This is a genomic window from Pseudonocardia petroleophila (genome assembly GCF_014235185.1).
Taxonomy (GTDB): Bacteria; Actinomycetota; Actinomycetes; order Mycobacteriales; family Pseudonocardiaceae; genus Pseudonocardia; species Pseudonocardia petroleophila.
Window position 1 is genome coordinate 2,645,907 of record NZ_CP060131.1, and the last position, 55,369, is coordinate 2,701,275.

At 74.7% G+C, this 55,369-nt stretch carries 58 protein-coding genes and 1 pseudogene (2 of these 59 only partly in view); 35 read left to right on the plus strand and 24 right to left on the minus strand.

Translation table 11 applies throughout. The features are described from left to right. Nucleotides 1-811, plus strand: partial view of an LpqB family beta-propeller domain-containing protein gene (locus tag H6H00_RS13365; RefSeq protein WP_185721576.1) — the 3' end only. Its footprint begins 926 nt before the window's first position; 811 of the gene's 1,737 nt are visible here — the last part of the coding sequence; its start codon lies off the left edge, out of view; the stop codon is at nt 809-811. Here the strand turns inward: H6H00_RS13365 and H6H00_RS13370 are convergent. After that, nucleotides 799-1,320, minus strand: a complete 522-nt coding sequence (locus H6H00_RS13370; RefSeq protein ID WP_185721577.1) for a MarR family winged helix-turn-helix transcriptional regulator — start codon at nt 1,318-1,320, stop codon at nt 799-801. The genes H6H00_RS13365 and H6H00_RS13370 overlap by 13 nt on opposite strands. Before the next feature lie 51 nt (nt 1,321-1,371). Between H6H00_RS13370 and H6H00_RS13375 the strand changes: the two genes are divergently transcribed. The 5 genes and pseudogenes from H6H00_RS13375 to H6H00_RS32275 form a co-directional block, all read left to right on the plus strand. Further along, nucleotides 1,372-1,821 (plus strand): SRPBCC family protein, encoded by a 450-nt coding sequence (locus H6H00_RS13375; RefSeq protein WP_185721578.1) that lies wholly within the window; start codon nt 1,372-1,374, stop codon nt 1,819-1,821. A gap of 75 nt (nt 1,822-1,896) precedes the next feature. Beyond that, entirely contained in the window at nt 1,897-2,538 is a 642-nt protein-coding gene (locus tag H6H00_RS13380) for a ComF family protein (protein ID WP_185721579.1), read from the plus strand. Between the two features lie 244 nt (nt 2,539-2,782). Continuing rightward, a complete protein-coding gene (gene hpf / locus H6H00_RS13385; protein WP_185721580.1) occupies nt 2,783-3,457 on the plus strand; it encodes a ribosome hibernation-promoting factor, HPF/YfiA family in 675 nt (224 codons plus the stop codon). 163 nt (nt 3,458-3,620) lie between these two features. Beyond that, nucleotides 3,621-6,593: a preprotein translocase subunit SecA gene (secA, locus tag H6H00_RS13390; RefSeq protein WP_185721581.1), complete on the plus strand. Its 2,973-nt coding sequence runs from the start codon at nt 3,621-3,623 to the stop codon at nt 6,591-6,593. A 141-nt stretch (nt 6,594-6,734) separates the two neighbouring features. After that, nucleotides 6,735-6,974, plus strand: a pseudogene (locus tag H6H00_RS32275) (MarR family transcriptional regulator); the annotation flags it as partial. 123 nt (nt 6,975-7,097) lie between these two features. On the opposite strand, the gene H6H00_RS32280 reads toward H6H00_RS32275, so the two are convergent. Next, a complete protein-coding gene (locus H6H00_RS32280; RefSeq protein ID WP_255425731.1) occupies nt 7,098-7,592 on the minus strand; it encodes an Rv3235 family protein in 495 nt (164 codons plus the stop codon). A gap of 103 nt (nt 7,593-7,695) precedes the next feature. Between H6H00_RS32280 and H6H00_RS13400 the strand changes: the two genes are divergently transcribed. After that, nucleotides 7,696-8,070 (plus strand): HAD-IA family hydrolase, encoded by a 375-nt coding sequence (locus H6H00_RS13400; RefSeq protein WP_185721583.1) that lies wholly within the window; start codon nt 7,696-7,698, stop codon nt 8,068-8,070. A gap of 76 nt (nt 8,071-8,146) precedes the next feature. Here the strand turns inward: H6H00_RS13400 and H6H00_RS13405 are convergent, their stop codons facing one another. From H6H00_RS13405 to H6H00_RS13415, 3 genes are read right to left on the minus strand one after another with little or no spacing between them, the layout of a single operon-like run. Continuing rightward, nucleotides 8,147-8,404 (minus strand): antitoxin, encoded by a 258-nt coding sequence (locus H6H00_RS13405; protein ID WP_185721584.1) that lies wholly within the window; start codon nt 8,402-8,404, stop codon nt 8,147-8,149. A 43-nt stretch (nt 8,405-8,447) separates the two neighbouring features. Beyond that, the gene (locus H6H00_RS13410) at nt 8,448-9,668 is read right to left on the minus strand and encodes an alpha-hydroxy acid oxidase (RefSeq protein ID WP_185721585.1); all 1,221 of its coding nucleotides are present in this window, start codon (nt 9,666-9,668) and stop codon (nt 8,448-8,450) included. A 43-nt stretch (nt 9,669-9,711) separates the two neighbouring features. Beyond that, nucleotides 9,712-10,467: a TrmH family RNA methyltransferase gene (locus H6H00_RS13415; protein ID WP_185721586.1), complete on the minus strand. Its 756-nt coding sequence runs from the start codon at nt 10,465-10,467 to the stop codon at nt 9,712-9,714. A gap of 22 nt (nt 10,468-10,489) precedes the next feature. Here H6H00_RS13415 and H6H00_RS13420 point away from each other — a divergent pair, with 22 nt between their 5' ends. Together H6H00_RS13420 and H6H00_RS13425 are read left to right on the plus strand one after the other, a co-directional pair. Beyond that, nucleotides 10,490-11,941: a WS/DGAT/MGAT family O-acyltransferase gene (locus tag H6H00_RS13420; RefSeq protein ID WP_185721587.1), complete on the plus strand. Its 1,452-nt coding sequence runs from the start codon at nt 10,490-10,492 to the stop codon at nt 11,939-11,941. Further along, nucleotides 11,941-12,444 (plus strand): DUF6912 family protein, encoded by a 504-nt coding sequence (locus H6H00_RS13425; RefSeq protein ID WP_185721588.1) that lies wholly within the window; start codon nt 11,941-11,943, stop codon nt 12,442-12,444. The genes H6H00_RS13420 and H6H00_RS13425 overlap by 1 nt, the downstream gene beginning before the upstream one ends. Here the strand turns inward: H6H00_RS13425 and H6H00_RS13430 are convergent, their stop codons facing one another. From H6H00_RS13430 to aroA, 4 genes are read right to left on the minus strand one after another with little or no spacing between them, the layout of a single operon-like run. Continuing rightward, nucleotides 12,445-13,665, minus strand: coding sequence for an FAD-binding domain-containing protein (locus H6H00_RS13430; protein WP_185721589.1), 1,221 nt, complete (start codon nt 13,663-13,665; stop codon nt 12,445-12,447). It lies immediately after the preceding gene. A gap of 46 nt (nt 13,666-13,711) precedes the next feature. After that, entirely contained in the window at nt 13,712-14,515 is an 804-nt protein-coding gene (locus H6H00_RS13435; RefSeq protein ID WP_185721590.1) for an SCO4651 family lipoprotein, read from the minus strand. A gap of 42 nt (nt 14,516-14,557) precedes the next feature. After that, entirely contained in the window at nt 14,558-15,562 is a 1,005-nt protein-coding gene (gene rsgA, locus H6H00_RS13440; protein WP_185721591.1) for a ribosome small subunit-dependent GTPase A, read from the minus strand. 4 nt (nt 15,563-15,566) lie between these two features. Then, nucleotides 15,567-16,826, minus strand: a complete 1,260-nt coding sequence (gene aroA / locus H6H00_RS13445; protein ID WP_185721592.1) for a 3-phosphoshikimate 1-carboxyvinyltransferase — start codon at nt 16,824-16,826, stop codon at nt 15,567-15,569. Nucleotides 16,827-16,891: 65 nt separating this feature from the next. Here aroA and H6H00_RS13450 point away from each other — a divergent pair, with 65 nt between their 5' ends. Together H6H00_RS13450 and H6H00_RS13455 are read left to right on the plus strand one after the other, a co-directional pair. Further along, on the plus strand, nt 16,892-17,680 hold the full coding sequence (locus H6H00_RS13450) for an SOS response-associated peptidase (protein ID WP_185721593.1): 789 nt from the start codon (nt 16,892-16,894) through the stop codon (nt 17,678-17,680). Beyond that, nucleotides 17,677-18,273, plus strand: a complete 597-nt coding sequence (locus tag H6H00_RS13455; protein ID WP_185721594.1) for an alpha/beta hydrolase family protein — start codon at nt 17,677-17,679, stop codon at nt 18,271-18,273. Before H6H00_RS13450 ends, H6H00_RS13455 begins: the two co-directional genes overlap by 4 nt. A 6-nt stretch (nt 18,274-18,279) precedes the next feature. Here H6H00_RS13455 and ybaK read toward each other — a convergent pair whose 3' ends face one another. Next, a complete protein-coding gene (ybaK, locus tag H6H00_RS13460; RefSeq protein WP_185721595.1) occupies nt 18,280-18,753 on the minus strand; it encodes a Cys-tRNA(Pro) deacylase in 474 nt (157 codons plus the stop codon). A gap of 293 nt (nt 18,754-19,046) precedes the next feature. Here ybaK and H6H00_RS13465 point away from each other — a divergent pair, with 293 nt between their 5' ends. Together H6H00_RS13465 and rsrA are read left to right on the plus strand one after the other, a co-directional pair. Continuing rightward, complete coding sequence (locus tag H6H00_RS13465; RefSeq protein WP_255425834.1) at nt 19,047-19,664, plus strand: sigma-70 family RNA polymerase sigma factor; 618 nt, start codon at nt 19,047-19,049, stop codon at nt 19,662-19,664. Continuing rightward, the gene (gene rsrA / locus H6H00_RS13470; protein WP_185721597.1) at nt 19,661-20,005 is read left to right on the plus strand and encodes a mycothiol system anti-sigma-R factor; all 345 of its coding nucleotides are present in this window, start codon (nt 19,661-19,663) and stop codon (nt 20,003-20,005) included. Before H6H00_RS13465 ends, rsrA begins: the two co-directional genes overlap by 4 nt. A gap of 70 nt (nt 20,006-20,075) precedes the next feature. On the opposite strand, the gene H6H00_RS32995 is transcribed toward rsrA, so the two are convergent. After that, nucleotides 20,076-20,150: a 50S ribosomal protein bL37 gene (locus H6H00_RS32995; RefSeq protein ID WP_370467464.1), complete on the minus strand. Its 75-nt coding sequence runs from the start codon at nt 20,148-20,150 to the stop codon at nt 20,076-20,078. Nucleotides 20,151-20,214: 64 nt separating this feature from the next. On the opposite strand from H6H00_RS32995, the gene H6H00_RS13475 reads away from it, so the two are divergent. Beyond that, nucleotides 20,215-21,684 carry a sensor histidine kinase gene (locus tag H6H00_RS13475; protein WP_185721598.1) on the plus strand — a complete coding sequence of 490 codons (1,470 nt, stop codon included), beginning with the start codon at nt 20,215-20,217 and terminating at the stop codon, nt 21,682-21,684. Between the two features lie 167 nt (nt 21,685-21,851). Here the strand turns inward: H6H00_RS13475 and H6H00_RS13480 are convergent, their stop codons facing one another. Next, on the minus strand, nt 21,852-22,103 hold the full coding sequence (locus H6H00_RS13480) for a WhiB family transcriptional regulator (RefSeq protein ID WP_075950692.1): 252 nt from the start codon (nt 22,101-22,103) through the stop codon (nt 21,852-21,854). Nucleotides 22,104-22,613: 510 nt separating this feature from the next. On the opposite strand from H6H00_RS13480, the gene H6H00_RS13485 reads away from it, so the two are divergent. Continuing rightward, nucleotides 22,614-23,027 (plus strand): spermidine synthase family protein, encoded by a 414-nt coding sequence (locus H6H00_RS13485; protein WP_255425732.1) that lies wholly within the window; start codon nt 22,614-22,616, stop codon nt 23,025-23,027. Between the two features lie 6 nt (nt 23,028-23,033). Here the strand turns inward: H6H00_RS13485 and H6H00_RS13490 are convergent, their stop codons facing one another. Further along, on the minus strand, nt 23,034-23,501 hold the full coding sequence (locus H6H00_RS13490) for a GNAT family N-acetyltransferase (RefSeq protein ID WP_185721599.1): 468 nt from the start codon (nt 23,499-23,501) through the stop codon (nt 23,034-23,036). Beyond that, the gene (locus tag H6H00_RS13495; protein ID WP_185721600.1) at nt 23,498-24,088 is read right to left on the minus strand and encodes an acid phosphatase; all 591 of its coding nucleotides are present in this window, start codon (nt 24,086-24,088) and stop codon (nt 23,498-23,500) included. Before H6H00_RS13495 ends, H6H00_RS13490 begins: the two co-directional genes overlap by 4 nt. A 222-nt stretch (nt 24,089-24,310) precedes the next feature. Between H6H00_RS13495 and H6H00_RS13500 the strand changes: the two genes are divergently transcribed. From H6H00_RS13500 to H6H00_RS13530, 7 genes are all read left to right on the plus strand, one after another. Then, nucleotides 24,311-25,495 (plus strand): NAD(P)-dependent malic enzyme, encoded by a 1,185-nt coding sequence (locus H6H00_RS13500; protein WP_185721601.1) that lies wholly within the window; start codon nt 24,311-24,313, stop codon nt 25,493-25,495. Between the two features lie 192 nt (nt 25,496-25,687). Then, nucleotides 25,688-28,582 (plus strand): putative bifunctional diguanylate cyclase/phosphodiesterase, encoded by a 2,895-nt coding sequence (locus H6H00_RS13505; protein ID WP_185721602.1) that lies wholly within the window; start codon nt 25,688-25,690, stop codon nt 28,580-28,582. 103 nt (nt 28,583-28,685) lie between these two features. Further along, a complete protein-coding gene (locus H6H00_RS13510) occupies nt 28,686-29,783 on the plus strand; it encodes an ABC transporter ATP-binding protein (protein ID WP_185721603.1) in 1,098 nt (365 codons plus the stop codon). A gap of 16 nt (nt 29,784-29,799) precedes the next feature. Continuing rightward, nucleotides 29,800-30,453 (plus strand): ABC transporter permease, encoded by a 654-nt coding sequence (locus H6H00_RS13515; protein WP_255425733.1) that lies wholly within the window; start codon nt 29,800-29,802, stop codon nt 30,451-30,453. Continuing rightward, nucleotides 30,426-31,217, plus strand: coding sequence for an ABC transporter permease (locus H6H00_RS13520; protein WP_255425734.1), 792 nt, complete (start codon nt 30,426-30,428; stop codon nt 31,215-31,217). Before H6H00_RS13515 ends, H6H00_RS13520 begins: the two co-directional genes overlap by 28 nt. 15 nt (nt 31,218-31,232) lie before the next feature. Then, nucleotides 31,233-32,147 carry an ABC transporter substrate-binding protein gene (locus H6H00_RS13525; protein ID WP_255425735.1) on the plus strand — a complete coding sequence of 305 codons (915 nt, stop codon included), beginning with the start codon at nt 31,233-31,235 and terminating at the stop codon, nt 32,145-32,147. A gap of 77 nt (nt 32,148-32,224) precedes the next feature. Next, nucleotides 32,225-33,019, plus strand: coding sequence for an MOSC domain-containing protein (locus tag H6H00_RS13530; protein ID WP_185721605.1), 795 nt, complete (start codon nt 32,225-32,227; stop codon nt 33,017-33,019). Between the two features lie 83 nt (nt 33,020-33,102). On the opposite strand, the gene H6H00_RS13535 is transcribed toward H6H00_RS13530, so the two are convergent. Genes H6H00_RS13535 through H6H00_RS13545 form a run of 3 tightly spaced genes read right to left on the minus strand, consistent with a single transcriptional unit; the run spans nt 33,103 to nt 35,039 of the window. Next, entirely contained in the window at nt 33,103-34,029 is a 927-nt protein-coding gene (locus H6H00_RS13535) for an SDR family oxidoreductase (RefSeq protein WP_185721606.1), read from the minus strand. Between the two features lie 36 nt (nt 34,030-34,065). Next, the gene (locus H6H00_RS13540; protein ID WP_185721607.1) at nt 34,066-34,707 is read right to left on the minus strand and encodes an HAAS signaling domain-containing protein; all 642 of its coding nucleotides are present in this window, start codon (nt 34,705-34,707) and stop codon (nt 34,066-34,068) included. Then, nucleotides 34,704-35,039 (minus strand): PadR family transcriptional regulator, encoded by a 336-nt coding sequence (locus H6H00_RS13545; RefSeq protein ID WP_185721608.1) that lies wholly within the window; start codon nt 35,037-35,039, stop codon nt 34,704-34,706. Before H6H00_RS13545 ends, H6H00_RS13540 begins: the two co-directional genes overlap by 4 nt. Before the next feature lie 87 nt (nt 35,040-35,126). Between H6H00_RS13545 and H6H00_RS13550 the strand changes: the two genes are divergently transcribed. From H6H00_RS13550 to H6H00_RS13570, 5 genes are all read left to right on the plus strand, one after another. Next, the gene (locus tag H6H00_RS13550; protein ID WP_185721609.1) at nt 35,127-35,513 is read left to right on the plus strand and encodes a hypothetical protein; all 387 of its coding nucleotides are present in this window, start codon (nt 35,127-35,129) and stop codon (nt 35,511-35,513) included. Beyond that, nucleotides 35,510-37,030: a multicopper oxidase family protein gene (locus tag H6H00_RS13555; RefSeq protein WP_185721610.1), complete on the plus strand. Its 1,521-nt coding sequence runs from the start codon at nt 35,510-35,512 to the stop codon at nt 37,028-37,030. The genes H6H00_RS13550 and H6H00_RS13555 overlap by 4 nt, the downstream gene beginning before the upstream one ends. 93 nt (nt 37,031-37,123) lie before the next feature. Then, nucleotides 37,124-37,717, plus strand: coding sequence for a DUF5134 domain-containing protein (locus H6H00_RS13560; RefSeq protein WP_185721611.1), 594 nt, complete (start codon nt 37,124-37,126; stop codon nt 37,715-37,717). Between the two features lie 2 nt (nt 37,718-37,719). Next, on the plus strand, nt 37,720-38,292 hold the full coding sequence (locus H6H00_RS13565; protein ID WP_185721612.1) for a hypothetical protein: 573 nt from the start codon (nt 37,720-37,722) through the stop codon (nt 38,290-38,292). Between the two features lie 31 nt (nt 38,293-38,323). Continuing rightward, complete coding sequence (locus H6H00_RS13570) at nt 38,324-38,707, plus strand: PepSY domain-containing protein (protein ID WP_369408069.1); 384 nt, start codon at nt 38,324-38,326, stop codon at nt 38,705-38,707. Here the strand turns inward: H6H00_RS13570 and H6H00_RS13575 are convergent. Next, complete coding sequence (locus H6H00_RS13575) at nt 38,691-39,992, minus strand: Nramp family divalent metal transporter (RefSeq protein WP_185721613.1); 1,302 nt, start codon at nt 39,990-39,992, stop codon at nt 38,691-38,693. The two genes, H6H00_RS13570 and H6H00_RS13575, sit on opposite strands and share 17 nt — an antisense overlap. Nucleotides 39,993-40,148: 156 nt before the next feature. Between H6H00_RS13575 and H6H00_RS13580 the strand changes: the two genes are divergently transcribed. The 3 genes from H6H00_RS13580 to H6H00_RS13590 are packed head-to-tail and all read left to right on the plus strand — an operon-like array spanning nt 40,149 to nt 43,556. Continuing rightward, a complete protein-coding gene (locus H6H00_RS13580) occupies nt 40,149-40,409 on the plus strand; it encodes a hypothetical protein (protein ID WP_185721614.1) in 261 nt (86 codons plus the stop codon). A gap of 13 nt (nt 40,410-40,422) precedes the next feature. Further along, complete coding sequence (locus H6H00_RS13585; RefSeq protein ID WP_185721615.1) at nt 40,423-43,200, plus strand: FtsK/SpoIIIE domain-containing protein; 2,778 nt, start codon at nt 40,423-40,425, stop codon at nt 43,198-43,200. Continuing rightward, nucleotides 43,197-43,556, plus strand: a complete 360-nt coding sequence (locus tag H6H00_RS13590; RefSeq protein ID WP_185721616.1) for a hypothetical protein — start codon at nt 43,197-43,199, stop codon at nt 43,554-43,556. Before H6H00_RS13585 ends, H6H00_RS13590 begins: the two co-directional genes overlap by 4 nt. A 79-nt stretch (nt 43,557-43,635) precedes the next feature. Here the strand turns inward: H6H00_RS13590 and H6H00_RS13595 are convergent, their stop codons facing one another. Beyond that, a complete protein-coding gene (locus tag H6H00_RS13595; RefSeq protein ID WP_185721617.1) occupies nt 43,636-43,812 on the minus strand; it encodes a DUF6104 family protein in 177 nt (58 codons plus the stop codon). A 2-nt stretch (nt 43,813-43,814) separates the two neighbouring features. Beyond that, on the minus strand, nt 43,815-47,567 hold the full coding sequence (locus H6H00_RS13600) for a multifunctional oxoglutarate decarboxylase/oxoglutarate dehydrogenase thiamine pyrophosphate-binding subunit/dihydrolipoyllysine-residue succinyltransferase subunit (RefSeq protein WP_379539761.1): 3,753 nt from the start codon (nt 47,565-47,567) through the stop codon (nt 43,815-43,817). Nucleotides 47,568-47,786: 219 nt separating this feature from the next. Between H6H00_RS13600 and H6H00_RS13605 the strand changes: the two genes are divergently transcribed. Continuing rightward, on the plus strand, nt 47,787-48,245 hold the full coding sequence (locus H6H00_RS13605; protein WP_185721619.1) for a nuclear transport factor 2 family protein: 459 nt from the start codon (nt 47,787-47,789) through the stop codon (nt 48,243-48,245). 3 nt (nt 48,246-48,248) lie between these two features. Here the strand turns inward: H6H00_RS13605 and H6H00_RS13610 are convergent, their stop codons facing one another. From H6H00_RS13610 to H6H00_RS31850, 3 genes are all read right to left on the minus strand, one after another. Then, nucleotides 48,249-49,022 (minus strand): hypothetical protein, encoded by a 774-nt coding sequence (locus tag H6H00_RS13610; RefSeq protein ID WP_185721620.1) that lies wholly within the window; start codon nt 49,020-49,022, stop codon nt 48,249-48,251. Nucleotides 49,023-49,111: 89 nt separating this feature from the next. Beyond that, a complete protein-coding gene (locus H6H00_RS13615; protein ID WP_185721621.1) occupies nt 49,112-50,143 on the minus strand; it encodes an LLM class F420-dependent oxidoreductase in 1,032 nt (343 codons plus the stop codon). A gap of 25 nt (nt 50,144-50,168) precedes the next feature. After that, nucleotides 50,169-50,444 (minus strand): DUF427 domain-containing protein, encoded by a 276-nt coding sequence (locus H6H00_RS31850; protein ID WP_221775868.1) that lies wholly within the window; start codon nt 50,442-50,444, stop codon nt 50,169-50,171. Between the two features lie 652 nt (nt 50,445-51,096). Here H6H00_RS31850 and H6H00_RS32285 point away from each other — a divergent pair. Next, a complete protein-coding gene (locus tag H6H00_RS32285; RefSeq protein WP_185721622.1) occupies nt 51,097-51,555 on the plus strand; it encodes an NUDIX domain-containing protein in 459 nt (152 codons plus the stop codon). Between the two features lie 26 nt (nt 51,556-51,581). Here H6H00_RS32285 and H6H00_RS13630 read toward each other — a convergent pair whose 3' ends face one another. Next, nucleotides 51,582-53,156, minus strand: coding sequence for a long-chain-fatty-acid--CoA ligase (locus tag H6H00_RS13630; RefSeq protein ID WP_185721623.1), 1,575 nt, complete (start codon nt 53,154-53,156; stop codon nt 51,582-51,584). 134 nt (nt 53,157-53,290) lie between these two features. On the opposite strand from H6H00_RS13630, the gene lipP1 reads away from it, so the two are divergent. The 3 genes in view from lipP1 to H6H00_RS13645 are tightly spaced (at most 18 nt apart) and all read left to right on the plus strand, a layout consistent with a single transcriptional unit that may run on beyond the window. After that, nucleotides 53,291-54,223: a LipP1 family hormone-sensitive lipase gene (gene lipP1 / locus H6H00_RS13635; RefSeq protein WP_185721624.1), complete on the plus strand. Its 933-nt coding sequence runs from the start codon at nt 53,291-53,293 to the stop codon at nt 54,221-54,223. Between the two features lie 18 nt (nt 54,224-54,241). Further along, complete coding sequence (locus H6H00_RS13640; protein WP_185721625.1) at nt 54,242-55,156, plus strand: ATP-binding cassette domain-containing protein; 915 nt, start codon at nt 54,242-54,244, stop codon at nt 55,154-55,156. Beyond that, nucleotides 55,153-55,369, plus strand: partial view of a hypothetical protein gene (locus tag H6H00_RS13645; protein ID WP_185721626.1) — the 5' end (the start) only. It continues 614 nt past the right edge of the window; 217 of the gene's 831 nt are visible here — the first part of the coding sequence; it begins with the start codon at nt 55,153-55,155; its stop codon lies off the right edge, out of view. Before H6H00_RS13640 ends, H6H00_RS13645 begins: the two co-directional genes overlap by 4 nt.

Below are 55,369 nucleotides of genomic sequence, written 5' to 3' on the forward strand. Positions count from 1 at the left end.
CGCCCAGCCCGGGGCCGACGTGCCCGCGCTCGTCGCGGCGGGCGGGCGGCTGCGCGGGTTCGGGGCGAGCCCCTCCGAGCTGCCGGGCCCCCTCGGCAACGGCGGCTACGACGTCGAGTCCGCGGCCACGACCGTCGACGGGCAGCGGCTCGCGGCCGTCGCCCGCTCGGCGGGGCGGCGGTTGCTGCTGGTCGGGGGCGGGGCCGAGGGCGGCGTCGCCGAGGTCGGGCTGAGCGCGGTCGACATGACCCGGCCGTCGTGGACGCCCACCGGCAGCGAGGTCTGGACCGTCCTGGACGCGACGACGGTGGCCCGCGTCCTCGTCGACGGCGCGGGCGGGCTGCGCACCGGGCAGGTCAACGCCGACGAGCTGGCCGCGTTCGGCCCGATCCAGGACCTGCGGCTCTCGCGCGACGGGATGCGGGTCGTCGCGGTCGTCGCGGGCGGGCTCTACACCGCCGCGGTGACGCGGAGCATCGACGGCGAGGCGGCCGTCCGCAACATCCGGCGGCTGCGCCCGGACGACCTGGGCGAGGTCGTGAGCGCCGACTGGCGGTCCTCGGAGCAGGTCGTCGCCATCACCCGGCGGCCCGACCGGCTCGTCGCGCAGGTCTCGGTCGACGGGCTGTCGGTGCAGGGACTGCTGGTCAACAACCTGACGCCGCCGCTCGGGGCGGTGGCCGCGGCACCCAGCCGGCCGTTCCTGGTGACCGACCAGACCGGGGTGTGGAGCTTCGCGGGCGGCGACCAGGACGCGTGGCGGCAGGTGCTCGGCGGCGCCCCCGACGCCGTCCCGTTCTACCCGGGCTGACCGGGCCGGTCAGGGGGGCCGGGCAGGCCCGCGAGCAGGCGGCGCAGCAGGTCGTCGAGGAGGTCGCGGTCCGGCCGGGACAGCGCGGCGAGCAGGCGCTCCTCGGTGGCGACGTGGTCGGTGACGGCCGCGTCGACGCGCGCCCGGCCCTCGGGGGTGAGCGTGACCGGGACGCTGCGGCGGTTGCCGCGGTCGAGCTCGCGGGTCACCGCCCCGGCGGCCTCGAGCCGGTCGAGGCGGTGGGTCATCGCCGCGGGCGAGAGGACGAGCGTGCGGGCCAGCACGGTCGGGGTGAGGGTGAACGGCTCGCCCGCGCGGCGCAGCGCGGCCAGCACGTCGAACTCGCCGGTGGTGAGGCCGTGCGGCGCGAGACCGGCCTCGACCAGCGGCCTGGCGAGCGCGGCCAGGCGACCCAGCCGGCCGATCGTGGCCATCGCGGCGAGGTCGAGGTCGGGGCGCTCGCGGCGCCACTGCGCGATCACGCGGTCGACGGCGTCCGGTTCGGGCATGGGCGAACCTTACCCTTGACGCCGTATATTTCGATGTCATACTTTTCGTCGATGAATATCGAGATCGCGGAACAGGTGGACGTCGCCCGGCCGGCGGCGCAGGTGTGGACGGTGGTCGCCGACTACGCGGGCGACCCGCGGTGGCGGGCCGGCGTCGCGGCGATGGACCCCGCACCCGCCGGGCCGGTGCGGCCGGGGCAGACGACCGACGAGCGGATGCGCTTCGCCGGGCGGGCGTACCGCAACGCGGGTGTCGTGGGGAGCGTCGGGCCCGGCCGGACGTTCACCTGGCGGACGACGGACGGGGTCGACGCCGCGGGGTCCCGGACCGTGACGGACGCCGGGCCCGACCGGTGCACGGTCCGGCTGGAGCTGCGGGTCCGCCCGCACGGGGTCGAGCGGGTCCTCGCCCCGGTCCTGCGGGTGCTGCTGCGCCGCGGCCTGCGCGGCGACCTGGCCCGGCTGCGCGCGCTGGTGGAGTCCGGCGTCGAGGTCGGCTGACCGGGTTGTCCACAGGTCGGGTGGACACTGTGGACAACCCGCGCGGCGCCGCCGCGGGCCCGGCACAGTGCGGGGATGGACGTCCGGGGCCTCGGGGCCGCGCTGCTGGACCTGGTGCTGCCGGGCGGGTGCGCGGGCTGCGACGCCCCCGACCCCGGGTGGTGCCCGACGTGCGCCGCGGCGATCGCGGCACCGCGCCGGGTCCGGCTCGCCGGGTTGCCGCCGACGCTCGCCGCCGGGCCCTACGCGGGCCCGCTGCGCACCGCGCTGCTGCGCTACAAGGAGCGCGGCCGCCGCGACCTCGCCGGCGCGCTCGCCGGTGCGCTCGGCTCCGGGCTGACCGGTGCGGCGCAGCTGGTGCCCGCCCCGTCGCGCGCCCCGGCGGCCCGGGCCCGCGGCGGCGACCACGTGCTGCGCCTGTGCCGGGCGGTGGCCGACGCGCGGCCCGGGGTGCGGGTCGCGCCCGTGCTGGCGCTGGACGGCCGGGCGGCCGACTCGGTGGGCCTCGACGCCGCGCAGCGGGCCGCCAACCTGCGCGGCCGGGTGCGCGTCCGTCCGGTCGGGGTCCCGGGGGACGGGCTGCCGGTGCTGCTCGTGGACGACGTCGTGACCACCGGGGCGACGCTGCGGACCTGCGCCGCGGTCCTGCGGGAGGCGGGGGTCCGGGTCGACGGCGCGCTCGTGCTGTGCGACGCGTCCGGTGCATGTGGATCATGAATCGCGGGTGGAATCGTACCGTCGGGCACCTGTCCGGGGAATGTCACCGAGCGCAACCACACGCTTCGGGGTCACTCACCGCACGGACCTGTTGCACCTCTGTGATCCCGGCTACCGTCCCTTCCCATCCGACCCACCCACTGGCCACCACGGTCAGCAGAGGAGGAAGAGCCCGGCGCCGGGGCACGAGAGCCCCGGCACGAACTGCACCGCCAACCCGACGCTGAGAGCGAGGGAAGTCTGCGTGGAGATCGTTGTCACCGGCCGTAACGTCGAGGTGCCCGAGCATTTCCGGGTGCACGTCGCCGAGAAGGTCGCTCGCCTGGAACGCTACGACCACAAGATCGTCGGGTTGGAGGTGGAGCTCTTCCACGAACCCAACCGACGACAGCTCAAGACGTGTCAGCGCGTGGAGCTGACCGGTCGGGGCTGCGGCCCCGTCGCCAGGGCGGAGGCCTGCGCGCAGGACTTCTACGCCGCCCTCGACGCCTGCGTGGCCAAGCTGGAGGCGCGTCTGCGCCGGTCCCACGACCGCCGCCGGGTCACCGGGCGGCGCACCAGGGTCCTCGTCGGCCGCGGGTCGTCGAACGGCCGGGGCACAGCCGTCCTCGACGAGGCCCCGCCGATCGACGCCCTCGACACCGGGGCCGCGGTCGACATCCCGTTCCCGCGCGACGCCGCCGACGACGTGACCCACGAGCACCTCCCGCCCGAGGCCACCGACGACGATCCGGTACCCGGCCGCGTGGTGCGGCGCAAGGTGCACACGGCCGATCCGATGTCGATCGACGACGCGCTGTCCCGCATGGAGCTCGTCGGACACGACTTCTACCTCTTCGCCGACGCCGAGACCGGCGAGCCGAGCGTCGTCTACCGGCGCAAGGGCTACGACTACGGAGTCATCCGGCTCGGCAGATAGCCCGTCCACCGACCCCGAGGGGGCGGCCCGCGTTCCGACGGAACGCAGGCCGCCCCCTCGGCGTTGTGCAGGCAGGTCCGGGAGCTTCGCTACCCTGGACGGGCAGCGCGAGGCCTCCGGCCGGCGTGCTGCGACCTGACCGCGACGTGAATGAGGTCGAGCTGTGCCGCTTTTGGACCGCCTGCTGCGCGCCGGAGAGACGAAGCTGGTCAAGCGGCTGGGCCGGATCGCCGCGCACATCGACACGCTCGAGCCCGATGTCGAGGGGCTCACCGATGCCGAGCTGCGCGCGAAGACCGACGAGTTCCGCGGGCGCTTCGCCGACGGCGAGACCCTCGACGAGCTGCTGCCCGAGGCCTTCGCCGTCGTCCGCGAGGCCGCCCGCCGCACGATCGGCCAGCGCCCGTTCACCGTCCAGCTGATGGGCGGGGCCGCGCTGCACCTGGGCAACATCGCGGAGATGAAGACCGGTGAGGGCAAGACGCTCACCTCGACGCTGCCCGCGTACCTCAACGCCATCTCCGGCGAGGGCGTGCACCTGGTCACGGTCAACGACTACCTGGCCAAGCGCGACTCCGAGAGCATGGGCCGCATCCACCGGTTCCTCGGCCTGTCGGTCGGCGTGATCCTCTCGGAGATGCCGCCGCTGATCCGCCGCGGCCAGTACAAGGCCGACATCACCTACGGCACGAACAACGAGTTCGGCTTCGACTACCTGCGCGACAACATGGCCTGGAACAAGGCCGACATGGTGCAGCGCGGCCACAACTTCGCCGTCGTCGACGAGGCCGACTCGATCCTCATCGACGAGGCCCGCACGCCGCTGATCATCTCCGGGCCGGCCGAGCAGAGCGCCCGGTGGTACCAGGAGTTCGCGCGGATGGCGCCGATGCTGAAGAGGGACGTCCACTACGAGGTCGACGAGCGCAAGCGCACCGTCGGCGTCACGGAGGAGGGCGTCACCCTCGTCGAGGACCAGCTCGGGATCGACAACCTCTACGAGGCCGCCAACACCCCGCTCGTCGGCTACCTGAACAACGCGATCAAGGTCAAGGAGCTGTTCAAGAAGGACAAGGACTACATCGTCCGCGACGGGCAGGTCCTCATCGTCGACGAGTTCACCGGCCGCGTGCTGGCCGGGCGCCGCTACAACGAGGGCATGCACCAGGCGATCGAGGCGAAGGAGGGCGTGGAGGTCAAGGCGGAGAACCAGACGCTGGCCACCATCACCCTGCAGAACTACTTCCGCCTCTACGAGCGCCTCTCCGGCATGACCGGCACCGCGCAGACCGAGGCCGCCGAGCTCAACCAGATCTACAAGCTGGGCGTCGTCCCGATCCCCACCAACAAGGACATGGTCCGCAAGGACCAGCCCGACCTCATCTACAAGACCGAGGAGGCGAAGTTCGAGGCCGTCGCCGACGACATCGCCGAGAAGCACAAGGTCGGGCAGCCGGTGCTGGTGGGCACCACGAGCGTCGAGAAGTCCGAGTACCTGTCCAAGCTGCTGGTCAAGCGGCAGGTCCCGCACGAGGTCCTCAACGCCAAGCACCACGAGCGCGAGGCCGCGATCGTCGCGCAGGCCGGGCACGCCGGCGCCGTCACCGTCGCCACCAACATGGCCGGTCGCGGCACCGACATCGTGCTGGGCGGCAACCCGGAGTTCCTCGCCGACCTCGAGCTGCGCCGCCGCGGGCTCGACCCGGTCGAGACCCGCGAGGAGTACGAGGCCGCCTGGGACGACGCCGTCGCCACGATGAAGGCGCAGGTCGCCGCCGAGGCCGAGGAGGTCAAGGCGGCGGGCGGGCTCTACGTGCTGGGCACCGAGCGGCACGAGTCGCGGCGCATCGACAACCAGCTCCGCGGCCGGTCGGGCCGTCAGGGCGACCAGGGCGAGTCGCGGTTCTACCTCTCGCTCGGCGACGAGCTCATGCGCCGGTTCAACGGGCACATGGTCGAGTCGATCATGAACCGGTTCAACCTCCCCGACGACGTCCCGATCGAGGCGGGGATGGTCACCAAGGCCATCCGCAGCGCGCAGACGCAGGTCGAGCAGCAGAACTTCGAGATCCGCAAGAACGTCCTCAAGTACGACGAGGTGCTCAACCAGCAGCGCACCGTCATCTACTCCGAGCGGCGCCGGGTGCTCGCGGGCGAGAACATCCAGGAGCAGATCGAGCACATGCTCACCGACGTGGTCACCGCCTACGTCGACGGCGAGACCGGCCAGGGCTACTCCGAGGACTGGGACCTCGACAAGCTGTGGACGGCGCTGCGCACCGTGTACCCGGTCGGCATCCGCTGGCAGGACCTGGCCGACTCCGACGACGATGGCGACCTCGACGACCCGGGCGACCTCACCAAGGACGTCCTGATCGCCGCGGTGCTGGAGGACGCCCGCGCCGCGTACGCCCGCCGCGAGGCCGAGATCGACGCGATGATCGGCGCCCAGGGCGGCATGCGGGAGCTGGAGCGCCAGGTCCTCATGCAGGTCATCGACCGCAAGTGGCGCGAGCACCTCTACGAGATGGACTACCTCAAGGAGGGCATCGGGCTGCGCGCGATGGCCCAGCGCGACCCGGTCATCGAGTACCAGCGCGAGGGCTACGACATGTTCTCCGCGATGCTCGAGGGCATCAAGGAGGAGACGGTCGGGCACCTGTTCAACGTGAAGGTGCAGGCCGCGGCCCCGGCGCAGCCCCCGGCCGACGCCGCCGCCCAGCCCGCTGCGGCCCAGCCCGCTGCCGCCCAGCCCGCTGCGGCCCAGCCGGCGCCCGTCGCGGTCGAGCCGGCCCCGGCCACCGAGCCCGCGACGCCCGCGACCGGCGTGCCCGCCGCACCGGCGCGCCCGACGGGTCGCCGTCGGCGCCCCGAGCCCGCGGCGCCCGCCGCCGCGGTCGACGACGCGGCGGCCACCAGCGTGCTGCCCAACGCGTTCACCGGCGCCCGCCCTGCGGACCTGCGCTACAGCGGTCCCACCGAGGACGGGGGCACGGTCACCCGCGGCGGCAACGGGCGGGCGGGCCGGAGCGCGGCGCGCAGCGAGAGCGAGCCGTCGCGCAACCGGCCGTGCCCGTGCGGGTCCGGCCGCAAGTACAAGCAGTGCCACGGGTCGTCCACGGCGGCGCGGCCCTAGGGGCCACTTCGCCCGAACCGCCCCGCCGCGGGGGCCGCTGGTCCTAGCGTGCGGGGCGTGACCGGCACCCCCGTCCCCCCGGAGCTCGACCTGCTCCTGCCGCGGGCCGGGCAGGCCGTCGACCGCGTCCTGCGCCGCGCCGTGGCCGCCCACGGCCTCAGCCCGACGTCGCTGGGCGTGCTCGGGGTGCTCGCCCGCGGCCGTCCGGCGGCGCACCGGGAGCTGGCCGCCGAGCTGGGCGTCGCCCCGGCCACGCTCACCCCCGTCGTCGACGCGCTGGAGCGGGCCGGGCAGGTGGTGCGGGAGCGCGACGCGGTCGACCGCAGGGTCGTGCGGGTCCGGGTCACCCGGGCCGGGCGGGAGCGGTACCTCGACGCGTTCGCCGCCGTCGCCCGCGAGCTGCGGGCGCGGGTCCCGCCGCCCCCGCCCGAGGTCCGCGGCTACCTCCGGTCCGTGCTGACGGCCCTGGACGAACCGGCGGGCGACGAACCGGTGGCGGGACGGTCAGCCGATGCGCACGGCCGTCCAGCGCCACCGGCCGTCCTGCAGGTCGAAGCGGGCCGCCAGGGCGCGCACCTGCCCGTCGAGCTCGACGGCCAGCGCCGCCTCGGCGGCGTCGGGCCGCGGGTGGCAGAGCCGGACCCGGCGGAAACGGGCCGGTGACCGCCCGCCGCCCGGGCGCCGCGCGGCCACCACCCGCCAGTACCGCACGACCTCCTCCGCGGAGTGCGCGGCGAGCTGCCCGGCCGGGCGCCGCCCGTCGAGGACCTCGCAGCCCAGCCGGAGCAACCGGACGATCGCGTCCCGGGCCCCGGGCGGTGCCTCCGCCGCCCCGGCCGTCACCGGCGGCGGCTCCGGCCGGGCGCGGACGGGCGCCGCGGTGGTGCCGGGGGCCGGTTCGTAGGACACCGTGCGCAGGCACGGTCGGGTGGGGGCCGGGCAGGTCGCGGCGGCGGGGGGAGCGGCCGCGGGGCCGGCGGGCGAGAGCGTGCTGGTCACGGTGTCGACGGTGCGCCGGTCCCGGGGTCGGCCGGGGCGGTTCCGAGCGGTTCGGGTCCGTACCGTCCGGCCCCGGACGGTCCGGGCCGGTACCGTGCGCCGGATGTCGCTGCGCGGGCTGGTCATGGACTTCGGCGGCGTCCTCACCGACGGCCCCGACGTGCTCGACCTCGTCCGGCGGGCCCGCGCGGCCGGCTGCCCGACGGCGCTGGTCTCCGACGCGCACGTGGTCCCCGACGAGGTCGCCGCCCTGTTCGACGTGGTGGTCCTGGGCCCGGCGCTCGGGGTGCGCAAGCCCGACCCCGAGGTGTTCCGCCGGACCGCGCAGCGGCTCGGGCTGCGCGTCGAGGAGTGCGTGGTCGTCGACGACCTGGCGGCGAACGTCCGCGGGGCCCGCGCCGCGGGGGCGGTGGTCGTGCACCACGTCGACCCGGACTCGACCCTCGACGAGGTCGAGGTGCTCCTCGGCCTGGCATGAGGAGGGCCCGCGCCCCGGCGGCGGAGTGCCGCCGGGACGCGGGCCCGGTGTCCCGCCGGCCGCTACGGCCGGTCGGTCACTGCTGCGGCGGGGCGGGGGGCGGGGTCTCGAGCTGCTGCTCGTCGGCCGGCGCCCCGTCGGCGGGGGCGGGCGGCGCCTGCCGGGTCGTGTCGCCGGCCCCGGTGCGCTGCTGCGCCTGGTCGACGAGGCCGTCGATCTGGCTCTCGTGGCCCGCGAACCGGCCCTTGGCGGCCTCGCCGGCCTTGTCGAGGGCCTGGTCCACCTTGTCGTCGTGCTGGTTCAACAGGTCCTTGGCCTTGTCCAGGAAGCTCATATCCGCACCTTGGCGTGGATCGCCGTCGAATGCACGCCGGGATTCACCCGATCGGGCGTAGACGGACGTGTGACGGCCGGAGCTCGTCGACGCTGTTGACCCCCATGAGCTGCATCGTCCGCGTGATCTCGCCGGTGAGGATCTCCACCGCCTTCTCGACGCCGCGCTGCCCGCCGGCCATCAGGCCGTAGAGGTAGGCGCGCCCGATCAGCGCGGTCCGCGCGCCGAAGGCGATCGCGGCCACGATGTCGGCTCCGTGGGTGATGCCCGTGTCGACCCACACCTCGGCGCGGTCGCCCACCGCGTCGACGACGGGCGGCACCAGCTCCAGCGGCACCGGGGCGCGGTCGAGCTGGCGCCCGCCGTGGTTGGACAGCAGCACCGCGTCGGCCCCGGCGTCGACCACGCGGCGGGCGTCGTCGACGTTCTGGATGCCCTTGATCACGAGCTTGCCCGGCCACGTGCCGCGCAGCCAGTCGACGTCGTCCATCGTCAGCGCCGGGTCGAAGACGCGGTTGATGAGGTCGGCGACGGTGCCCTCGGTGGACTCCAGGCTGGCGAAGGTCAGGGGCTCGGTGGTGAGCAGGTTGCCCCACCAGTTCGGGTGCATCGCCCCGTCGACGAACGTCTTGAGCGACAGCGCGGGCGGGATCGTCAGCCCGTTGTGGACGTCGCGCAGCCGGGCGCCGCCGACGGGGGTGTCGACGGTGAGCATGAGCGTGTCGTAGCCGGAGTCGGCGGCGCGCTGCACGAGGTCCTTGGCCACCGAGCGGTCGCGCCACAGGTAGAGCTGGAACCACTTGCGCGCCCCCGGGGCGGCCGCGGCGACGTCCTCGATCGTCGTCGTGCCCATCGTCGACAGGGCGTACGGGATGCCGACCCGCTCCGCCACGGCCGCGACGGCCCGCTCGCCCTCGTGGTTCATCATCCGCGTGAACCCGGTGGGCCCGAACGCGAACGGCAGGGCGGAGCGCTGCCCGAGGACGTCGCGGCCCAGGTCGACCGCGGAGACGTCGCGCAGCACGGTGGGGGTGAACTCGACCCGGTTGAAGGCCTCGCGGGCCCGGTTGAGCGAGAGCTCCCCGTCGGCGGCGCCGTCGGTGTAGTCGAACACCGCGCGGGGGGTGCGGCGCCGCGCGATGCGGCGCAGGTCGGCGATGCTCGCCGCCCCCGCGAGCCGGCGGTCGGTGCCGTTCCACCGGATCGGCGCGGGGCGCAGCAGCGGGGCGAGCTCGGACGGGCGGGGGAACCGGCGCTGGACCATGCCCCCAGGGTAGGTGGCCGCGCCGCCCGCGGCAGGCCCCCGGCTAGCGCCGGCGGGCCAGCTCGAACGCCGCGACCGCCCCGGCGCTGGCGACGCCGAGCGACTCCACGCCGCCGTGCATGGGGATGGCGAGGACGCCGTCGAGGTACGGGTGCACGGTCTCCGACAGCCCGTCGCTCTCGTTGCCGAGCACCAGGGCCACCCGCGGCGGCAGGTCGGCGTCGAGCAGGGACGACCCGCCGGCGTCGAGGCCGTAGAGGACGAACCCGGCCTCGCGCAGCGCCGCACAGCCCTCCTCGACGGTGCCCGAGCGCAGCACCGGCGCGCGGAACGCCACCCCCGCCGACGCCTTGACGACGAGCGGGTCGATCGCGGGGACGCCGCGGCGGGCGAGCAGCACGCCGTCGAGCCCGGCTGCGGTGGCGCTGCGCAGGATCATGCCGACGTTGGCGGGGTTCGTGACCCGGTCGAGCACGAGCACGGTGGCCGGGGTGCCGGGTCCGAGGTCGTCGAGGAACTCCGCGACCGGCGCCATCCGCGGCGCGACGACGTCGGCGAGCACGCCCTGGTCGTGGCGCCCGTTCCCGGCGAGGACCTTGACGCGGTGGGCGGAGGCGCGCTGCACGGGCACCCCGCGGGACCGGGCGGCGTCGAGGATGGTGCGCACCGGCTCGCCGCGCAGCCCCTCGGCGACGATCACCTTGTCGACCCGCAGGTCGGGGTCGTCCAGCGCCTCCTGCACGGGCTTGCGCCCGTAGACGGTGATGAAGGTGTCCTTCGGGGATCGGGGGTCCGGCACCCGCGCAGCCTAGGATCGGGTCATGCCGCCCCGGCTCTCGCCCCTCGACGCCTCGTTCCTCTACCTCGAGCAGCCGACCACACCGATGCACGTGGGAGCCGTCTCGATCTTCGAGCGGCCCCCGTCGGGCTTCGACTACGACACCCTCGTCGGGCTCATCGAGCAGCGCATCGCGCTCGTGCCCCGCTACCGCCAGAAGGTCCGGCACGTGCCGGCCAACCTGGCCCGCCCGGTCTGGGTCGACGACGTCGACTTCGACGTGGCCTACCACGTCCGCCGCTCCGCGCTGCCCAAGCCGGGCTCCGACGACCAGCTGACGGAGCTGGTGGCGCGGCTGATGTCGCGCCCGCTCGACCCGACGCGCCCGCTGTGGGAGATGTACCTGGTCGAGGGCCTGGAGCGGGGCCGCTCGGCGATCCTCACCAAGACCCACCAGGCGATGGTCGACGGCATCAGCGCGATCGACATCGGCCAGGTCATCCTCGACATCTCCACCCCCGAGGAGGACGCGGCCGCCCCGAAGGGCCGCGGCGGGGCCCGCGGCCCGGGCACCCACCCCGAGCTGTGGATGCCGCGCCCGGAGCCCACCGACGTCGAGCTGGTGATGGGGGCGGTCGCGGAGGCCGTGGCCCGCCCCGGGCTGGTCGTCGAGAACGCCGTCGCGGCGGCGGGGGACGCGGTGGCGACGGTCGGGAAGGTCGCGAGCGGGTTCGGGCAGCTGTTCTCGATGGCGCGCACGGCGAGCCGGCGCGCCCCCGGTACGCCCCTCAACGTCGACATCTCCACGCAGCGCCGGTTCGCGATCGCGCGCACCGAGCTGGAGGACTACCGCCGGGTGCGCGCGGCGCACGGCTGCACGGTCAACGACGTGGTGCTCAGCGTCGTCGCGGGGGCGCTGCGCGACTGGCTGCTCTCGCGCGGCGAGCCGGTCCGGTCGGGGTCCTCGGTGCGGGCGATGGTGCCGCTGTCGGTGCGCGGCGAGGCCGACGTCCCCAGCACCGCGACGGCGGGCTCGCTCGGCAACCGGGTGTCGTCGTTCATCGTCGACCTGCCGGTGGGCGAGCCCAGCCCGGTCGTGCGGCTGCACCACGTCACGCACGCGATGCGCGAGCACACGGCGTCGGCGCACTCGGTGGGGGCCGACACCCTCGTCCGCATCGGCGGGTTCGCCCCGCCCACGCTGCACGCGCTCGGTGCGCGCGCGGCCAGCGGGATGTCCAAGCGGATCTTCAACCTGGTCGTCACGAACGTCCCGGGACCGCAGTTCCCGCTCTACGCGGCGGGTGCCCGGATGCTGGAGATGTTCCCGGTCGTGCCGCTCGCGAAGGGCCAGGCCCTGGCCATCGGGCTGACCTCCTACGACGGTGGTGTCTACTACGGGTTCAACGGCGACCGCGACGCCATGCCCGACGTCGAGGTGCTGGCCGGCCTCGTCGACGAGGCACTCGACGAGCTCGTGGGAACGGTGTCCTGATGCGCGTGTACATCCCGGCGACCTGGCCGATCCTGGCGCGGATGGTCAAGAACGGCCGCCTCGACCCGATGGGCGGCACGGCGTTCGCCCTCACCCCGAAGCTGCGGGAGAGCTACACCGCGGGCGACGAGGAGGAGCTGGAGTACGCCGCGATGGCCGAGGCCGCGCGGGCGTCGCTGCGGCTGCTGGGCGTCGAGTTCGGGCTCGGCGAGGACGACGTGCCCGCCCGGCGGGTGGTGGTGGCGGCCGACGTCGAGGCCACCCTGCGCCCCGACCTCGACGACGGCGCGGTGCGCATCTCCGGCGGCGTGCCGATGTCGGCGATCGCGGCGGTGCACGTCGACACAGAGGAGGCCGAGTACGCGGTGCGCCAGGCCGCGGGCGCGGTCGACGCCGCCGACATGGGCGACCTCGACGCCGAGTTCCTCATCGGCGAGGCCGAGGACCACGAGCTGGCCTGGTACGCCCCGTCGGAGATCGCGTTCCTGGTGGAGCTCGGCTAGTCAGCGCGGCGACTGGCGCGCCTTCTTGCGCCACGCGCTGTAGGACGTCACCGGCCCGCCGTGCGGGCGGAACAGCCACGGCCAGGGGTGCACCCGCGCCGGGCCGACGGCCGCGGCCCGGGAGGCGAACCCGGGCACCGGGGCGTGCGTGACGGCGACCGCGCGCCCGGCCAGCTCGTCGGCGACGGCGCCGCGGTGCACCTGCACCGTCCGGCGCGTGCCGAGGTCGGCGAGGGTCTCGGCCAGGAACACCAGCCGCTTGCCCGACAGGCGCAGCCGCGCGAGCAGCGGCTCGTCGAACACGAACACCGCGGGCAGGTCGGGATGGGCGGCCAGCGCCGGGTCGGCGTCGCCGAGGGACTCGGCGGTGAGCCACACGGCGTCGGGGACGCCCTCGCCCGCCGGTTCGCGCGGACCGCCGGTCGACTCGGGGTCGGGGTCGGCGCGCAGGCGGGGGTCGGGGTCGACGCGGTCGGCCGGGGCGTCCGGCGGCCAGTCCTGGATCGGGCAGGCGTCGCTCAGCGCGCAGTCGCGGCACAGCTGCGGTGCGCGCTTCTGGACCTGCCAGCGGGAGAAGCCGTACGGCTTGCCGGTGCCCGCGCCGATGCTCCACTGCCAGCCCAGGCGGTTGGCCGCGCGGGAGCCGTCGAGGAGGTGGGTGAAGAAGCGGTCCTCGCCCGCCGTCCACTCCGCCCCGGCGCGCACGGTCCACTGCGAGGACAGCCACATCCGCGTCTGGTTGACCAGCCAGCCGTCGGTCTCCAGCTCGGTGAGGCAGCTCGCCACGCAGTTCATCTCCGCGGGCCACGGCTCGTCCCACGAGCGGGCCGGACGCGGCGGGGCCGCCCGCAGCGCCGAGGCGTTGCGCCGCCCCACCCGCGCGTAGAGGTGGCGGGCGTACTCCTGCCAGGCCAGCTCGTCGCGGAACTTGGTGCGGTCGCGCGGCGCGGCGTCGGCGGCGAACGCCCAGGCCGCGGGCAGGTCGATCAGGCCGTGCCGGATCCACGGCGACAGCTTCGTCGCGCCGCGGCGGGAGACCGGCAGCACCTCGTTGCGGCGGGCGGCGTAGCCGGTGAGGTCGAGCGCGGCGAGGGCGGCGTCGGCGGCCTGCTGGCCGCCCCGGAACGCGGGGGAGGCGGCGGGCTCGTCGCAGCAGAGGTCGGCGAGGTGGTCGCGGACCCAGTCGAGGGCGGTGTCCGGGGTGGGCGCGGGGAGCAGCACCGGTCCAGTCTGTCGGCGCGCGCCTCGTCCCGCGCGCCGACGGCGGTCACCGGACCTGGGCCTCCGGCGGCGGCGCGATCGTCGCGGCCTGGCCCCAGTCGCGGTAGCTGCTCGTGATCGCCAGCGTGCCGATGCCGGGCAGCTCCTGGCGGGCCGCGCTGCGCAGCGGGCGGTGCGCGGCGTCGACCCACAGCGTCGAGGTGATGCGGGTCAGCCCGGCCCGCACCTGCTGCTCGAGCTGGGCCCGGACGGCGGGGTCGGCGGCGGTCTCGGCGGCCCGCGCGAGGTCGGTGACGATCGTGTAGCGGACCGCGGGGTCGCCGCCGATCACGTCGTCGACGGCGTCGCTGATCAGCGTGGCGTCGGCGTACCGGGCGAGGGTGACGGTGAGGTCGGCCCGCTCGGTGAGCTGGTCGGCCTGCGCGATCAGCTGCTGCGCGCCCGGGTCGGAGCTGGCCGGGTCGACCCGCACCCAGGGCCGGTCGTCGCCGCTGTCGGCCGGCATCCGCAGGTAGACGGCGTCGGGCAGGACCACGAACCCGGTCACCTGGGGGTCGGCCCCCGGCTGCGTGACGACCTGGGTGAACGCCAGCTCCAGGTCGGCGTCGCTGATCCGGATCTCGCCCGCCCCGGTGAAGCGGAGCCGGGCGTCGGCGGCCCCGACCAGCTCACCGCGCAGGCTGAACCGCGCCGTCCGGTCGACCCGCTGCTGCGCCGACACGGCCGCGATCAGCTCGTTGATGTCGTAGTAGCGCGTGAGCGTCGCAGGGGCGGGTTCCGCGCCGCTGCATCCGGCGAGGGCACCGGCCACGAGCAGCAGGGCGAGCAGGCGGGAGATCCACGAAGCCACCACGGCACCTCCGGTCGGGGGTTGAGGAACGGTAGCGGTCGGTCACCGGAGGGCGACGAGCACCCGCCGCAGTGCGGCCAGGCGCCCGGGGCGCAGCAGGCCCTGCTCCACCCGGACGTCGAGGGCGCACTCGGGGTCGGCGGGCGGTCCGAGGTGCCCGCAGCCGCGGGGGCAGTCCTCGATCGAGGCCGCGAGGTCCTCGAACGCGGCGGGCACGTCGTCGGCGGTGACGTGGGCGAGCCCGAACGACCGGACGCCCGGCGTGTCGACGACCCAGCCGTCGCGCCCGTCGGGGGTGCGGGGGAGCGGCAGGGCCAGCGCGGCGACGGTCGTGTGCCGCCCCTTGCCGACCGACGAGACGACGCCCACCGCCCGGTCGACGCCCGGCAGGAGCGCGTTGACCAGCGTCGACTTGCCCACGCCCGAGTGCCCGACCAGCGCCGACACCTTCCCGGCGAGCAGCGCGGCCAGCTCGGTCGGGGGCTGGTCGCGCCGCGTCACGACGACGGGGAAGTCCAGCTCCCGGTAGGCCTGCGCGAACGGCTCGGCGTCGGCGAGGTCGGCCTTGGTCAGGCACAGCACCGGGCGCAGGCCACCGGCGTAGGCGGCGACGAGGCAGCGGTCGACGAAGCCCGTGCGCGGCACCGGATCGGCCACCGCGGTGACGATGACGAGCTGCTCGGCGTTGGCGACGACCACCCGCTCGAACGGGTCGTCGTCCTCGGCCGTGCGGCGCAGGACGGTGGAGCGCTCCTCCACGCGGACGATGCGGGCGAGCGTGTCGACGTCGCCGGACAGGTCGCCGACCAGCCCCACCCGGTCGCCGACGACGATCGGGGTGCGGCCCAGCTCCCGCGCCCGCATCGCGGTGACCGGGGGGCGGGTGCTGTCGCCGTCGGGTGCGCAGGTCCAGCGCCCGCGGTCGACCGTGGTGACCATGCCCTCGGCGGCGTCGGCGTGGTCGGGGCGCTGCTTGGTGCGCGGCCGCGACCCCCGGCGCCCCGGCCGGATCCGGACGTCGGACTCGTCGTACTCCCGCTTGCTCACGCCGTCACCCGAGCAGCGCCGTCCAGCGGCCGGGGAAGTCGGGGATCGTCTTGTCGGTGCACCCGATGTCGTCGATCTCGACGCCGGGGACGATCAGCCCGACCAGCGCTCCCGCCGTGGCCATCCGGTGGTCGGCGTAGGCGCCCCAGGCGGCCCCGTGCAGGCGGGCCGGGCGGATCTCCAGGCCGTCGTCGGTCTCGGTGACGTCGCCGCCGACCGCGGTGATCTCGTGGGCGAGCGCGGCGATCCGGTCGGTCTCGTGGCCCCGGATGTGCGCGACGCCGCGGATCCGGGAGGGCGTGGTGGCGAGTGCGGCGAGCGCGGCGACGGTGGGCGTCAGCTCGCTGGCGTCGTGCAGGTCGACGTCGACGCCGAGGAGGGTGTCCGGCCCGTGCACCGTCATCCCGTCCGGGCCCGGCTCGACCGTGCAGCCGGCCTGCGCGAGCACCGACAGGATCTCCGCGCCGGGCTGCGTGGAGCCATCGGGCCAGCCCGCGACGGTGACCGAGCCGCCCGTCAGCGCGGCGGCGGCGAGGAACACCGAGGCGTTGGACAGGTCGGGCTCGACGGCCCAGTCCCGCGCCGCGACCGGACCGGGCGACACGTGCCAGGTGTTCGGCTCGGAGTCGTCGACGTGCACCCCCGCGGCGCGCAGCATCTCCACCGTCATGTCGATGTGCGGCAACGACGGCACCGGCTTCCCGTCGTGGTGGACGGTGACGCCCTTGTCGTAGCGCGCCGCCGAGAGCAGCAGCCCGGACACGAACTGGCTCGACGCCGACGCGTCGATGACGACGTCGCCGCCGGGCAGCGCGCCGGTCCCGCGCAGGGTGAAGGGCAGCCCCTCCCCGTCGATCTCGGCGCCGAGCGCCCGCAGGGCGTCGAGGACGGTGCCCATCGGGCGCTCCCTGGCGCGCGGGTCGCCGTCGAAGGCGACGGGGCCGTCGGCGAGCGCAGCGGCGGGCGGGACGAAGCGCATGACGGTGCCGGCGAGCCCGCAGTCGACGGCGCCGCCGCCGCGCAGGCCGTCGTGCGCCGCGACGGCGACGTGCTCGCCGTCGACGGTGACGGGGACGCCGAGCGCGCGCAGGGCCCCGACCATCAGCGCCGTGTCGCGGGTGGCTGGCGCCCCGGAGACCGACGCCGGTCCGCCGGAGAGGGCGGCGAGCAGCAGCGCGCGGTTGGTCACCGACTTCGAGCCGGGCACGGACACCCGCCCGCGGACGGGGCCGGTGGCGACGGGGGCGGTCCAGGGGCTGGTCACGGTGCCCATGATCCCCCACTCCTTCCGGTCGGCGGGGTGTCGGGGTGGGGTGCCACGATGGACCCATGTGCGGCCGCTACGCCTCGATCAAGGCGCCCACCGACCTCGCCGACGAGTTCCGGGCCGTCGACGCCACGGACGGCGCCGCGGAGCCCGACTACAACGTCGCGCCCACCAAGAGCATCGTCACCGTCGTCCAGCGCCACCCGCGCGACGCCGACGGCACGCCCGACCCGGACGTCACCGAGCGCACGCTGCGGCTGGTGAAGTGGGGCCTGGTCCCGTCGTGGGCGAAGGACCCGAAGGCCGGCGCCCGCATGATCAACGCGCGGTCGGAGACGGCCGCGGAGAAGCCCGCGTTCAAGCGGGCGATGCACGCGCGGCGCTGCCTGATCCCCGCCGACGGCTGGTACGAGTGGCAGCGCGGCCCCGACCACAAGCAGCCCTACTACACCCGGTACGCCGACGGGTCGAGCCTGGCGATGGCCGGGATCTGGGAGTTCTGGAAGCCCAAGGAGGACCCGGAGAACGCCTACCCGGACGGCCTCGTCACCGCCTCGGTGCTCACGACGTCCGCCGTGGGGGACCTGGCCCAGGTGCACGACCGGATGCCGCTGCTGCTGCCGCCCGCGGCCTGGGACGCCTGGCTCGACCCCGACACGCGCGCCGACGACCAGTCGGTCACCGCCTGGCTCGCGCCCCCGTCCGACGAGCTGGTGGGCGCGCTGGAGCTGCGGCCGGTGTCGCCCCTGGTCAACAGCGTGCGCAACAACGGGCCCGAGCTGCTGGCCCCGTTCGAGGACGTCCCCGAGCCCCTGCAGCTCGACCTCCTCGCCGGCCCGAACCCGGCATGACCCCCGACCCCGGCACGGCCGAGGTCGACACCCCGCACGGCCCCGCCCGCATCACCCGGCACGACGCCGCCGGGCCCCGCGCGGTCCTGCTGCTCGGGCACGGCGCGGGCGGCGGGATCGCGGCCCCCGACCTCGTCGCGGCCACCGCCGCGGCCACGGCGTCCGGGGTGTCGGTCGTGCTCGTCGAGCAGCCCTACCGGGTGGCCGGGCGCCGCGCCCCCGCCCCGGCCGGGCAGCTGGACACCGCGTGGCTGGCGGTCGTGGAGCACGTCCGCGACGGCCTGCCGCTGCTGTTCGGGGGCCGGTCGTCGGGTGCGCGGGTGGCCTGCCGCACCGCGGGCGCCGGGGGAGCGGTGGGCGTGCTGTGCCTGGCGTTCCCCGTCGCCCCGCCGCGGACCCCGGAGAAGCACCGGCTCGCCGAGCTGGCCGCCCCCACCGTCCCGGTGCTGGTGGTGCAGGGCGGGCGCGACCCGTTCGGCGTCCCGGACCCGGCCCCGGGGCGCGAGGTGGTGGTGCTGCGCGGGGACCACGGCCTGAAGTCCGACCGGCCCGGCCTCGTCGCCGCGGTGACGACCTGGCTCGCGCGGTTCTGACCGCGCCTACGTCGCGATCGGGGCGAAGGCGGCGTCCGCGAGCCGGGCCAGGTCGGACGGCGCCAGCTCCATCTCCAGGCCCCGGCGCCCGGCGCTGCAGAACATCGTGTCCAGCGCCTGCGCCGAGGCGTCGATCACGGTCGGGAGGCGCTTGCGCTGGCCCAGCGGGGAGATGCCGCCCGCGACGTAGCCGGTGGCGCGCTCCGCGGCCGCGACCTCGGCCATCCGCGCCCGCTTCCCGCCGACCGCCGCGGCCAGGGCCTTGAGGTCGAGCGACGCCGAGACCGGGACGACCGCGACGGTGAGCCGCCCGTCGACGTCGGCGACGAGCGTCTTGAACACCCGCCCCGGATCCAGCCCCAGCTCCTCCGCGGCCTCGGGCCCGTAGGCCTGCCCGGACCCGTGCTCGTAGGAGTGCAGGACGTGCGCCACCCGGCCCTTCGCCAGCAGCGCCGTCGCGGGAGTTCCCTTGCCGGCCACGCCACTAGGGAATCACCCGGCGGGGGGCGGGTGTTGTACGGGCCGTGACGCACGCACTGATGGACTCCCCCCCGGTATCACCGGGCCGCTCCGCGGCGAGGCGCGTAGGCTCGTCCCGTCGTCCGGCCGCCACCACGGTGGCCGGCCCCGGGACCCGCGTGGTCCGGCGCGAGAGGAGCACGGTGGCCGGCAGCACGTCCGACCGAACCACACCGGTCGCCGACGCGGCCGTCGCCGCCCCGGTCGTCGAGGAGGCGCCCGTCGAGCGGGCCGTCGCCGTCGACCCGGCCGAGATCGACCCGGCCGAGATCGACCAGGCCGCGGAGACCACCGAGGAGCGGGTCGCCCGCTTCGAGCGCGACGCGATGCCCCTGATCGACCAGCTCTACGGCGCGGCCCTGCGGATGACCCGCAACCCGGCCGACGCCGAGGACCTGGTCCAGGAGACCTACCTGAAGGCCTACTCGGCCTTCGGCACGTTCCGCGCGGGCACCAACCTCAAGGCGTGGCTCTACCGGATCCTCACCAACACCTACATCAACGGCTACCGCAAGCGGCAGCGCCAGCCGCTGCAGTCGCCCACCGACGAGATCACCGACTGGCAGATCGCCCAGGCCGGGGAGCACACGTCGAAGGGGCTGCCGTCGGCGGAGGCCGAGGCGCTGGACGGGCTGCCCGACGACGCCGTGAAGGCCGCGCTGCAGGCGCTGCCGGAGGACTTCCGGATGGCGGTGTACTACGCCGACGTCGAGGGGTTCGCCTACAAGGAGATCGCCGAGATCATGGGCACGCCCATCGGCACCGTGATGTCGCGGCTGCACCGCGGACGGCGCCAGCTGCGCGACATGCTCACCGAGACCGCCCGGGAGCGCGGCTTCCTCCGGGGCAAGGCCGAGGAGGTCACGTCGTGAGCTGCGGAGACCACCACGAGACCGACTGCTCCGAGGTGCTGGCCGAGGTGTGGCTGTTCCTCGACCGGGAGTGCGACCAGGACCGGCGCGCGCTGCTGGCCAAGCACCTCGACGAGTGCGGGCCCTGCCTGGGCGAGTACGGCCTCGACGAGAAGCTCAAGACGCTGCTGGCCACCAAGTGCGGCGGCGAGCAGGCACCGGCCGGGCTGAAGGACAAGCTGCGCCACCAGATCCGCACCGCGGTGCTGGAGCAGGCCGAGGTCACGGTGGAGTCCGGGCCCGACGGCGTCACGACCACCACCGTCGAGGTGCGCACCGCCCGCATCGAGCGCCGGGGCTGACGGCCCCGCAGACACGGGACGCCGGGACCCTCGGGTCCCGGCGTCCGGTCGTTCACGAGGCGTTCGGGCCTCAGGTGTTCGGGCGCTTGCCGTGGTTCGCGCCGCCCTTCTTGCGGTCGCGGCGCTTGCGTGCACGCTTCGACATGGTTCCCTCCCTACACACGGTCGTGGATGCTGTCCCCATCGTCCCACGTGATTGACTTGGGCCGATGTCCACCCTGAGCGAGCTGCTGGCCGAGCACACGCAGCTGCCCGGTGACGCCGTCGAGCACCTGCAGCGGGTCGTCGCCGAGTGGCAGCTGCTCGCGGACATGGCGTTCGCCGACTTCCTGCTCTGGGTCCCGCTGGAGACCGACTTCCTGTGCGTCGCGCAGGCCCGGCCCACCACCGCGCCCACCGCGCACGCGGAGGGCATGGTCGCGCAGCGGTTCCCGGTGGCGGAGAACCCGCAGCTGCGCCGGGCCGTCGTCGAGGGGCGGATCTGCCGCGACGAGGCCCCCCGCTGGCACCTCGAGGTGCCCGTCCGCACCGAGACGATCCCGGTGCGGCACGCGGGCACGGTCGTCGCCGTGCTGTCCCGCGACACCAACCTGACGATGCCGCGGGTGCCCAGCCCGCTGGAGATCGCGTACCTGGGCAGCGCGTCGGACCTGTGCCAGATGGTCGCCGACGGCACGTTCCCGCCGCGCGCCACCGTCGCCGGGGCCGACACCAGCCCGCGGGCGGGTGACGGCCTCGTCCGGCTCGACGCGCACGGCCTCGTCGCCTACGCCAGCCCCAACGCGCTCTCGGCCTACCACCGGATGGGCCACGCGAGCGACCTCGTCGGGCTACCGCTCGACCGCGCCACCCGCGCGCTCGTCCTCGACCCGTTCGACGCCGCCGAGGTGGCCGGGCGCATCGAGTCGGCGCTGGCCGGGCGGCACTCGCTGCGGATGGAGGTCCGGGCGCGGGGCGCGGTGATGCTGGTCCGGGCGCTGCCGCTGCGGCCCCGCGGCGACGCGGCGGGTGCGCTCGTCCTCGTCCGCGACATCACCGACCTGCGACGACGCGACATGGCGCTGCTGTCGAAGGACGCCACGATCCGCGAGATCCACCACCGCGTGAAGAACAACCTACAGACCGTGGCCGCGCTGCTGCGCCTGCAGGCCCGCCGCACGGCGATCCCGGAGGCCCGCCGGGCGCTGGCGGAGAGCGTGCGCCGCGTCGACTCGATCGCGCTGGTGCACGAGACGCTGTCGGCGTCGGTGGCCGAGCGCGTCGACCTCGACGAGCTGGTCGACAAGGTCCTGCCGGCGATCGGCGACGGCGCCACCGCCGAGTCGCGGGCGAAGGTGCGCCGCAACGGCAGCTTCGGCGAGCTGTCCGCCGAGCTGGCCACGCCGCTGGTGCTGGTGCTCACCGAGCTCGTGCACAACGCGCTCGCCCACGCCTTCGAGCCCGGGCGGGCCGGCGAGGTGGTGGTCACGGCGCGGCGGACGGCGTCGACCCTGGACGTGGGGGTCCTCGACGACGGCATGGGGCTGCCGCCCGGCTTCGACGTCGAGACCGCCGACGGCCTGGGCCTGCAGATCGTGCGGACGCTGCTGGACTCCGAGCTCGACTCGGCGCTGGAGGTCCGGGCCAGGGAGGGCGGCGGAACGGAGGCCCTCATCAGGCTCTCGTTGCGCGGGCGTTAGCCTGTGGACCGTGGTTGACGGCACGCAGGTCGCACTGGCGGGCCGCCGACCCCCCACCCGGAGCAGCCCCCGCGTGCGCCCGGATGGAACGACCGAGGGCCCGCGACCGGGTGCAGTCCGGTCTCGGGCCCTCGGTGGGGGAGTCTTGTGCTCGGGTGTTCCTGCTGTCAGGCCGTGCGAGCGCGGGTGCGCGCGTTGCGACGCTTCAGCGCCCGACGCTCGTCCTCGCTCATGCCGCCCCAGACGCCTGCGTCCTGGCCGCTCTCGAGCGCCCACGTGAGGCACTCGGTGACCACGGGGCAGCGCCGGCATACGGTCTTGGCCTCGGCGATCTGCAGCAGCGCAGGACCGCTGGTCCCCACAGGGAAGAACAGCTCGGGGTCCTCGTCGCGGCAGATTGCGCGGTGGCGCCAGTCCATGATTGCTCTGCTCCTCGTACTTGCGCGATCGGGGTCGCGCCGATCGTCCGTCACGGTGTTTCCGCGCTTGTGAATCATTTCACGAGCACGTACGTCTTTCAAGGGTCAAGGCCCAGTCCGGTGAGGACTCTCACCCACTCATCGTAACGACGCCAGACACGATCGGTTACTGCTTCGCATCCTGCGTGACGACGAGCGACGGAACCTTCGGCCCGCCCGTCGGAGAACAGTTACCCGTTCTCCGACGGACCATGCGTGGAGCCCGTCACCATCGTGGCCGACGTCCCTCGCTTGTCCGGCCCCTACAGTGCGCCCTCGTTTGCCCAGGTGCGAGCCCTTATCGGCTCGACGGTCCGCCGCGGTCGGTGAATGGACCCTGACGGTCACCGAATCGGGTGACGCGGACCGCTCGACGCGACGAAGAGCCTCTTTCGCACGACGACTCGTCGCTCAGCGGGTACGGACGGGAACAGCACGTCACCGACGTCCGGCCCGCCTATCCTCGGGCCCGTGAGTACCGAACAGCCCGCCGGTCCGCCCCCGCAGGTGCGCTGGGCCGGCGTGTCGGTGGCCGTGCAGGGGGTGGCGGGCCTCGTGTTCGCCGTCCTGCTCGTCGCGCGCTCCGGCTCGGCCGACCTGCCGGTGGGCTTCGTGCTGGGCGAGGCGGCCTACTTCGCGGTGATCGGCTCGGCGCTGGTCGCCGTCGGGGTCGGGCTGGTGCGGGGCCGTCGCTGGGCCCGCACGCCGGCCATCGTCGCCCAGCTCCTGCTGCTGCCCGTCGTCTACTCGCTGATCGGCCCGTCCCGCCAGCTCGCACTCGGGCTCGCCACGGGGGCGCTGGTGTTCGTCACGTTCATGCTGCTGATCAGCGAGCGGTCGCGGGAGTGGTCGATGGGGCTGGACCTGCCGGACGCCCCGCGCTGACGCGCGTCAGGACCCCAGCGCGGTGAGGGCGTCGCCGTCGAGGCGGAAGGTGGTCCAGCCGTCCATCGACACCGCGCCCAGTGAGCGGTAGAAGGCGATCGACGGGGCGTTCCAGTCCAGCACCGACCACTCCAGCCGGGCGTAGCCGCGCTCGGTGCACACGGCGGCGAGCGCGGCGAGCAGCGACCGGCCCAGGCCGGAGCCGCGGTGCGCGGGCCGCACGTAGAGGTCCTCGAGGTAGACGCCGTGCACGCCGCGCCAGGTGGAGAAGTTGAGGAACCACAGCGCGCAGCCGACCACCTCCCCGTCGACGAGGGCGACGTGGCCGAACAGGGCGGGCTCCGGGCCGAACAGGGCGGCGGTGAGCTGCTCGACGGTGAGCAGGCAGGAGTCGGGCTCGCGCTCGTAGTCGGCGAGCTCGTGCACCAGCCCGACCACCGCTGCCGCGTCGGACGGCGCGATCCGGCGGATCACGGGACGGCCCGCAGGTTGACGTGGACCAGGCTCGGCTCGCCGCGCTCGTCGCCGAGGACCGACCACGCGGCCGCGTCCATCGTGAACCGGACGCCCTCGGTGGCCGGCAGGCCGATCCAGCGGGCGAGCAGCACCCGGGAGAAGTGCCCGTGCCCGACGAGCACGACGTCCCCGTCCGCGCGGGCGGCCCGGGCGTCGGCGAGGACCGCGTCGGCGCGGGCCTGCACCTGCGCGGCGTCCTCGCCGTTCGGGCACGGGTGGCTCCACACCGTCCAGCCGGGCGTCGTCTCGCGGATCTGCGGGGTGGTGAGGCCCTCGCAGTCGCCGTAGTCCCACTCGGCGAGCCGCTCGTCGACGCGGTCGACGGTGAGCCCGGCCAGCTCGGCGGTGACCAGCGCGCGGCTGCGGGGGCTGCTGAGGACCAGGGCGGGCGCGGCGCCGCCGCGCAGCCGCACGCCCAGGTTGCCCGCCGCCCCGGCCAGGTGGCGCCCGTGGTCGGTGAGCGGGATGTCGGTGCGGCCGGTGTGCCTGCCCGACACCGACCACTCGGTCTCGCCGTGCCGCAGGAGGTGCACCCGACCGCTCATGGGTCCCAACGTAGTGGAGGGGGTGACGCAGACGACGCGCCCGGACCGCGTCCCACGGGTTAGGATCCCCGACGTACCCGACAGCCGAACCCCGTCGGTCCGCGCCGCTCCATCCCGGCGGCGCGTGATCCGCGGGAGGCCGTCCGGCACCGCGACAGGGCAGTCACCCGCCCTCCGGTGCACGGCGATCGAACGCCCCGCAACCGGAAGCAGCGCACCTCCATGAGTTCCCCCGTGTCCACGTCCGTCCCCGCCCCCACCCGTGAGGACGTCCTCGCCGCCCACCTGGGCGGCAAGCTCTCCACCGGCCTGACGACGCCGCTGGCCGACGCCCGCGACCTGGCCATCGCCTACACGCCGGGGGTCGCCGACGTCAGCCGCGCGATCGCCGCCGACCCCGCGCTCGTCGCCCGCTACACCTGGACGAGCCGCCTGGTGGCGGTCGTCAGCGACGGCACCGCCGTGCTGGGGCTGGGCGACATCGGGCCGCGGGCGTCGCTGCCGGTGATGGAGGGCAAGTCGGCGCTGTTCAAGGCGTTCGGCGGGCTCGACTCCATCCCGCTCGTGCTCGACACCACCGACGTCGACGAGATCGTGGAGACCCTGGTCCGCCTGCGCCCGAGCTTCGGGGCGGTCAACCTGGAGGACGTCTCCGCGCCCCGCTGCTTCGAGCTGGAGCGCCGGCTGATCGAGGCGCTGGACTGCCCCGTCATGCACGACGACCAGCACGGCACCGCGATCGTGCTGCTCGCTGCGCTGCGCGGGGCGTGCACGGTGCGGTCCCGCGACCTGCGCGAGCTGCGGATCGTCATCTCCGGGGCCGGGGCGGCGGGGGTCGCGTGCGCGCGGATCCTGCTCGCCGCCGGCGCGTCCGACGTCACGGTGCTCGACTCGCGCGGCATCGTGGCGCCGGGCCGGGCCGGTGTGACCGGGGAGAAGGCCGCGCTCGCCGAGGTGACGAACCCCCGACGCCTGTCCGGGGCCACCGCCGAGGCGCTGCGGGGGGCCGACGTGTTCGTGGGCCTGTCCAGCGCGACGCTGCCGGAGGAGCTGCTCGGCCTCATGGCCCCGGAGCCGTTCGTGTTCGCGCTGTCCAACCCCGACCCCGAGGTGCACCCCGACGTCGCGGCCCGCTACGCCTCCATCGTGGCCACCGGGCGCAGCGACTTCCCGAACCAGATCAACAACGTGCTCGCGTTCCCCGGGGTGTTCCGCGGGGCGCTCGACGCGGGGGCGCGGCGGATCACCGAGGCGATGAAGCTGGCCGCCGCGGACGCCATCGCGGCGGTCGCGCTCGACGACCTGGCGCCCGACCGGATCGTGCCGAGCCCCTTCGACCCGCGTGTCGCGCCCGCCGTGTCGCAGGCCGTCGCGGCGGCGTCCGGGGCGGGGAACGGGCCGAGCTGACTCGGAGTGACCTCCAGTTGGGCCCCCGGCCTGCGAGTTCGTGATCGGACTCCGGCGAATGTCACTCAGCGTGCTGACCTGGGCGTTCACTCACTCGGGGCGGTGTAGGCCGTTCGGGAAACTGCCCCGGATCGGGTGGGCCGTTGCGTCGTTGTGACGAGTGACCAACATTGCGTGACGGTGGGAGTGCCCGTGGACGAGCTCGGAGACCGGCGGAACACCGGCCGGTCGACGCCCGGACCGGGTGAGCCGACCGTCACGGACGGGGGCTCCGGCGACGCCGTCGCGCGGGCCGAGCTGCGCCGCGCCCGGCAGGCCGTCCTCGGGGGCGGGACGCCGGTCGACCGGGCGCTGTTCGCCCGCGCGGTCGGCCGGGCCGTCGCCGAGACGCCGGCCCCCGAGCCGGCGCTGGCCACCCCGGAGTCCGGCGTGCGCATCGCCGCGCACCGCCTCGTCGAGCCCGAGGCGCCGGTGGGGCGGCGCGCCGCCGAGGCGATCTCGGCGCTGGGGGAGGGCGGCCAGCGGATGTCCGACCTGCACGACCTGGACCCCGACGAGCGCACCGACCCCGAGGGGTCCCCGGCGCTGCCGGCCCTGCGCACGGCGGTCTTCGGGGCCGGCCGGGGCGCATCGGACCTCGGCGGCCCGCTGCCCGGCGGCGGGGTCGTCGGGGGCCCGGAGATCGTCTCGCTGCCCGCGGCGCCCGCACTGGTCTGCGACCGCGACGACCGGATCGTGCGCGTCAACCCGCCGCTGCTCGCCCTGGCGGGACGGGCCGGCGGGACCGGCGCGACCAGCGCGGCCGACGCCGAGGCCGGCCTGTTCGGGATGCGGCTGCCGCAGCTCGTCACCGGACCCGACACCGACGCGCGGCTGGTCCGCCCGGACGGGGAGCGGGTGCGGGTGCGGGTCGTGCGCTGGGAGCTGCCCGGCCGGGAGCTGCGGGCCGTCGTGCTCGTCGAGCTGCCCGACGGCAGCGACGGCGAGCAGGAGCGCATCGACCGCCGCTGGGTCGCCGAGCTGGAGCGGCTCGCGGGCGTCGGCACCTGGAGCTACGAGCTGGGCACCCGCACCCTGCGCCGCAGCGAGTCGCTGCTGGAGCTCTACCGGTCGGCCGGGGTCGAGCCGGAGGGCCCCGACGGCGCGGTGGAGGGCGAGCAGGTCGCCCTGCTGTGCGGCGCGATCCGCGAGCACGGCCTCGGCGGGACCACCGCCGACCACCACGCCGAGCTGCGCCTGCCCGGTGAGCGGCTGCTGAGCTGCCGCGCCGAGATCGAGACCGCCGCCGACGGCACGCCGGTGCGCCTGGTCGGCGTGGTGCGCGACCTGTCCGAGCAGCGCCGGGCCCAGGACCGGGTGCGGCACGCCGGGCGGCGCTTCGCCGACCTCATGGAGATGGTGCCGTCGGGGGTCGCGATGATCGACCCGAACGGCGTGGTCACCGACGCCAACGCGAACATGTGCGCGCTGCTGGACCGGCCGCTGGACGCGCTGCGCGGCACCTCGGCCGCCGACCTCACCGCGGAGGGCCCGTTCGACCTGCTCGGCCCCGACCGCGCCGCGCTGCCGGCCTGGCTGCACCCCGTCGCCCCCGGCGCGCGCCACGGCTACCGCGTCGACGCGGCCCCGCTGCTGCGCGCGGACGGCACGACCGTCTGGTGCGAGGTCAGCGCCACGGTGACCAGCGCCGACGACGGCAGCTGGTTCTGGCTGGTCGCCTGCACCGACATCGGCGAGCGCCGCCGGGCCGCGGAGCTGCTGCGCAGCGCGGGCACCGTCGACGAGCTGACCCGCCTGCCCAACCGGGCCGCCTGCCTGGCGATGGTCGACGCGCTGCTGGCCGGGTCCGGGCGCGACCGGGTCGCGGTGGTCTGCGGCGACCTCGACGACTTCGCCCGCGTCAACTCCTCGCTGGGCCACGAGGTCGGCGACGACCTGCTGGTCTCCCTGGCCGGACGGCTGCAGCGCGAGCTGCCCGTCGGCTGCACGGCCGCGCGCCTGTCGGGTGACGAGTTCGTCGTCATCTGCGCCGACCACGCCGAGGTGGGCGGGCCCGACCAGCTCGCGCGCCTCGTCGCCGACCTGCTGCGCACCACGCTCACGGTGCACGGCCAGCCGGTGCAGATGACCGCGTCGGTGGGGCTGGCCACGCCGGTCCCGCTCGGCGACGTCCGGGCGGCGGACCTCCTGCGGTTCGCCGAGGTCGCGATGCAGGACGCCAAGCGGCGGCAGTGCCGCGGAGGGATCGGCATGGCCACCGACGGCGTCGTCAGCTCCGCCACCCAGGCACTCGCCCTGGAGGCGGAGCTGCGTGCGGCGATCACCGGCACCGGGCTGGTGCTCGAGTACCAGCCCGTTGTCGGTCCGGACGGCACGATCATCTCGGCCGAGGCGCTCGTGCGCTGGCACCACCCCGAGCGCGGGATGATCCCGCCCGGGGACTTCCTGCCGGTCGCCCAGCGCAGCGGCCTGCTGCGCGAGTTGGACCTGTGGGTGCTGCGCACCGCCTGCGCCGAGGCCGCGACCTGGCCCGAGCACCGCGGGCGCCGCCCGTCGGTCGCGGTCAACCTGGCCGGCCTGCTGCCCGGCGACGTCGACTTCCTCACCGTCGTCGACGCGATCGTGGGCGAGTCCGGCCTGGACTGGGACCACCTGGTGCTGGAGCTGGTGGAGACCAGCCTGGTGGCGCTGCCGCCGCACGCGCTCGCCGCGATGGCCGAGCTCGTCGACCGGGGCGTGCGGTTCGCCGTCGACGACTTCGGCACCGGCTACTCCTCGCTGGCCCGCCTCAAGGACCTCCCGGCGCAGACGGTGAAGGTCGACCGCGCGTTCGTCACCGGGGTGGACGACGACCCCGCGGCGTTCGCGGTGGCGCGCGCCGTGGTCGACATGGCCCGGGCGATGGGCCGCACGACGGTGGCCGAGGGCGTCGAGACCGCGGAGCAGTTCCACGTGCTGCGCGGCATCGGCGTCGACGCCTACCAGGGGTGGCTGTTCTCCCGGCCGCTGCGGACCGACCGCCTGCGCGAGGTCTTCGCGGGTGGTCGGCTGGCGACGCCGGCGGCCGCGGCGGCGCTCGCCGGCTGAGTCTCCGTCAGGTCACAACGGTCGCGGCCCTCCACTGATCGGGTTAGCCTCTGGCGGTTGCGGCGACCGGCAAGGGGTCGTCCAAGAAGAGGGGGTCCCTCGGATGATCGAGTTCCGGGGCGTGACCAAGCGGTTTCCCGACGGCACGGTGGCGGTGGACGCCCTCGACCTCACGGTCTCCGACGGCGGCATCACCGTGTTCGTGGGGCCGTCCGGATGCGGCAAGACCACGTCGCTGCGGATGATCAATCGCATGGTCGAGCCGACAGGTGGCACGATCGAGATCGACGGCGCCGACATCATGGCCGGCGACGCCGCGGAGCTGCGGCGGGGGATCGGCTACGTCATCCAGCAGGCCGGGCTGTTCCCGCACCGCACCATCCTCGACAACATCGCCACGGTGCCGATGCTGCTGGGCTGGAGCAAGGCGAAGGCCCGGACCAGGGCCGGTGAGCTGATGGAGATCGTCGGGCTCGCCCCGGAGATGGCCAAGCGCTACCCCAACCAGCTCTCCGGCGGGCAGCAGCAGCGCGTCGGCGTGGCCCGCGCGCTCGCGGCCGACCCGCCGATCCTGCTGATGGACGAGCCGTTCAGCGCCGTCGACCCGGTCGTCCGGGAGAACCTGCAGGACGAGCTGCTGCGCCTGCAGAGCGAGCTGGGCAAGACCATCGTGTTCGTCACCCACGACATCGACGAGGCCGTGAAGCTCGGCGACAAGGTCGCGGTGTTCCGCACCGGCGGCATCCTCGCCCAGTACGACGAGCCGGGGCACCTCCTCGCGCGCCCCGCCGACGACTTCGTCGACGGGTTCGTGGGGCGCGACCGCGGCTACCGCGGCCTGGGCTTCCTGCCCGCCGAGGGGCTCCCGGTCGGCGAGCTGCAGACGGTCCCGGCCGGCGCGACCCCCGACCAGGTCCGCGACGCCGCCCGCGACGGCTGGACCCTCGTCGTCGACGAGGCGCGGCGCCCGCTGGGCTGGGTGCAGGTCAACGGGTCCGCCTCCACCGACGAGCTCGTCGCCGGCGGGTCGCTCTACGACACCCAGGCCGACTCGCTGCGCGGCGCGCTGGACTCCGCGCTGTCGTCGCCGTCCGGGTTCGGGGTGGCCGTCGACGGCTCGGGCGCCGTCGTCGGGTCCGTCACGGCCGACGACGTGCTCACCGCGCTGGCCACCGCGCGCAAGCACGAGGACGCGGCGTGATCAGGCGGATCGTCTCGTGATCGACTGGAACTGGATCCCGGCCAACGCCGACCGGCTCGGCCCGGCGATCGTCCAGCACCTGGTTCTGGCGCTGGTCCCGGTGCTGATCGGGCTGGTCGTCGCGGTGCCGGTGGGCTGGATGGCCAACCGGTACCGCGCCGCGCGCGCCGTGCTGGTCCCCGCGGCGGGGCTGCTGTACACGATCCCGTCGCTGGTGCTGTTCATCGTGCTGCCCGGCGTCCTCGGCACCCAGATCCTCGACCCGCTCAACGTCGTCGTGGCGCTGTCGGTCTACACGGTCGCGCTGCTGGTGCGGTCCGTCGCCGACGCACTGGCGGCCGTCCCGGGGATGGTCGTGGCCGCGGCCACCGCGATGGGCTACAAGCCCGCGCGCCGGTTCGCGCAGGTGGAGCTGCCGCTGTCGCTGCCCGTCCTGATCTCGGGGCTGCGGGTCGCCACCGTCACCAACATCAGCCTCGTCGCGGTCGGCGCGCTGATCGGCATCGGCGGCCTGGGCTACTTCCTCACCGACGGGTTCCTGCGCAACTCGCAGACCTCGATCATCGTGGGCACGCTGCTGATCTTCGTGATCGCACTGGTCTTCGACTCGCTGCTCGTGCTGATCGGCAAGCTGGCCACCCCGTGGGTCGGCGCAGGGGGGTCGCGCTGATGGGCGCGCTGATCGCGGACGTCATCGCCTGGTTCGGCGACCCGTCGAACCTCACCGGGTCCACCGGCGTGCCGACGCGGATCGTCGAACACATCCGCTACAGCGGAGTCGCGCTGATCATCGCGGCGCTGATCGCCGTGCCGATCGGCGCGCTCGTCGGGCACACCGGTCGCGGCGGGTTCGCCGTCGTCGGCGTGGCCAACGGGCTGCGCTCGCTGCCCGAGATCGGTGTCGTGCTGCTGCTCGTCACGTTCGTCGGCGGCGTCAGCCTCACCCCCGTCACGATCGCGCTGGTCGTGCTGGCCATCCCGCCGCTGCTCGGCGGCACCTACGCCGGGGTGCGCAACGTCGACCGCGCCACCGTCGACGCCGCCCGCGGCATGGGGATGACCGAGCGCGAGATCCTCACCAAGGTCGAGCTCCCCAACGCGCTGCCGCTGATCATCGGCGGCCTGCGCACCGCGACGCTGCAGGTCATCGCGACCGCGGCGGTGGCGGCGCTGGTCGGCGTCGGCGGGCTCGGCCGCTACCTCATCGACGGTCTCGGCGTGCGCGACTACACGCAGATGGCCGCGGGCGCGCTGCTCATCGCGGCGCTCGCCCTCCTCGCGGAGGCCGTGCTGGCCGGCGTCCAGCGCCTGGTCGTCTCGCCCGGCCTGCGCACCACGGCGTCGACGGGGCGGCGCGCCGCCGCGCCGCCGTCGGAGCCCGTCGAGGAACCGCAGACCCGTTCCACCCCCGTCCCGGAACCCGCTAGGAGCTGACCCCCGATGAAGCACATGACCCGGATCGCAGCCGGACTCGCCGGATTGGTGCTCCTCTCCGCCTGTGGCGGTGGAGGTGGCGGCAGCAGCGACCCCCTCGCGGGCGGCGGTGAGGCCGCGGCGCCCGCCGACGTCATCCGCGTCGGATCCGAGCAGTTCCCGGAGAACCAGCTGCTGGGCGAGATCTACGCGCAGGCGCTGGAGGCCAAGGGCGTCACGGTCGAGCGGCGCTTCGCCATCGGCTCGCGCGAGACCTACTACCCGGCCCTGCTCGACGGCTCGATCGACGTGGTGCCCGACTACAACGGCAACCTGCTGCGCTACGTCGTGCCGGACGCCACCGAGTCGTCCCCCGAGGAGGTCTACGCCGCGCTGCAGTCGGCCCTGCCGCCCGAGCTGACCCTGCTCGACCAGGCCGCCGCGGAGAACAAGGACGCGTTCACCGTGACCCGCGCCTTCGCCGAGGCCAACAACCTCACCTCGATCGAGGACGTCGTGCCGCTGTGCCCGACCATCCAGTTCGGCGGGCCCACGCAGTTCCAGGAGCGCTCGTACGGCATCGAGGGCATGCGCAACAACTACGGCTGCGAGTTCAAGGGCTTCACCCCGCTCGACACGGGCGGCCCGCTCACCGTGGCCGCGCTGGCCGACGGCACCATCCAGGGCGCCGACCTGTTCACCACCGACCCGGCCATCCCCGGCAACGACTTCGTGACCCTCGAGGACCCGAAGAACAACTTCCCGGCGCAGAACATCGTGCCGCTGATCAACGCCTCGAAGGTCACCCCGCAGGTGGAGGAGGCCCTCAACGGCGTCTCCGCGGCCCTGAGCCTCGACGAGCTGCTCGCGCTCAACGTCACCATCGGTGAGCAGACCCAGACCGACGCCCAGATCGCCACCGCCTGGCTGCAGAAGGTCGGCCTCGCCTGACCCGACCCGACCCGTACGTCGACGGCCCCGCCCTCCGGGGCGGCCGTCCGCGTTCCCCGATCCCGAACGAGGTGGCGATGAAGGTCCTGGAGCTGCGGCGGTACCCGGTGAAGTCGATGCTGGGTGTCGTCGTCGACGACGTGGAGCTCGGCCCGGGCGGGGTCGACGGCGACCGCGCCCTCGCCCTGGTCGACGCCGAGACCGGGCGGGTGGCCACGGCCAAGCACCCGCGGCTGTGGCGCTCGCTGCTGCGGTGCTCCGCGGCCCGCGACGGGTCCGCGGTGACGATCACCCTGCCCGACGGCCGGACCGTCGCGGCGGCCGACGCCGACGGGCCGCTGTCGGAGTTCCTCGGCCGCCCCGTGCGGCTGGCCGCCGACCGGCCCGCGGGCGCCGAGGTCGAGCGGCCCGACCCGGAGGACGTGCTGGCCCAGGGGGTGGAGGCCGAGGTCGAGGCCCCGACGCTGGAGATCGCGCAGGGCACCCCCGGCGGGACCTTCGTCGACCACTCGCCGCTGCACCTGATCACCACCGCGACGCTGGAGCACCTCGGTGTGGAGGCCCTGCGCTACCGCCCCAACGTGGTGGTGGCCACGCCGCCGGGCACCGCGCCCTTCGTCGAGAACGACTGGCTGGGCCGGGAGCTGACGGTCGGCGGCGTGCGGCTGCGCGTCACCCTGCCCACCCCGCGCTGCTCGGTCCCGACGCTGGAGCACGGCGACCTGCCCCGGGCCCCGCACGCGGTGCGCGGGCCGATGGCGGAGAACCGGGTGGAGGTCACCGGGTTCGGCGTGCTGCCGTGCGCGGGCGCCTACGCCGAGGTGCTCGACGGCGGCACCGTCCGCACGGGGGACGCGGTCGAACTGCGCTGACACCCTCGTGCGCGGAAAGGGTCGCCGGGACCCGCTTTTCCGCGCACGGGGGCCGCCGTGCGGTGCGCAGCGGTCACCGGCCGTCAGCGGTAGCCGGTGGTGTCGGCGGGCAGCCCCGCGTCCTGCACCTCCACCACGTAGCGCCAGGCGTCCGGGCGGGAGCCGTCGACGTCGGTGAGGCCGTACTCGCGCGCCAGCTCGCCCGACGACGTGCTCGCGCCCTGCCAGCGGGCCCGGGCCGGGTCGGCGGCGAGTGCGGCGATGCCGCGCCCGACGAACCGCGGGGACTCCGAGATCGCGAAGTGCGGCTCGCGGACGCAGGCGAGGCGCCAGTCCTCCTCCGTCACCCCGTACTCGTCGAGCATCACCTCCGACCGCAGCCAGCCCGGCGTCACGGCCACCGCGGTGGCGCCGTGCGGGCCGAGCTCGTGCGCCCAGCTGCGGGCCAGCCGGATCGGGGCGGTCTTCGCGAGGTCGTAGAACGCGTTCAGCCGGTAGTGCCGGTCGTTGTAGGCGGCGGTGCCGTCGGTGACCTCGACGACCAGCCCGCCGGGCCGGCGGACCAGCAGCGGGAAGGCGTGGTGGGCGGTGATCAGGTGGGTGTCGATCGCCAGCCGCAGCAGCGCCAGGCCGTCGGTGAGGTCGTGCTCCCACACCGGGGTGTCCCACTCCGTCAGGAAGTCGCCGCCGAAGACGTCGTTGACGACGATGTCGAGCCGCCCCCGGTCGGCGTCGATCCGGGCGACCAGCCGGGCCACGGCGTCCGGGTCGAGGTGGTCGGTGGGCACCGCGATCCCGACCCCTCCCGCGGCCGTGACCAGGTCGGCGGTGTCCTCGATCGTCTCCGGGCGGGGCGCCCCCGGCCTGCCGTACCCGGACGGACGGCCGCGGGTGCTGCGGCCGGTGCAGTAGACGGTGGCCCCGGCCGCCCCGAGCTCCACGGCGATCCCCCGCCCCGCCCCGCGCGTCGCGCCCGCCACCAGTGCCACCGTCGCGTCCGGGAGTCCCATGCCGTCCACGGTGCCGCGCCTCCCTGACAGGACCGGTCAGTGATCGGGCCGGACCGCCAGGCGCAGCGCCCGCGCCGTCGAGACCAGCACGAGGACGAGGGCCAGCGCGCTGAGGACGACCGCGAGCCCGGCGAGCGGGTCGGCGGCGAGCATCTCGGTGGTCCGGCGGAGGTTCGCGAGGTTCATCGCCACCGCCGTGCCCCCGCACAGCACCGCGCCGAGCGCCCCGAGCCCGCCCGCGGCCAGGGCGAGGCGCCGTTCGTCGGCCCGGCGGCGCAGCGTCAGGACCAGCAGGACCACGGCCAGCGCCGTGACGCCCCAGCTCGCGGCGTCCTGCACCCCGGCCAGCAGCCGGACGACGGCCGGCGCGGGCCCGGTCCAGGCGACGCCGGAGGACCACAGCAGGTCCCAGCCCAGGACCAGCGCGGGGAACAGCACCGCGAGCAGGAGCGCGGTGCGCCGGCCCTGCGCCGCGGTCAGCTCGGCCTGGTAGGCCGGGGCGATCTCGGCGACGGACCCGAACTCGGCCACCGCGGCGGCCGCGTCCCGGTGGGCGGCGGCCGCGTCGCGCAGGCCCGCGCGGGTCTCGGCCAGCATGCTGCGGCGCAGCCGGGCCGGTCCGCGCAGCGCCCGGGCGAGCGCGGCGACGTGCAGGTCGACGGGGTCGGCGTCGGTCACGTCGCCTGCTCCTCGGGCCCGCGCAGGATCCCCCCGACGACCCGGCTGAACTCGCCCCACTCGGTGCGCTGGACCGACAGCGCGTGCCGCCCGGCCCGGGTGAGCGTGTAGGTGCGCCGCTCGCGCCCGCCGACGGTGCTCCACGCCCCGGACAGCCACCCGGCTCGCTCCAGCCGGCGCAGCGCCGGGTAGACGGTGCCGGTCGGGAGGTCCAGGGCCCCGCCGCTGCCGGCCTGCAGCCCCTCGATCACCGCGTAGCCGTGGCGGGGTCCCGCCTCCAGCACGGCGAGGATCAGCCCGTCGAGGTGGCCGCGCACGGCGTCAGGTCTCACAGGTAGGGATTCTACGGTGCCCACCGGGGTTCTGATCAGGGAAAACCCTGATGTATATGTAGCCAGACTACTTATAGCGTCCGGTGTGTGGAGACATCGATGCGGCTGACGCTGTGGCCGCTGCGCCTGCTGGTGACCGGGCACCTCGTCGCGGTGCTGGCCCAACCCGTCCTCGCCGGGCGGTTCCTCACCGGCGACGTCGACGCGATCGCGGTGCACGGCGCGGTCGGGAGCTCGCTCGCCGCCGCCGGCCTGGTGCTGGTCGTGGCGGCGTCGGTCTACGTCCTCGCCGGCCGCGGACGCGTGTGGGTGGCGCCGGCGGCGGTCGTGCTGCTCCTCGCCGAGGGCGTCCAGATCGGGGCCGGCTACACGCGGAACCTCGCCCTGCACGTGCCGCTCGGCGTGACCGTCGTCGTGGCCTCGGTGCTGCTGGCGATCTGGGTGTGGACCCCGTCGGCGGGGCGCGTCCGATGAGGCCGCTGAACCGCCGCGGCTTCCTCGCCCTGCTCGGCGGCGCCGCCGCGGGCGTCGCGCTCGCCGGGTGCGGCCCGGCCACCGGCTCGACCGGACGCCAGCTCGTCAGCGCGGTGCCGCTGCCCGAGCCCTACCGGGTGCCGCTGCCGGTCCCGCCCGTGGCCCGCCCGGTCGCGCCGGACCGCTACCTGATCACCGCCCGGGTCGCCGAGCAGGAGATCATCCCGGGCTACCGCACCCCGGTGCTCGGCTACGACGGGATCTTCCCCGGCCCGACGGTCGAGACCCGCTCCGGGCGCGAGGTCGTGGTGCGCCACCGGAACGAGCTGCCCGTGCCGACCGTCGTGCATTTGCACGGCGGGCACACCCCGCCCGAGCACGACGGCTGGCCGCTGGACCTCGTGCTGCCCGTCGGGGACACGTCGGACTGGACCGGGCACCACGGGATGCCCGGCGACGTCGTGGCGGGGGAGCGCGACCACCGCTACCCGATGGCCCAGCGCGCGGCGACGCTCTGGTACCACGACCACCGCATGGACTTCACCGCTCCGGCCGTCTACCGCGGCCTGGCCGGCTTCCACCTCGTGCGCGACGACGTCGAGGACGCCCTGCCGCTCCCGCGCGGCGACCGCGAGCTGCCCCTGATGATCTGCGACCGCTCCTTCGCCGCCGACGGGTCGTTCGCCTACCCGGGGCTCGACCGCGGGATGCGGGGGCTCCCCGGGGTCGAGGACGCGTGGACGGCGGGGGTGCTCGGCGACGTCGTGCTGGTCAACGGGGCGCCGTGGCCGGTGCACGAGGTCGACGCCGCGCGCCACCGGCTGCGGATCCTCAACGCCTCCAACGCCCGCCGCTACCGCCTGCAGCTCGACGGCGGCGTGCGGATCGTGCAGGTCGGCTCCGACGGCGGGCTGCTGGCCGCCCCCGTCGAGCAGGACGCGATCGAGCTGGCCCCCGGCGAGCGGTTCGACGTGGTGGTCGACTTCGGGGCGGTGCCGGTCGGCACCGACGTCACGATGACGAACGCGCTGGGCGAGGGCCGCACGCGCGACGTGCTGCGGTTCCGGGTGGTCCGCGCCGCGCGCGACGACTCGGCGGTGCCCGACGTGCTCTCCGAGGTCGAGCCGCCGACCGTTCCCGCCGACGCCCCGGTCCGGACATTCACCTTCGCCCGCGGAGCGCTCGGCGACCACCGCGGCTGGACGATCAACGGGGCCGCGTTCGACCCGGACGACGCCCGGTACCGGACCCCGCTCGGTGCGACGGAGGTGTGGCGGTTCGTCACCGACGTCCACCATCCTGTGCACGTCCACCTCGACCCGTTCCAGGTCGTGCGCCGTGGCGGGTCCGGACCGGGCCCGTTCGACGGCGGCTGGAAGGACACCGTCGACGTCCGGCCGGGCGAGGTCGTCGACGTCGCCGTGCGCTTCTCCGACTACCGCGGCCGGTACGTCCTGCACTGCCACAACCTCGAGCACGAGGACATGGCGATGATGGCGACCGTCCACACTGTGTAGCGGTTCCTCCGCGGTGTGGATCCGCGGTGCCGCTGTCACCTATCGTTCGGCCGGATCGTTCGACGGGGTGACGACGGGAGGGTCGACGTGCTGATGACGACGCTGGCGGGGGTACTCGCCGTCGCCTGTCTCGCGGTCGGTGCCTTCCACTCCCTGCGCCTGCGGCTCGACCCCGCCTCCGAGGCCTCGCACGCCGCGATGGGCGTCGGGATGGCCGCGATGTTCTCGCCGTTCGGCGACCCGGTGCCCGCCCCCGTCTGGGCCGCGGTGTTCACCCTCTGCGGGGCCTGGTTCGCCGCCGACGCCCTGCGCAGCCCGGCCGGCCGCCGCCGCGACGACGCCGTGCACCACGTCATCGGCAGCGGCGCGATGCTGTTCATGCTGCTCGGCGCGCACGGCGGGGGCGTCGCCGGCACCGGGGCCGCGCACGCCGGCCACGTCGGGCACGGGGGTGGACCGGACGCCGGGTTCGGCCTGTCCTCGGTCCTCGCGCTGGTGCTCGCCGGGTACTTCGCGTGGCACGTCCTGCGCTGCGCGGACCGGCTCCGGGCCGCCGACGGCGGCCGCGAGCCCGCCGGGGGGTCCGTCGCCGTGCGCACCGAGGTGCTCCGCGACGTCCGCGCGGTCGCGCGCGCCCACGTCGTCATGGCCGCGGCGACGGCCGTGATGCTGCTGGGGATGGTCTGACGGTGGCCCGCGGCCGGGTGCTGCGCTCCGGCGCCGCCGCGGCCCTCGCCGTCGTCGTCGCGGTGCTCGCGCACGGGGGCGCCGGGGGCTCCGTCGACCTCGCGGGGGCCGGGTGGGTGTTCGCCGCGCTGGCCGGTCCCTCCTGGTGGCTGGCCGGCCGCGAGCGCGGCTGGACCGTGCTCGCCGTCGCCCAGCTCGCGGGGCAGCAGGTCGCGCACACCGCGCTGACCGGCCCCGACCCGTCCCACGTCGGCGGGCTGCTGCCGATGGACCTGATGCTGCACGCCCACCTCGCCGCCGCGGCGCTCTGCGCGCTGTGGCTGCGCTGGGGAGCGCCGGGCCCGGGCCGCGGTCCGCGCCGTGGTGCGGACCGTCCTGCTCGCCGTCGCCGGGCTGCGCGTGCCGCCCGCGCCCGCCCCGCCGCGGCCCACCTCCGAGGTGCCCGTCCGGCCGGTCCTGCTGCTGCGCCACGCCGTCGCGCGCCGCGGCCCGCCGCTCGCGGCCTGACCGCCCCCTCCCGGCAGCACGCACCTGCTCCCGGGCACACACCCGTCCTCCCCGCCGCGCTGCCGTGAGCCCCGCTCCGCAGGCGCGGTCGACACCTGCCTGGAGTCCCCTCATGACCGCCACCGTCGAACCGTCGACGTCCACCGCACCCTCGCGAAGCTCACCTCGATCGGGATCCTCGCCCACATGGGCCTGCTCTGGGGCCCGCCCAACCAGCTCGCGCTGGCCGCGCTCGCGGTGGGCCTGCTGTGCGTGCTGTTCTGGGGGTACCGCATGGCGTGGCTGCGCCGTCCGGCCCGCGCGTTCGCGCCGAGGGGCGTGTTCCGCGGGCTCAGCCGGCCGGCCGGGTTCGCCGTGGTGCTGATGACGGTCGACGCGGGCTGGCTGATGCCGGTGTTCGGCGTCAGCCTGGTGGCGTTCCTGCTGGTCGACGCCCTGCTGAGGCGGCGGGCCGCCCGCGGGTCGGTCAGCCGAACCGGGTGATCAGGTCGATCACCAGCAGGACCACGAAGAGCGCGGCGGCTGCGCCGACCAGGACGTTGGAGAGCCAGCCGCTGCGCCCCTCGGTGACGAACCGCCTGGAGTTGAGCAGGATCAGCAGCGTGCCGCCGAGGAACGGCATGAACGCCGCCCCGAGCACGCCGTAGACGAGGGTCAGGGCGAAGGGCTGGTCGAAGAACAGCAGCCCCATCGGCGGGATCGTCAGCCACAGCAGGTAGCCGCGGAACGGCAGGCTCCGCTCCGCGGCACCCGCCTCGTAGGCGTCGTCGGGCACGGCGACGTCGGCGCCGCGCCCGTGCGGCAGGCGCAGCGTGCGGACGGTGTCGGCGAACAGCAGGCTCACGCCGTTCCAGACGCCGAGCAGCGAGGTGGTGGTGACGGCGAGGAAGCCGACGAGGAACAGCACGCGCGCCCAGTCGCCGTAGCGCGCGCCGAGCTCGGAGCCCAGCGTCAGCAGGCCGGTGTCGCCGGAGGCGAGGTCCTGGCCGAGCAGGATCTCCGCGCCGATGATCAGCATCGCGATCACGAAGATGCCGGTCATGACGTACCCGACCGCGTTGTCCAGGCGCATCACCGACAGCCATCCGGTGCCGCGCCAGCCCTTGGCGATCATCCAGTAGCCGTAGGCCGCCATCGTGATCGTGCCGCCGACCCCGCCGATGAGCCCGAGCACGTAGACGACGGAGCCGTCGGGCAGCGTCGGGACGAGCCCCGTGGCGAGCGCGCCGAGGTCGGGGCCGATCAGCGCCGCCACCGAGACGACGGACACGAACTTGATCAGCACCAGCACGGTGATGAACTTCTCGAAGACCGCGTAGCGCTGCGCCCACACCAGCCCGAGCCCGACGACGCCCGCGATCATCGCCCAGTAGCGCACCGGCAGGCCGCCGAACAGGGCGTTGAGCGGGAGCCCGACGGCCGACATCGCGGTGGCGCCGTAGACGAAGCCCCAGATCACGATGTAGACGGCGAAGAACGTGGTGGCCCAGCGGCCCAGGCGGCGCCAGCCGTCGAGCAGGGTCGCCCCCGACGCGAGGTGCCAGCGGCCGACGCCCTCGGCGAGCGCGAGCTTGAGCGCGGTGCCGAGCACGGCGGCCCACAGCAGCGCGGTGCCGTAGCGCGACCCGGCGACCATCGTGGCGACCAGGTCCCCGGCCCCGACGCCCGCCGCCGCCGCGAGCAGGCCCGGCCCGATCTGGCGCACCCGCGCCCCGATGCCGGTCGGTGGTGCGGTGGTGACGTACCCACCCGGCTCCGCTGTCGTCATCCCCGTGGCCCCCGTCCGGATCGTCCGATCCGCGGGACGGTACCGGCGGGGCGTGACCGGGACCACTGCTGGCGACCGGGGTGGCGGGGCGGCCCGGCGTGCGGTGCACTGGACGCTAAGGTCCGCGCGGAGTTCCGGGTACGGGAGGGGATCGTCATGGCGAGCGTCGACGAGGTCCGGGCCAGCATGGCCCGCGCCGCCGAGATCGCGCTGCAGAGCCTCGGGCACCTGCAGCAGGCCCACGACGTGCTGGCCGACGCCCGCGCGGCGACGGTGCAGACGGCCGAGGCCAGCGCGCAGGACACCGCGCACGACGCGATCGCGATGCTGTCGAAGGCGATGTCCGACATCGTGGAGGTCCAGCACACCGTCACCGCCGCGACGCAGACCGCGCAGGGCTACGCGACCAGCATCTGAGGTCCCTTTCTTCATGGTGGGTGGGCGGGCCGGCCGCAGGCAGCGGATCACCGAGGCCTTCGAGGAGCTCCACGGCGCGATGGCCGCCGCCCTCGGCGCGGCCGACGGGCTGCAGGACGCCGCCGTGCGCGCGCACGCGGAGACGGTCGTCGAGACCTGGCTGCGCACCGACGGCCTCGACGACGCCCGCGAGGACCCGGCGCTCGCCGTCCCGCTGGCCAACCCGCAGCTCGCCGACGTCGTCGCGCGCGTCGAGGCCGACCGCGCCGCCGCGTTCGACCCCTGGCTGCGGACCGGACCCGCGGCGCTGACCGAGCTGATGGACCGCGCCGCCCCGCTCGCCGCCGGGCTCGACCCGGACCGCTGGCTGGGCGAGGTCGGCAAGGCCGACGGCATCGACGAGGTGCCGGGCCTGTGGCGGATCGGCACGGGGCGGATCGGCACGGGGCGGATCGGCACGGGACGGATCGGCTCCGCCTCCCGGGCGCCCGGGAAGTCGCTGCGCCGGCCCGTCACCTGGCCGGTCGGGGTGCCGCTGCTCGACGAGTCGCACCTGCAGATCACCTCCTCCGGCGACGGGCGCGCGCACGCCGAGTCGCTCGTCGAGTCGCTGCTGATGCGGCTGGTCAGCCACTTCACCCCCGGGCTGGTGCGGCTGCACGTGTGGGACGTCGGCCAGTTCACCGGCGTCGTGCCCGGGCTCTACCCGCTCACCCGCAGCGGGCTGCTCACCGTGCACGACCCGGGACGGCTCTCCCACCTGCTCGAGGAGCTCTCCGACCGGATCCGGCGCGTGCACACCCGGCTGCTCATCGACGGCCACCCGACGCTGGCCTCCCACGTCGCGGCGACCGGCACGCGGGTCAAGCCGTGGATCGTCACCGTCCTCGTCGGGAACGGGCGCCCGCTCGCCGACGAGGACCACTGGCAGGTGCAGCGCATCTCCCGCGGCGGGCTCGCGTCCGGCGTCACGCTGGTGCTGGTCGACGTGCCGGTCACGATCCAGGCCCCGCACGAGACGGTGCGGCTGCACGACGGCGGTGCCGCGACGACGTCGATGACGGGGGAGCACGTCGTCGTGGACCTGGACCCGCCGCTGCCCCGCGGGGCGGTCAAGCGCGCCGCCGACGTCCTCGCCGACGCGCACGAGCACGGCCACGCCCGCGCGTTCGCCGACCTGCTGCCCGCCCCGGGGCGCTGGGGCCGGGAGAGGTCGATCACCGGGCTGCGGGCGCCGATCGGGTTCGCCGACGGGATGCCGCACGACGCCGTCCTCGCCGACGAGTCGCCGCACGCCCTCATCGGCGGCCCCAGCGGCACCGGCAAGACCAACCTGCTGCTGACGATGATCAGCTCGATGGCGGCCCGGTACGGCCCCGACGAGCTGGAGTTCTACCTCCTCGACTTCAAGGAGGGCGTGTCCTTCGCGCAGTTCACGCGCGGGCGCCGGGACACCACCTGGCTGCCGCACGCCCGGCTGGTCGGCGTCAACATCAACACCGACCGCGAGTTCGGGCTCGCGCTGCTGCAGTTCCTCGCCGACGAGATGCGCCGCCGGTCGGAGGCCGCGAAGGACCACGAGGTCACCAAGCTGGAGGAGCTGCGCGGCGCCGACCCGGACGGGCGGTGGCCCCGGATCGTCGCCGTCATCGACGAGTTCCAGCTGCTGTTCGCCGAGCGCGACGACGTCACCAAGAAGGCCACGGCGCTGCTCGAGGACGTGGCCCGGCGCGGCCGCAGCCAGGGCATCCACCTCGTGCTGGCCAGCCAGGACGTCTCCGGGATCGAGGCGTTCTGGGGCCGGCCCGCGGTGTTCGAGCAGTTCGTGCTGCGCATCGCGCTGCCCCGGGCCCGGCGGGTGCTCGGCGAGCTCAACGAGGCCGCGATGGACCTCCCGCGCTGGCACGCCGTCGTCAACCACGACTCGGGGGTGCGCCACGGCAACGAGGTGGTGCGCATCCCGGACGCCACCGCCCGCGGCACCACCGACGTCGTGCAGCGGGAGCTGCACGAGAGCCACCACGAGGGCCGGTCGGAGCCGGTGCTGTTCGACGGCAGCCGCGCCCCCGCCGTCGCCGACCTGATCGGGCTGCTCGCACCGGGCGGTCCGCCGCAGGCGCTGCTCGGGCAGTGCATCGACGTGCGCGGCCGGCCGGCCACCGCGGCGCTCGCCGACACCCCGGGTCGCAACGTCGCCGTGCTCGGCGCCGACGCCGAGGACGCCGTGCGGGTGCTCGGGGCGGCCGCGGGGTCGCTGGCGGGTCAGTTCGCGCCCGGATCCGTCGACGTCGTGGTGGTCCCGCTGCTGGCCCCGGCGACCGACCTGGTCGCCCGCTTCGCCGCCGCGGGGCACACCGCCGAGGTCGTGCACCTCGACGGCGTGCGCGCCCGGATCGAGGCGCTGGCCGCCGACGTCGTGGCGCGGCTCGCCGGCGGCCCGCGGCGCCCGGTGCTGCTCGTGCTCTACGGCGCCGACGCCGCCGACCCGGTGCTGGAGCGCGAGGGCACCGACGCCCTGCGCCGCGTCCTGCGCTCGGGCCCGGAGACCGGCGTGCACGTGCTGGGCTGGTGGCGCAGCGTCGCCCGCCTGCGCGCCCTGCTCTCGATCAGTGCGGCGACCGACGACGTGGGGGCCTGGGTCGGGCTCGACGTCCAGGGCAGCGAGCTCGGGCAGCTGGCGCCGGGGATGCTGCTGAGCTGGTCGCCCCGCCCGGGCCGCGGGCTGTTCTACGACCGCGCCCAGCACTCCCGTCCGGAGGTCGTCATCGTGCCGTCGCTGGAGGACCCGTGAGCGCCGCGCGGGAGTACAAGGCCGTCGTCGAGGGCCTCAGCGCCGCCGCGGCCGAGCTGCGCGAGCAGGACGCCGAGCGGGCCACCGCCCTGGGGTACCTGCGGGTCACGCAGCACGACGCGATGACCGAGGCCGCGGGCCGCGCCGGACTGACCCGCGCGGTCGTGGCGCTGCACTGGGAGACCGCGCTGGAGCGGCTGTGGCAGGAGTCCTGGCTGACGCTGCGCCCGCCCCCCGCCCCGACCCCCGGTGTCGACCCGGCCCGCCTCGACGAGCTCGACGCCGAGGTGGCCCGGTGCGCGGACGTGCTGCAGGAGGTCACGCGCCGCCGCCGCTTCGGCCTGCCGGGCCGCTGACCCGCCCCCGGCGAGCCACCGGGTCCCCGCCCGCCGGTCGCCGATCCCGCGACCCCGGTCGGCCGCGGGGTGGGGCGCGTCAGTCGTCGGCGTCGTCGTCGCGGGCGAGGAACGTGGACAGGCGCTCGACGGCGTCCTCGAAGGCCGGGTTGAGGTCGACGAACGCCTGGAGGCGGTCGGCCAGCCACTCGATGCTGACCGACTCGCCCTCCCGGCGCTGCACGAGCTCCTCGATGCCGCGGTCGGTGGAGTACACGGCTACAGGCCCTCGTAGGCCTCGTCGATGAGCGCGCTCTGCTCGACCTCGTGCACCTTCGACGACCCCGCGGCGGGCGCGGCCATCCGGCGCCGCGACACGCGCCGGATGCCGACCAGCCGGGGCAGCTTCTCCGGCAGGACCAGCCCGAGGAACGGCCACGCGCCCTGGTTGGCCGGCTCCTCCTGGACCCAGCGGACGTCCTCGGCGTTGGGGTAGCGCTCCAGCACGGCCGCGAGCTGGCGGTCGGCCACCGGGTAGAGCTGCTCGATGCGGACGATCGCCACACCGTCGACGCCGCGCTTCTCGCGCTGCGCCGCCAGCTCCCAGTAGATCTTGCCGCTGCACAGCAGGACGCGCCGCACGTCGCCGGCCACGCCGTCGTTGCCGCGGTAGCGGGGGTCGTCGATGACCGAGCGGAACCGGCCACCGGTGAAGTCGGAGACCGGGCTGACCACCGCGCGGTTGCGCAGCATCGACTTGGGCGTGAAGCAGATCAGCGGGCGCTGCATCCCGTCCATCGCGTGGCGGCGCAGCAGGTGGAAGTAGTTGGCGGGCTCCGACGGCACGGCGACCGTCATCGACCCCTCCGCGCACAGCGTGAGGAACCGCTCGATGCGGCCCGAGGAGTGGTCGGGGCCCTGGCCCTCGAGGCCGTGCGGCAGCAGCAGCGCGACGTCGGAGGTCTGGCCCCACTTCGCCTCGCCGGAGGAGATGAACTCGTCGATGATCGATTGCGCGCCGTTGACGAAGTCGCCGAACTGCGCCTCCCACGCCACGAACGCGCTGGGGTTGGCCACCGAGTAGCCGTACTCGAACCCGACGGCGGCGAACTCCGAGAGAGCCGAGTCGTAGGGCAGGAAGCGCTCCTGGTCGGTGCTCAGGTTGCGCAGCGGGTAGTACTCCTCGCCGGTCTTGCGGTCGATCACGACCGAGTGCCGCTGGACGAACGTGCCCCGGCGGCTGTCCTGCCCGGACAGGCGCACCAGCTTGCCGTCCATCACCAGCGCGCCCATCGCGATGAGCTCGGCGAAGGCCCAGTCGATGTCGCCCTCGCGGGACATCTTGAGCCGCTTCTCCAGCACCGGCTTGACGCGCTGGTGCACGGTGAAGCCCTCGGGCAGCTCGACGTGCGCGTCGCCGATGCGGTGCAGCACCTCCAGCGGGATCGAGGTGTCGAGGTCGGTGGGGATGGACTGCTCGTCCTCCACCGAAGGCGACGCGACGGCCGGGGTCTTCTCCAGCTCGCGGACCTCGTTGAACACGTGGTCGAGCTGGTTGGAGAAGTCCTTGAGCGCGTGCTCGGCCTCCTCCATGGAGATGTCGCCGCGGCCGATCAGCGACTCGGTGTAGATCTTGCGGACGCTGCGCTTGGCGTCGATCACGTCGTACATCGCGGGCTGCGTCATCGACGGGTCGTCGCCCTCGTTGTGGCCGCGGCGGCGGTAGCAGATCATGTCGATCACGACGTCGTTGTGCCAGCGCTCGCGGTACTCCACGGCCAGCTTGGCCACCCAGACGCAGGCCTCGGGGTCGTCGCCGTTCACGTGGAAGACCGGGGCGTCGATCATCTTCGCGACGTCGGTGCAGTACTGCGAGGACCGCGAGTGCTCCGGGGCGGTGGTGAAGCCGACCTGGTTGTTGACGACGACGTGCACGGTGCCGCCGGTGCGGTAGCCGCGCAGCTTCGCGAGGTTGAGCGTCTCCGCGACGACGCCCTGGCCGGCGAACGCCGCGTCGCCGTGCATCATCAGCGGCAGGACGGTGAAGCCGCCCTCGCCCTTGTCGAGCAGGTCCTGCTTCGCGCGGACCAGGCCCTCCAGGACGGGGTCGACGGCCTCGAGGTGCGAGGGGTTGGACGCCAGCGACACCACGGTCTCGCCGTCGCCGAACATCCGGAAGTACTTGCCCTCGGCGCCCAGGTGGTACTTCACGTCGCCGGAGCCGTGGGCCTGGCCCGGGTCGAGGTTGCCCTCGAACTCGCGGAAGATCTGGCTGATCGGCTTGCCGACGATGTTGGCGAGCACGTTGAGGCGGCCGCGGTGCGGCATGCCGACGACGACCTCGTCGAGCTCGTGCTCGGCGGCCTTGTCGAGCACGGCGTCGAGCAGCGGGATGACGGTCTCGCCGCCCTCGAGGGAGAACCGCTTCTGCCCGACGTACTTGGTCTGCAGGAACGTCTCGAACGCCTCGGCCGCGTTGAGCTTGGACAGGATGTACTTCTGCTCGGCGGCGTGCGGCTTCTGGTGCGGCACCTCGATCCGCTCCTGCAGCCAGGTGCGCTGCTCGGGGTCGGCGATGTGCATGTACTCGGTGCCGACGGTGCGGCAGTAGGAGTCGCGCAGCAGGCCCAGGACGTCGCGGAGCTTCATCCGCTCCTTGCCGCCGAAGCCGCCGACGGCGAACTCGCGGTCGAGGTCCCAGAGCGTGAGGCCGTGGCTCAGGACGTCGAGGTCGGGGTGGCGGCGCTGCCGGTAGTTCAGCGGGTCGGTGTCGGCCATCAGGTGACCGCGGGTGCGGTAGGCGTCGATCAGCTCGATGACCCGCGCGGTCTTGTCGACGGCGTCGTCGGGCAGGTCCTGCACCCAGCGGACGGGCTCGTAGGGCACCCGCAGCGCGCGGAAGATGTCGTCGTAGAAGCCCTCCTCACCGAGGAGCAGCGCGTGGATGCGGCGCAGGAAGTCGCCGGACTCGGCGCCCTGGATGATCCGGTGGTCGTACGTCGACGTCAGCGTGATGATCTTGCTGATGCCGATCTGGGCGAGTCGCTCGTCGCTGGCGCCCTGGAACTCCGCCGGGTACTCCATCGCCCCGACGCCGACGATCGTGCCCTGGCCCTGCATGAGCCGCGGCACCGAGTGGTTGGTGCCGAGCGTGCCCGGGTTGGTCAGCGAGATCGTGGTGCCGGCGAAGTCCTCGCCGGTCAGGCCGCCGCTGCGGGCCTTGTGCACGATCGCCTCGTAGGCCGACCAGAACTGGGCGAAGTTCATCGCCTCGCAGCCCTTGATCGAGACGACGACGAGCGAGCGCTGGCCGCCCTTGCCGGGCAGGTCGATCGCGAGGCCGAGGTTGACGTGCTCGGGCTGCACCACGGTGGGCTTGCCGTCGGTCTCGACGAAGTGCCGGTTCATCACCGGGAAGTCGGACAGCGCCTTGACCACGGCGAACCCGATCAGGTGCGTGAAGCTGATCTTGCCGCCGCGGGTGCGCTTGAGCTGGTTGTTGATCACGACCCGGTTGTCGGCGAGCAGCTTCGCCGGCACCGCGCGCACGCTCGTGGCCGTGGGGACGGCGAGCGAGGCGTTCATGTTCTTGACGACGGCGTTGGCGGCGCCGCGGATCGGCATGGTCTCGCCGCCGCTGTCGACCGGGGCGGCGGGCTTCGCGGCCTGCGACGACGAGCCGGCGGCCGGCTTGCTGGCGGCGGGCTCCGGCTTCTTCTCCGGCGCCTTCTTCTCCTGCGCCTTCGCGGCGGGCTTCTCCTCCGGGTCGGACCCGGTCCCCGCGGGGTCGGCCTTCGACGCGGCGCCGTTCGCGGCGGTCGGCGTCATCGCGGCGCGGTCGGCGGTGCGGCGCTCCTCGGTGGGCTCCGCCGGCTCGGCGGCGGGCGTGGGGGCCGGGCCGGGGGCCGTCGGGGGCGCGGCGGCCGCCCCGTTGGTGTTGGCGGGAGTGCCGTCCCCGGGACGGTAGTCGGCGAAGAACTCGTGCCATGCCGGGTCGACCGTGGCGGGGTCGTCGAGGAAGCGCTGGTACATCTCCTCGACGAGCCATTCGTTGGGACCGAAGTCGCTGGCCGGGTTCGAGGTACTGCTGCTGGACACGCTGAGGACCGCCTTGATCGGATCGCGTCTTCGCCGGGACTGCGTGTCAGGTTAGTCCCCGTCGCGAAGTCGGTGTATCGCGGCGGACGGACGTCCGTCACACGTCACCCACTGCGATGATCGACCGCACCCGTCCGATGCGAGGAGTCACCGATGTCCCGACCGCCGCTGCCCCCGTTCGACGCCGAGACCGCCGCCGCGAAGGTCCAGGCCGCCGAGGACGCCTGGAACACCCGCGACCCCGAGAAGGTCGCCGCCGCCTATAGCGAGGACTCGGTGTGGCGCAACCGCGACCGGTTCGTCACCGGCCGCGCCGAGATCGCCGAGTTCCTGCGCGGCAAGTGGGACCGCGAGCTCGAGTACGCGCTGCGCAAGGACCTCTGGGCCTTCGCGGGCGACCGGATCGCGGTGCGGTTCCAGTACGAGTGCCGCGACGTCGACGGGCAGTGGTGGCGCTCCTACGGCAACGAGCTGTGGGAGTTCGACGAGCAGGGGTACATGCGCCGCCGCGAGGCCAGCATCAACGACGTGCCGATCGAGGAGTCGGAGCGCCGCATCCACGGCCGCCGGCCCGACGCCGAGCGCGGGGGAGCCGAGCAGCCGCTGCGGTAGCCGCTAGTGGTCGGGGTGCTCGCCCAGCTCGCCGACCACCGCGGTGTGCACGGCCGTCTCGCCGATCAGGGTGTCGGCGGGCAGGCCGCACCGGGAGTCGATGCGGGTCGTGTCGCGCTCGCCGGCGAACTGCCCGTCGGCGATGTCGATCATCAGCTCGGTGCGGGTGCGGCCGGCGTCGTGGACGAGGACGACGCACTCGCGGCCGTCGAAGGCGGCCGTGTGGTCCTCGACGGTGACGCCGGGCAGGCCGGTGAGCGCGCGGTAGAGCGCGGCGCGCAGCTCGGCGGGCACGAGGCAGGTGCGCAGGGCGTCGACCGCCCCGCTGAACGGGGCGGCCCAGCGGCCGGGGTGGTCGGACTCCAGCCGCTCCAGCAGCGCGGCCGGGTCGCGGGGCAGGCGCTCGAGGAACTCCGGCGTCGGGACCTGCCAGCTGCCGCGGCGGCGCTCGGTGGGCTCGACGCAGCGGCCCTCGCGCTCGCGGTGGAACTCCCCGAAGGGGGCCCGGAACAGCCCGGTCGGCGCGACGTCGTGCAGCTCGAAGCCGTCCTCCTTCGCCTCGTCCAGCGAACCGGTGAGCCAGCGCTGGCGGCCGGTCAGGGACCGGTCGAGCAGCCAGTCACGCTCGGGCCGGGCCGGGATCCAGGTGCGCAGGCGGTGCTCGGTGAGGTGCTGGTGCGGGCCGAAGCTGCCCAGCCACCACGCGTCCGTCGCGACGAACCGGTACTGGTCCGGCTCCATCGGATCGTCGGACGTGGCGATGACGAGGTCGAGCAACGCACGCTCCCGCGGGTCGGTGACGAGGGCCGGTACACCACAGAGTGTGATGCGGTCACCCGACGTCACCGACACGGGCCCCCCGTCACCTACTGCAGCCACTCCTTCACCTGCGACAACACCTTCTGCGGGTCCGAGCTGATCGGGTTGACGTGCAGGTGCGTCACACCGGCCTCACGCAGCGCAGCGATGCGCTCCTTGACGAACGACGGCGGCCCGACGAGCGAGGTGTGCGCGAGGAACTCCTCGGGCAGCGACGCCGCCGCCTCCTCCTTCTTGCCGTCGAGGTAGAGGTCCTGCACGACCTTGGCCTCGTCGGCGTAGCCCTGGCGCTGGAAGACGGTGTTGTAGAAGTTCTTGCCGCGCGCGCCCATGCCGCCCAGGTACAGGGCGCTCATGTGCCGGTGGATCTGGCGGGCGCCGTCCATCATGTCGTCCTCGATGGCGAGGATGCCGCCGCCGGTGATCTGCAGCGGGCCGAGCTCGGGGGCGCGCTTGGCGGTGCCGGCGTCGAGGGCGGCGCCGAACGTCTCGCGCATCCGCTCCGGGAGCACGACGTGCGGCAGCCAGCCCTGCGCGATCTCGGCCGTCAGCTCGACGTTCTTGTCGCCCAGCGCGGCGATCCAGATCGGGATGTCGGAGCGCTTCGGGTGGTTGATCAGCTTGAGCGGCTTGCCGAGCCCGGTGCCCTGCCCCTCGGGCAGCGGGATCGTGTAGAGCCCCTCGTGCTGGACCTTCTCGCGGCGCCACACCTGCCGGCAGATCTCGACGATCTCGCGCGTGCGGGCCAGCGGCTTGTCGTAGGGCACGCCGTGGAAGCCCTCGATGACCTGCGGGCCGGACGCGCCGAGCCCGAGGATCGCGCGGCCGTTGGACAGGGCGTCGAGCCCCGCCGCCGTCATGGCGGTGAGCGTGGGGGTGCGGCTGTAGATCGGCAGGATCCCGGCGCCGATCTGGACGCGCTCGGTGCGGGCCGCGAGGTAGCCCATCAGGGAGACGGCGTCGAAGCTGTAGGCCTCGGCGACCCAGACGACGTCGAGCCCCGCCTTCTCCAGTCCGACCACCGCCTCGGCGTTGTTGATCGGGTCGTCGCCGTACTGGAGTTGAGTCGACAGCAGCATGGGGCGATGTTACCGACGGGTCACGTCACGTCCAGGGGGAGACGGGTCGCGTCACGTCGGCGCCGTCGAGGCGCAGGTCGACGTGCTCGGTGAAGAACGAGACGAGCCCGGCGAGCGCCTCGGAGCCCGGCAGCGGCTCCGGGTAGCGCCAGGCGATGTCGCGGCCGCCGGCGGCGTCGTAGCGGGCGACGCCCTTGTAGGCGCACTCGGTGACGGTGGCGCTCGGCGTCAGCAGGTCGGTGCGGACGTCCTCGGGAGGGAGGTACCAGCGCACCGGCAGCCAGGTCTCGGTGACCAGCACCGGGCGCCGGCTCTCGGCGAGGACCCTGCCCGTCCAGCGCGATCCGGACGTGCCGCGAGGACCGCCGGGCGTCGACGCGGTGGAAGGGGTCGCGGGGATGGCCGACGACCGGCTCGTCCTCCTCGGTCCAGTCCAGCGCCGTGAAGTCGACGAACACGTAGCCCGCGAGCCCGGGGTCGGCGGGGCGGAACGCGGCGCCCACGCGCTCGGTGCCGCCGAGGCGGATCGTCAGGGGCTCGCCGTCGCTGGTGTGCACGCCGAAGCCGGTGTCGGGCGTCAGCACCGTCCGGCCCCCGGGGCCCAGCGGCTGGGCTCCCGGACCGTGGCGGGGCCCGTCGCCGCCGGGCAGGAGCTCGGCCAGCACGTCCGCGTCGGGCACGGCGTACTGCGGCACCACCCGTCCGGGCTCCCAGACGAGCAGGGCCCCGGTCGTGTCGAGGGCCGGCACACCGTCGAGGGCGGCCCGCAGCCGCACCGGGGTGGGCTCGAACCGCAGCTCGTCGAAGGACCCCGCCACGTGCTCCGCCATCCGCACCGCCATGGGACGACTGTCCTCCGCCGCGCAACCCCCCGGCGCGCACACGGTGCCCGTGTGCGGGTCCCGCGGCCCGTGTGCGAGCCCGGGTGCGGAGGCCCGGGTAGGGTCCCGCCCGTGGGGTTCCGGGTCGTGCCCGCCGCGTACGTGCTGCTGATCGACGCCGAGGAGCGCGTCCTGCTGCAGCTGCGCCAGGGCACCGGCTACCGCGACGGCTTCTGGGCCGCTGCGGCCGCGGGGCACGTCGAGGCCGACGAGCCGGTGTTCGCGGCGGCGTGCCGGGAGGCCGTCGAGGAGCTGGGGATCGTGGTCGAGCAGCGCGACCTCGTCCCCCTGACGACCATGCACCGCACGCACGCCAACGGCCTGGAGATCGACGAGCGGGTCGACTTCTTCTTCGCCTGCCGCCGCTGGAGCGGCGAGCCGCGCACGATGGAGCCCGAGCGGAGCGCCGGGCTGGGCTGGTACCCGCTCAACGCCCTGCCCGACCCCGTCGTCCCGCACGAGCTGTTCGTCCTCGACGGACTGCGCCGCGGCGACCTGCCGGTGATCACCGCCTTCGGCTTCGCGGCCTGACGGGGTGACGGCGTGGCCGCCGGGCGTCAGACCACCTGCCGGTCCTTGCCCTCCCAGTACGGCTTGCGCAGGTCCTTCTTGAGGATCTTGCCGGTGGGGTTGCGGGGCAGCTCGTCGAGGACGTCGACGGACCGGGGGCACTTGAAGGACGCCAGGTGCTCGCGGCACCAGGCGAGCAGAGCCTCCTCGTCGATCTCCGCGCCCGGCGCCGCGACGACGACCGCCTTGGGCGTCTCGCCCCAGCGCTCGTCGGGCACGCCGATCACGGCGACGTCGCCGACGCTGGGGTGCTCGGCCAGCACGCGCTCGATCTCGGCCGGGTAGATGTTCTCCCCGCCGCTGATGATCATGTCCTTGATCCGGTCGGTGACGTAGACGTAGCCGTCGGCGTCGACGTGCCCGCCGTCGCCGGAGCGCAGCCAGCCGTCCTCGGTGATCGCCTCGGCGGTGGCATCGGGCCTGCCCCAGTACCCGCCCATCACCTGGGCCGAGCGGACCCAGATCTCGCCGGGCTCGCCCGTCGGCACCGGGTCGCCGGTGGCGGGGTCGCGGATCTCGATCTCGACGCCGTGGATCGGCGTGCCCGCGGAGATCAGCCGGTGCTCCTTCGACGGGTCGGAGTGGTCCTCCGGCCCCAGCGAGCTGACGACGCCGCACTGCTCGGTCATGCCGTAGACCTGGTGCATGACGTCCGGGAAGAGCTTGAGGCAGCCGCGCATGACCGGCAGCGGCATCGGCGACGCGCCGTAGGACAGGGCCTTCACCGAGGAGTAGTCGCGGTCGGCCGCCCCGGGCACCTGCAGCATCGCGCCCATCAGCGCGGGCACGTAGAAGGTGTGGGTGATCCGCTCGCGCTCCAGCATCTCCAGCGCCGCGGCCGGGTCGGGCAGCCGCATCATGTGGATGTGCGCGCCCGCGGTGATCGCGAGCAGCGCGTAGCTCGTGCCGCCGACGTGGAACAGCGGCATCGCGACCTGCACGCGCGAGTCGGCGTCGACCGCGAAGTCGGCCATCACGTTCGTCGAGTGGGCGGCCATCCCGCTGTGGGTCAGCATCGCGCCCTTGGGGAAGCCGGTGGTGCCCGAGGTGTAGAGCTGCACGAAGCAGTCGCCGGGCTCCGACGGGTGCACGACGGGGTCGGGCTCGTGCGCGGCGATCCACGCCTCGTACTCGTCGCCGTCGCCGCCGACGTGGACGACCTGCTCCACCGTCGGCAGCTTGTCGCGGACCTGCGCGACCGCGCCCGCGAACTCCGGGCCGACGAACAGGATCCGGGCCTTCGAGTCGTTGACGACGTACACGATCTCGGGCGGCGCGAGCCGGAAGTTGACCACCGCGTTGGCCGTGCCGACCTGCGCGCAGGCGAGCGTCAGCTCGACGCACGACGGGTGGTTGAGGTCGAGCACGGCCACCCGGTCGCCGGGCCGCAGGCCGGCCGCGCGCTGGGCGGCGGCGTTCTGCCGGATCCGCCGCGCGAACTCCGCCCAGGTGCGGGTCGTGCCGGCGAAGGTGATGGCGGGCGCGTCGGGGCGCACGGTCTCCCAGTGGCCCACGATCGCGGTGAAGTCGGCGGCCCCGGTCGAGAGATCGAGCGTGGTCATGCGGTCCTCCCTGTGGTCCCGCGGCGCGCCCGCGAGCGTGCGGATCCTAGCGATCCGGACATCCGGGGAGAAGGCGTTGACGTATAGGGCGCGACGGTGTTGCGTGCGACCCACACGATCCGCGAAGGAGAGCGATGACGCTCGATGCACAGGCCAGGGGACTGCTCGACGCGATGGCGGCGCAGGGGGCCAAGGACTTCTCCGAGATGACCGTGGCGGAGGCCCGCGAGATGGGCCTCGCGTTCATCGACCTCCAGGGCGAGCCCGAGCAGGTCGCCGACGTCGCCGACCGCACGGTTCCCGGCCCCGCGGGCGAGGTCCCCGTGCGGGTCTACCGGCCCGCGGGCGACGGCCCCAAGCCGGTGATCGTGTACTTCCACGGCGGCGGCTGGGTCATCGGCTCGATCGAGGTGGCCGACAAGCCGTGCCGCACGCTGGCGAACACCGTCGACGCCGTGGTGGTGTCGGTGGGCTACCGCAAGGGCCCCGAGGACCTCTACCCGGCCGCGCCGGAGGACTGCTACGCCGCCACCGCGTGGGTGGCCGAGCACGCGGCCGAGCTGGGCGCCGACCCGGCGCGGCTCGTCGTGTCCGGTGACAGCGCGGGCGGCAACCTCGCCGCGGTCGTCACGCTGATGGCGCGCGACCGGGGCGGCCCCGCGATCGCCCACCAGCTGCTCATCTACCCGGCGGTCGACGCGGGCGGGGAGTACGCCTCGCGCGTCGAGAACGGCGAGGGGTACCTGCTCACGAAGAGCGCGATGGACTGGTTCTACGCCCACTACCTCGCCGGGCCCGCCCAGGTGGAGGACCCGTACGTCTCGCCGCTGCGGGCGGACAGCCACACCGGCCTCCCGCCCGCCACGGTGATCACCGCAGGCTACGACCCGCTGCGCGACGAGGGCGACGCCTACGCCGCCGCCCTCACCGCGGCCGGCGTGCCGGTGACGCACCTGCGGAACCCGTCGATGATCCACGGGTTCTGGTGGCTGCTGGGCGCCGTCGGGCACACCCGCGCCTCCTACGACGAGGCGGGGGCCGCGCTCCGCGCCGCGCTCGGGAGCTGATCGGGCAGGATCGGTGCCGTGACTTCTCGGCGGGGGGACGACGGCAGCGGGCGGATCACCGTGCACGGGCTGACGAAGCGGTTCGGGCCGGTGAGCGCCGTCGAGGACCTGTCCTTCGCGGTGGAGCGCGGCACCGTCACCGGCTTCCTGGGCCCGAACGGGTCGGGCAAGACCACGACGCTGCGGATGCTGCTCGGGCTCGTCACGCCCACCGCGGGGGAGGCCCGGATCAGCGGGTCGCGCTTCGGTGAGCTGCCGTACCCGGCCCGGGTCGTCGGGGCGGTGCTGGAGGCGCAGGGCTTCCACCCGGCGCGCACCGCGCGGGCCCACCTCGCGGCGTGCGCGGCCGCGATCCGGGTGCCGGACGTCGCGGTCGGGCACGTGCTGACGGCCGTAGGCCTCGACACGGCGGCGACCCGGCCGGTCGGCGGGTTCTCGCTGGGCATGAAGCAGCGCCTCGCGCTGGCGACCGCGCTGCTCGGCGACCCGCAGGTCCTCGTGCTCGACGAGCCGGCCAACGGGCTCGACCCGGAGGGCATCGCCTGGCTGCGCGCGTTCGTCCGCGGGTTCGCGGCGCAGGGGCGCACCGTGCTGGTGTCGAGCCACGTCCTCGCGGAGGTGGAGCAGACCGTCGACCACGTCGTCGTGATCAGTCGGGGACGGTGCGTGCACCAGGGCCCGCTCGCGCGGCTGCGCGGCCGCCCGCGGGTGCTGGTCGCCTGCCCGGACCCCGCCCGGTTGGCCGAGGCGCTGACGAAGGCGGGGCTCGGCGAGATCGAGTCGCGGCGCGACGGGCGGCTCGCCGTCACCGGGGCCGACCCGGCGCGCGTCGGGGACGTCGCGCTGGCCGCTGGCGTCGCGGTGCACGGCCTGGAGGCCGAGCGCGTCGATCTCGAGCAGCTCTACTTCGGCCTGACGGCGGGTGCGCGGTGATCGCGTCGCTGCTCCGCTCGGAGCTCCGCAAGACGACGTCCACGAAGCTGTGGTGGGGGCTGCTGGTCCCAATCGCCGCGCTGGCGCTGCTGGTCAACCTGTTCGGCGGGGTGTTCACCCTCGCGCTGGGCGCGGGCCCCGACGCCGAGGACCGCCTCCCGCTGCTGCTCGCCTCGCTGGCCTACTCCCTGGCGCTGACGGCCACGTTCTCCG

Excerpts from the sequence above, each read along its gene's own strand:
- H6H00_RS13575 (WP_185721613.1), bottom strand. The coding sequence starts at position 39,992 with ATGACGACAGCGGAGCCGGGTGGGTACGTCACCACCGCACCACCGACC.
- H6H00_RS13525 (WP_255425735.1), top strand. The coding sequence starts at position 31,233 with ATGACCCGGATCGCAGCCGGACTCGCCGGATTGGTGCTCCTCTCCGCC.
- H6H00_RS13615 (WP_185721621.1), bottom strand. The coding sequence starts at position 50,143 with ATGCTGCTGTCGACTCAACTCCAGTACGGCGACGACCCGATCAACAAC.
- H6H00_RS13630 (WP_185721623.1), bottom strand. The coding sequence starts at position 53,156 with ATGACCACGCTCGATCTCTCGACCGGGGCCGCCGACTTCACCGCGATC.
- H6H00_RS13425 (WP_185721588.1), top strand. The coding sequence starts at position 11,941 with ATGCGCGTGTACATCCCGGCGACCTGGCCGATCCTGGCGCGGATGGTC.
- H6H00_RS13475 (WP_185721598.1), top strand. The coding sequence starts at position 20,215 with ATGTCCACCCTGAGCGAGCTGCTGGCCGAGCACACGCAGCTGCCCGGT.
- H6H00_RS13560 (WP_185721611.1), top strand. The coding sequence starts at position 37,124 with ATGACGACGCTGGCGGGGGTACTCGCCGTCGCCTGTCTCGCGGTCGGT.
- H6H00_RS13375 (WP_185721578.1), top strand. The coding sequence starts at position 1,372 with ATGAATATCGAGATCGCGGAACAGGTGGACGTCGCCCGGCCGGCGGCG.
- H6H00_RS13420 (WP_185721587.1), top strand. The coding sequence starts at position 10,490 with ATGCCGCCCCGGCTCTCGCCCCTCGACGCCTCGTTCCTCTACCTCGAG.
- lipP1 (WP_185721624.1), top strand. The coding sequence starts at position 53,291 with ATGACGCTCGATGCACAGGCCAGGGGACTGCTCGACGCGATGGCGGCG.
- H6H00_RS13455 (WP_185721594.1), top strand. The coding sequence starts at position 17,677 with ATGACCCCCGACCCCGGCACGGCCGAGGTCGACACCCCGCACGGCCCC.
- H6H00_RS13370 (WP_185721577.1), bottom strand. The coding sequence starts at position 1,320 with ATGCCCGAACCGGACGCCGTCGACCGCGTGATCGCGCAGTGGCGCCGC.
- H6H00_RS13555 (WP_185721610.1), top strand. The coding sequence starts at position 35,510 with ATGAGGCCGCTGAACCGCCGCGGCTTCCTCGCCCTGCTCGGCGGCGCC.
- H6H00_RS13585 (WP_185721615.1), top strand. The coding sequence starts at position 40,423 with ATGGTGGGTGGGCGGGCCGGCCGCAGGCAGCGGATCACCGAGGCCTTC.
- H6H00_RS13535 (WP_185721606.1), bottom strand. The coding sequence starts at position 34,029 with ATGGGACTCCCGGACGCGACGGTGGCACTGGTGGCGGGCGCGACGCGC.
- H6H00_RS13495 (WP_185721600.1), bottom strand. The coding sequence starts at position 24,088 with ATGAGCGGTCGGGTGCACCTCCTGCGGCACGGCGAGACCGAGTGGTCG.
- H6H00_RS13400 (WP_185721583.1), top strand. The coding sequence starts at position 7,696 with ATGTCGCTGCGCGGGCTGGTCATGGACTTCGGCGGCGTCCTCACCGAC.
- H6H00_RS13600 (WP_379539761.1), bottom strand. The coding sequence starts at position 47,567 with ATGTACCAGCGCTTCCTCGACGACCCCGCCACGGTCGACCCGGCATGG.
- H6H00_RS13380 (WP_185721579.1), top strand. The coding sequence starts at position 1,897 with ATGGACGTCCGGGGCCTCGGGGCCGCGCTGCTGGACCTGGTGCTGCCG.
- H6H00_RS13580 (WP_185721614.1), top strand. The coding sequence starts at position 40,149 with ATGGCGAGCGTCGACGAGGTCCGGGCCAGCATGGCCCGCGCCGCCGAG.
- H6H00_RS13450 (WP_185721593.1), top strand. The coding sequence starts at position 16,892 with ATGTGCGGCCGCTACGCCTCGATCAAGGCGCCCACCGACCTCGCCGAC.
- H6H00_RS13530 (WP_185721605.1), top strand. The coding sequence starts at position 32,225 with ATGAAGGTCCTGGAGCTGCGGCGGTACCCGGTGAAGTCGATGCTGGGT.
- H6H00_RS13405 (WP_185721584.1), bottom strand. The coding sequence starts at position 8,404 with ATGAGCTTCCTGGACAAGGCCAAGGACCTGTTGAACCAGCACGACGAC.
- H6H00_RS13410 (WP_185721585.1), bottom strand. The coding sequence starts at position 9,668 with ATGGTCCAGCGCCGGTTCCCCCGCCCGTCCGAGCTCGCCCCGCTGCTG.
- H6H00_RS13605 (WP_185721619.1), top strand. The coding sequence starts at position 47,787 with ATGTCCCGACCGCCGCTGCCCCCGTTCGACGCCGAGACCGCCGCCGCG.
- H6H00_RS13480 (WP_075950692.1), bottom strand. The coding sequence starts at position 22,103 with ATGGACTGGCGCCACCGCGCAATCTGCCGCGACGAGGACCCCGAGCTG.
- H6H00_RS13500 (WP_185721601.1), top strand. The coding sequence starts at position 24,311 with ATGAGTTCCCCCGTGTCCACGTCCGTCCCCGCCCCCACCCGTGAGGAC.
- H6H00_RS13510 (WP_185721603.1), top strand. The coding sequence starts at position 28,686 with ATGATCGAGTTCCGGGGCGTGACCAAGCGGTTTCCCGACGGCACGGTG.